At 70.7% G+C, this 56,317-nt stretch carries 53 protein-coding genes (2 of these 53 running past the window's edge); 33 read left to right on the top strand and 20 right to left on the bottom strand.

The genetic code is table 11. The features are described from left to right. On the bottom strand, nt 1–68 hold the beginning of the coding sequence (locus AB0B45_RS33650; protein ID WP_358138802.1) for a LacI family DNA-binding transcriptional regulator. Its footprint begins 976 nt before the window's first position; only the first 68 of its 1,044 coding nucleotides appear in the window; the start codon lies at nt 66–68; its stop codon lies off the left edge, out of view. Nucleotides 69–238: 170 nt separating this feature from the next. Between AB0B45_RS33650 and ugpC the strand changes: the two genes are divergently transcribed. The 3 genes from ugpC (at nt 239) to AB0B45_RS33635 (ending at nt 3,396) form a co-directional block, all read left to right on the top strand. Further along, nucleotides 239–1,453 (top strand): sn-glycerol-3-phosphate ABC transporter ATP-binding protein UgpC, encoded by a 1,215-nt coding sequence (gene ugpC / locus AB0B45_RS33645; protein ID WP_358138800.1) that lies wholly within the window; start codon nt 239–241, stop codon nt 1,451–1,453. 156 nt (nt 1,454–1,609) lie between these two features. Continuing rightward, on the top strand, nt 1,610–2,185 hold the full coding sequence (locus AB0B45_RS33640) for a helix-turn-helix domain-containing protein (RefSeq protein WP_358138798.1): 576 nt from the start codon (nt 1,610–1,612) through the stop codon (nt 2,183–2,185). After that, nucleotides 2,182–3,396 (top strand): MFS transporter, encoded by a 1,215-nt coding sequence (locus tag AB0B45_RS33635; protein WP_358138796.1) that lies wholly within the window; start codon nt 2,182–2,184, stop codon nt 3,394–3,396. Before AB0B45_RS33640 ends, AB0B45_RS33635 begins: the two co-directional genes overlap by 4 nt. A gap of 7 nt (nt 3,397–3,403) precedes the next feature. Here AB0B45_RS33635 and AB0B45_RS33630 read toward each other — a convergent pair whose 3' ends face one another. Then, nucleotides 3,404–4,156, bottom strand: coding sequence for an SDR family oxidoreductase (locus AB0B45_RS33630; protein ID WP_358138794.1), 753 nt, complete (start codon nt 4,154–4,156; stop codon nt 3,404–3,406). A 143-nt stretch (nt 4,157–4,299) separates the two neighbouring features. On the opposite strand from AB0B45_RS33630, the gene AB0B45_RS33625 reads away from it, so the two are divergent. Both AB0B45_RS33625 and AB0B45_RS33620 read left to right on the top strand, forming a co-directional pair. After that, nucleotides 4,300–5,481, top strand: coding sequence for a PQQ-dependent sugar dehydrogenase (locus AB0B45_RS33625; RefSeq protein ID WP_358138792.1), 1,182 nt, complete (start codon nt 4,300–4,302; stop codon nt 5,479–5,481). Beyond that, nucleotides 5,478–5,930 (top strand): flavodoxin, encoded by a 453-nt coding sequence (locus AB0B45_RS33620; protein ID WP_358138790.1) that lies wholly within the window; start codon nt 5,478–5,480, stop codon nt 5,928–5,930. The genes AB0B45_RS33625 and AB0B45_RS33620 overlap by 4 nt, the downstream gene beginning before the upstream one ends. On the opposite strand, the gene AB0B45_RS33615 is transcribed toward AB0B45_RS33620, so the two are convergent. Continuing rightward, nucleotides 5,920–6,213 carry a carboxymuconolactone decarboxylase family protein gene (locus AB0B45_RS33615; protein ID WP_358138788.1) on the bottom strand — a complete coding sequence of 98 codons (294 nt, stop codon included), beginning with the start codon at nt 6,211–6,213 and terminating at the stop codon, nt 5,920–5,922. The genes AB0B45_RS33620 and AB0B45_RS33615 overlap by 11 nt on opposite strands. A gap of 331 nt (nt 6,214–6,544) precedes the next feature. Here AB0B45_RS33615 and AB0B45_RS33610 point away from each other — a divergent pair, with 331 nt between their 5' ends. Further along, on the top strand, nt 6,545–7,213 hold the full coding sequence (locus tag AB0B45_RS33610; RefSeq protein ID WP_358138786.1) for a hypothetical protein: 669 nt from the start codon (nt 6,545–6,547) through the stop codon (nt 7,211–7,213). 10 nt (nt 7,214–7,223) lie between these two features. Continuing rightward, nucleotides 7,224–10,160, top strand: a complete 2,937-nt coding sequence (locus tag AB0B45_RS33605; RefSeq protein WP_358138784.1) for an AAA family ATPase — start codon at nt 7,224–7,226, stop codon at nt 10,158–10,160. A gap of 55 nt (nt 10,161–10,215) precedes the next feature. Here the strand turns inward: AB0B45_RS33605 and AB0B45_RS33600 are convergent, their stop codons facing one another. Genes AB0B45_RS33600 through AB0B45_RS33590 form a run of 3 tightly spaced genes read right to left on the bottom strand, consistent with a single transcriptional unit; the run spans nt 10,216 to nt 11,745 of the window. Continuing rightward, nucleotides 10,216–10,863 carry an HAD family phosphatase gene (locus tag AB0B45_RS33600; RefSeq protein ID WP_358138782.1) on the bottom strand — a complete coding sequence of 216 codons (648 nt, stop codon included), beginning with the start codon at nt 10,861–10,863 and terminating at the stop codon, nt 10,216–10,218. Beyond that, nucleotides 10,860–11,207, bottom strand: a complete 348-nt coding sequence (locus AB0B45_RS33595; RefSeq protein WP_358138780.1) for a nuclear transport factor 2 family protein — start codon at nt 11,205–11,207, stop codon at nt 10,860–10,862. The genes AB0B45_RS33600 and AB0B45_RS33595 overlap by 4 nt, the downstream gene beginning before the upstream one ends. A gap of 10 nt (nt 11,208–11,217) precedes the next feature. Then, on the bottom strand, nt 11,218–11,745 hold the full coding sequence (locus AB0B45_RS33590; RefSeq protein WP_358138778.1) for a hypothetical protein: 528 nt from the start codon (nt 11,743–11,745) through the stop codon (nt 11,218–11,220). A gap of 55 nt (nt 11,746–11,800) precedes the next feature. On the opposite strand from AB0B45_RS33590, the gene lysS reads away from it, so the two are divergent. Together lysS and AB0B45_RS33580 are read left to right on the top strand one after the other, a co-directional pair. Beyond that, nucleotides 11,801–13,462, top strand: coding sequence for a lysine--tRNA ligase (lysS, locus tag AB0B45_RS33585; protein WP_358138776.1), 1,662 nt, complete (start codon nt 11,801–11,803; stop codon nt 13,460–13,462). 10 nt (nt 13,463–13,472) lie between these two features. Next, nucleotides 13,473–13,856: a DUF393 domain-containing protein gene (locus tag AB0B45_RS33580; RefSeq protein WP_358138774.1), complete on the top strand. Its 384-nt coding sequence runs from the start codon at nt 13,473–13,475 to the stop codon at nt 13,854–13,856. On the opposite strand, the gene AB0B45_RS33575 is transcribed toward AB0B45_RS33580, so the two are convergent. The 4 genes from AB0B45_RS33575 to AB0B45_RS33560 all read right to left on the bottom strand — a co-directional run bounded on the left by AB0B45_RS33575 (nt 13,752) and on the right by AB0B45_RS33560 (nt 17,144). Next, nucleotides 13,752–14,615 carry a hypothetical protein gene (locus AB0B45_RS33575; protein WP_358138773.1) on the bottom strand — a complete coding sequence of 288 codons (864 nt, stop codon included), beginning with the start codon at nt 14,613–14,615 and terminating at the stop codon, nt 13,752–13,754. The two genes, AB0B45_RS33580 and AB0B45_RS33575, sit on opposite strands and share 105 nt — an antisense overlap. After that, on the bottom strand, nt 14,600–15,040 hold the full coding sequence (locus tag AB0B45_RS33570) for a hypothetical protein (RefSeq protein ID WP_358138771.1): 441 nt from the start codon (nt 15,038–15,040) through the stop codon (nt 14,600–14,602). Before AB0B45_RS33570 ends, AB0B45_RS33575 begins: the two co-directional genes overlap by 16 nt. 102 nt (nt 15,041–15,142) lie before the next feature. Further along, nucleotides 15,143–15,796 (bottom strand): TrkA family potassium uptake protein, encoded by a 654-nt coding sequence (locus AB0B45_RS33565; RefSeq protein ID WP_358138769.1) that lies wholly within the window; start codon nt 15,794–15,796, stop codon nt 15,143–15,145. Between the two features lies 1 nt (nt 15,797). Beyond that, the gene (locus AB0B45_RS33560; protein WP_358138768.1) at nt 15,798–17,144 is read right to left on the bottom strand and encodes a potassium transporter TrkG; all 1,347 of its coding nucleotides are present in this window, start codon (nt 17,142–17,144) and stop codon (nt 15,798–15,800) included. A gap of 122 nt (nt 17,145–17,266) precedes the next feature. Here AB0B45_RS33560 and AB0B45_RS33555 point away from each other — a divergent pair, with 122 nt between their 5' ends. Next, entirely contained in the window at nt 17,267–17,743 is a 477-nt protein-coding gene (locus AB0B45_RS33555; RefSeq protein WP_358138766.1) for a hypothetical protein, read from the top strand. A 15-nt stretch (nt 17,744–17,758) separates the two neighbouring features. Here AB0B45_RS33555 and AB0B45_RS33550 read toward each other — a convergent pair whose 3' ends face one another. Beyond that, a complete protein-coding gene (locus AB0B45_RS33550) occupies nt 17,759–18,355 on the bottom strand; it encodes a helix-turn-helix domain-containing protein (RefSeq protein WP_358138764.1) in 597 nt (198 codons plus the stop codon). 65 nt (nt 18,356–18,420) lie between these two features. Between AB0B45_RS33550 and AB0B45_RS33545 the strand changes: the two genes are divergently transcribed. The 9 genes from AB0B45_RS33545 to glnII all read left to right on the top strand — a co-directional run bounded on the left by AB0B45_RS33545 (nt 18,421) and on the right by glnII (nt 28,202). Continuing rightward, on the top strand, nt 18,421–19,494 hold the full coding sequence (locus AB0B45_RS33545) for a hypothetical protein (protein ID WP_358138762.1): 1,074 nt from the start codon (nt 18,421–18,423) through the stop codon (nt 19,492–19,494). Between the two features lie 41 nt (nt 19,495–19,535). Beyond that, a complete protein-coding gene (locus AB0B45_RS33540) occupies nt 19,536–19,841 on the top strand; it encodes a hypothetical protein (protein ID WP_358138760.1) in 306 nt (101 codons plus the stop codon). After that, nucleotides 19,835–20,935 carry an adenosylhomocysteinase gene (locus tag AB0B45_RS33535; RefSeq protein ID WP_358138758.1) on the top strand — a complete coding sequence of 367 codons (1,101 nt, stop codon included), beginning with the start codon at nt 19,835–19,837 and terminating at the stop codon, nt 20,933–20,935. Before AB0B45_RS33540 ends, AB0B45_RS33535 begins: the two co-directional genes overlap by 7 nt. After that, nucleotides 20,932–22,542: an ABC transporter ATP-binding protein gene (locus tag AB0B45_RS33530; RefSeq protein ID WP_358138756.1), complete on the top strand. Its 1,611-nt coding sequence runs from the start codon at nt 20,932–20,934 to the stop codon at nt 22,540–22,542. The genes AB0B45_RS33535 and AB0B45_RS33530 overlap by 4 nt, the downstream gene beginning before the upstream one ends. An 18-nt stretch (nt 22,543–22,560) precedes the next feature. Then, entirely contained in the window at nt 22,561–23,130 is a 570-nt protein-coding gene (locus AB0B45_RS33525; RefSeq protein WP_358138754.1) for an ECF transporter S component, read from the top strand. Between the two features lie 3 nt (nt 23,131–23,133). Continuing rightward, entirely contained in the window at nt 23,134–23,955 is an 822-nt protein-coding gene (locus AB0B45_RS33520) for an energy-coupling factor transporter transmembrane component T (RefSeq protein ID WP_358138752.1), read from the top strand. Further along, entirely contained in the window at nt 23,952–25,190 is a 1,239-nt protein-coding gene (locus tag AB0B45_RS33515) for an amidohydrolase family protein (RefSeq protein ID WP_358138750.1), read from the top strand. Before AB0B45_RS33520 ends, AB0B45_RS33515 begins: the two co-directional genes overlap by 4 nt. A gap of 3 nt (nt 25,191–25,193) precedes the next feature. Then, a complete protein-coding gene (locus tag AB0B45_RS33510) occupies nt 25,194–27,098 on the top strand; it encodes a nitrate- and nitrite sensing domain-containing protein (RefSeq protein ID WP_358138748.1) in 1,905 nt (634 codons plus the stop codon). A gap of 84 nt (nt 27,099–27,182) precedes the next feature. Then, complete coding sequence (gene glnII, locus AB0B45_RS33505; protein WP_358138747.1) at nt 27,183–28,202, top strand: glutamine synthetase; 1,020 nt, start codon at nt 27,183–27,185, stop codon at nt 28,200–28,202. 388 nt (nt 28,203–28,590) lie between these two features. Here the strand turns inward: glnII and AB0B45_RS33500 are convergent, their stop codons facing one another. Continuing rightward, a complete protein-coding gene (locus AB0B45_RS33500; RefSeq protein WP_358138745.1) occupies nt 28,591–28,881 on the bottom strand; it encodes a hypothetical protein in 291 nt (96 codons plus the stop codon). Between the two features lie 188 nt (nt 28,882–29,069). On the opposite strand from AB0B45_RS33500, the gene AB0B45_RS33495 reads away from it, so the two are divergent. Further along, on the top strand, nt 29,070–29,528 hold the full coding sequence (locus AB0B45_RS33495; RefSeq protein WP_358138929.1) for a hypothetical protein: 459 nt from the start codon (nt 29,070–29,072) through the stop codon (nt 29,526–29,528). A 242-nt stretch (nt 29,529–29,770) separates the two neighbouring features. Here AB0B45_RS33495 and AB0B45_RS33490 read toward each other — a convergent pair whose 3' ends face one another. The 4 genes from AB0B45_RS33490 to AB0B45_RS33475 all read right to left on the bottom strand — a co-directional run bounded on the left by AB0B45_RS33490 (nt 29,771) and on the right by AB0B45_RS33475 (nt 34,572). Continuing rightward, on the bottom strand, nt 29,771–31,780 hold the full coding sequence (locus tag AB0B45_RS33490; protein WP_358138743.1) for a CehA/McbA family metallohydrolase: 2,010 nt from the start codon (nt 31,778–31,780) through the stop codon (nt 29,771–29,773). 116 nt (nt 31,781–31,896) lie between these two features. Beyond that, complete coding sequence (locus AB0B45_RS33485; RefSeq protein WP_358138741.1) at nt 31,897–33,429, bottom strand: aldehyde dehydrogenase family protein; 1,533 nt, start codon at nt 33,427–33,429, stop codon at nt 31,897–31,899. A 69-nt stretch (nt 33,430–33,498) separates the two neighbouring features. Then, complete coding sequence (locus tag AB0B45_RS33480; RefSeq protein ID WP_358138739.1) at nt 33,499–34,044, bottom strand: cupin domain-containing protein; 546 nt, start codon at nt 34,042–34,044, stop codon at nt 33,499–33,501. Nucleotides 34,045–34,218: 174 nt separating this feature from the next. Continuing rightward, nucleotides 34,219–34,572 carry a hypothetical protein gene (locus AB0B45_RS33475; protein ID WP_358138737.1) on the bottom strand — a complete coding sequence of 118 codons (354 nt, stop codon included), beginning with the start codon at nt 34,570–34,572 and terminating at the stop codon, nt 34,219–34,221. Nucleotides 34,573–34,630: 58 nt separating this feature from the next. Between AB0B45_RS33475 and AB0B45_RS33470 the strand changes: the two genes are divergently transcribed. From AB0B45_RS33470 to AB0B45_RS33450, 5 genes are read left to right on the top strand one after another with little or no spacing between them, the layout of a single operon-like run. Continuing rightward, the gene (locus tag AB0B45_RS33470; RefSeq protein WP_358138735.1) at nt 34,631–35,641 is read left to right on the top strand and encodes an SWIM zinc finger family protein; all 1,011 of its coding nucleotides are present in this window, start codon (nt 34,631–34,633) and stop codon (nt 35,639–35,641) included. Further along, nucleotides 35,638–36,960, top strand: coding sequence for a DUF5691 domain-containing protein (locus tag AB0B45_RS33465; protein ID WP_358138734.1), 1,323 nt, complete (start codon nt 35,638–35,640; stop codon nt 36,958–36,960). Before AB0B45_RS33470 ends, AB0B45_RS33465 begins: the two co-directional genes overlap by 4 nt. Continuing rightward, nucleotides 36,957–38,024 carry an AAA family ATPase gene (locus tag AB0B45_RS33460; RefSeq protein WP_358138732.1) on the top strand — a complete coding sequence of 356 codons (1,068 nt, stop codon included), beginning with the start codon at nt 36,957–36,959 and terminating at the stop codon, nt 38,022–38,024. Before AB0B45_RS33465 ends, AB0B45_RS33460 begins: the two co-directional genes overlap by 4 nt. Next, nucleotides 38,021–40,630 (top strand): DUF5682 family protein, encoded by a 2,610-nt coding sequence (locus tag AB0B45_RS33455; RefSeq protein WP_358138730.1) that lies wholly within the window; start codon nt 38,021–38,023, stop codon nt 40,628–40,630. The genes AB0B45_RS33460 and AB0B45_RS33455 overlap by 4 nt, the downstream gene beginning before the upstream one ends. Beyond that, nucleotides 40,623–41,756 (top strand): VWA domain-containing protein, encoded by a 1,134-nt coding sequence (locus AB0B45_RS33450; protein WP_358138728.1) that lies wholly within the window; start codon nt 40,623–40,625, stop codon nt 41,754–41,756. Before AB0B45_RS33455 ends, AB0B45_RS33450 begins: the two co-directional genes overlap by 8 nt. Before the next feature lie 190 nt (nt 41,757–41,946). Here the strand turns inward: AB0B45_RS33450 and AB0B45_RS33445 are convergent, their stop codons facing one another. After that, complete coding sequence (locus AB0B45_RS33445) at nt 41,947–43,383, bottom strand: DHA2 family efflux MFS transporter permease subunit (RefSeq protein ID WP_358138726.1); 1,437 nt, start codon at nt 43,381–43,383, stop codon at nt 41,947–41,949. Nucleotides 43,384–43,499: 116 nt separating this feature from the next. On the opposite strand from AB0B45_RS33445, the gene AB0B45_RS33440 reads away from it, so the two are divergent. The 3 genes from AB0B45_RS33440 (at nt 43,500) to AB0B45_RS33430 (ending at nt 46,931) form a co-directional block, all read left to right on the top strand. After that, on the top strand, nt 43,500–44,219 hold the full coding sequence (locus AB0B45_RS33440; protein ID WP_358138724.1) for a TetR/AcrR family transcriptional regulator C-terminal domain-containing protein: 720 nt from the start codon (nt 43,500–43,502) through the stop codon (nt 44,217–44,219). A gap of 322 nt (nt 44,220–44,541) precedes the next feature. Beyond that, on the top strand, nt 44,542–45,918 hold the full coding sequence (locus tag AB0B45_RS33435) for an MFS transporter (RefSeq protein ID WP_358138722.1): 1,377 nt from the start codon (nt 44,542–44,544) through the stop codon (nt 45,916–45,918). Between the two features lie 8 nt (nt 45,919–45,926). Beyond that, nucleotides 45,927–46,931: an enolase C-terminal domain-like protein gene (locus AB0B45_RS33430; protein WP_358138720.1), complete on the top strand. Its 1,005-nt coding sequence runs from the start codon at nt 45,927–45,929 to the stop codon at nt 46,929–46,931. A gap of 20 nt (nt 46,932–46,951) precedes the next feature. On the opposite strand, the gene AB0B45_RS33425 is transcribed toward AB0B45_RS33430, so the two are convergent. Continuing rightward, a complete protein-coding gene (locus AB0B45_RS33425) occupies nt 46,952–47,947 on the bottom strand; it encodes an NADP-dependent oxidoreductase (protein WP_358138718.1) in 996 nt (331 codons plus the stop codon). Nucleotides 47,948–47,994: 47 nt separating this feature from the next. On the opposite strand from AB0B45_RS33425, the gene AB0B45_RS33420 reads away from it, so the two are divergent. Next, a complete protein-coding gene (locus AB0B45_RS33420; RefSeq protein WP_358138717.1) occupies nt 47,995–48,402 on the top strand; it encodes a MarR family transcriptional regulator in 408 nt (135 codons plus the stop codon). Here the strand turns inward: AB0B45_RS33420 and AB0B45_RS33415 are convergent. Then, entirely contained in the window at nt 48,399–49,892 is a 1,494-nt protein-coding gene (locus AB0B45_RS33415) for an LCP family protein (RefSeq protein WP_358138715.1), read from the bottom strand. The genes AB0B45_RS33420 and AB0B45_RS33415 overlap by 4 nt on opposite strands. A 124-nt stretch (nt 49,893–50,016) precedes the next feature. Between AB0B45_RS33415 and AB0B45_RS33410 the strand changes: the two genes are divergently transcribed. Both AB0B45_RS33410 and AB0B45_RS33405 read left to right on the top strand, forming a co-directional pair. Further along, nucleotides 50,017–50,877: an enoyl-CoA hydratase-related protein gene (locus AB0B45_RS33410; protein WP_358138713.1), complete on the top strand. Its 861-nt coding sequence runs from the start codon at nt 50,017–50,019 to the stop codon at nt 50,875–50,877. A gap of 1 nt (nt 50,878) precedes the next feature. Continuing rightward, entirely contained in the window at nt 50,879–51,778 is a 900-nt protein-coding gene (locus AB0B45_RS33405; RefSeq protein WP_358138712.1) for an alpha/beta hydrolase, read from the top strand. A gap of 1 nt (nt 51,779) precedes the next feature. On the opposite strand, the gene AB0B45_RS33400 is transcribed toward AB0B45_RS33405, so the two are convergent. Next, complete coding sequence (locus AB0B45_RS33400; protein ID WP_358138710.1) at nt 51,780–53,273, bottom strand: prolyl oligopeptidase family serine peptidase; 1,494 nt, start codon at nt 53,271–53,273, stop codon at nt 51,780–51,782. A 120-nt stretch (nt 53,274–53,393) separates the two neighbouring features. Between AB0B45_RS33400 and AB0B45_RS33395 the strand changes: the two genes are divergently transcribed. Both AB0B45_RS33395 and AB0B45_RS33390 read left to right on the top strand, forming a co-directional pair. After that, nucleotides 53,394–54,506 (top strand): exonuclease SbcCD subunit D, encoded by a 1,113-nt coding sequence (locus AB0B45_RS33395; RefSeq protein ID WP_358138708.1) that lies wholly within the window; start codon nt 53,394–53,396, stop codon nt 54,504–54,506. Then, nucleotides 54,507–56,317: the beginning of an AAA family ATPase gene (locus AB0B45_RS33390; RefSeq protein ID WP_358138706.1), read on the top strand. Its footprint extends 3,058 nt past the window's final position; 1,811 of the gene's 4,869 nt are visible here — the first part of the coding sequence; it begins with the start codon at nt 54,507–54,509; its stop codon lies off the right edge, out of view.

The following is a 56,317-nucleotide window of genomic DNA, read 5'->3' as shown; positions in this document are numbered from 1 at the left end:
ACCCGGGAGACGGTGGCGACGCCGACGCCTGCCGCCTCTGCCACGTCCTTGATGGTGGTGCGCTTCATGGAAACGATTCCATCATCTGTTCCGTAGGGTTTCCAGCTCGAATGGATAACATCGCCTGGTCCCTTGACAGGGATGTCCCTTTCGGGTGAGATGCATGAAAACGTATCCACAGTGAGTGGCGACCCCCACGAACGTCCGGGTTCCGGCCCGCGTTGCGCGAAGGACTGTGATGGCATCCATCGTTCTGTCAAACGTCGACAAGATCTACGCCGGTGGCGTGAAGGCCGTGAACGGGCTCAACCTTGAGATCAAGGATGGCGAGTTCATGGTGCTCGTCGGCCCCTCCGGTTGCGGCAAGTCGACCGCGCTGCGGATGATCGCGGGACTCGAGGACATCAGCGGCGGCGAGATCTCCATCGGCGACAAGGTGGTCAACCACCTGCCTCCGAAGGACCGCGACATCGCGATGGTGTTCCAGAACTACGCGCTCTACCCCCACATGACCGTCGAGGAGAACCTCGCCTTCGGTCTGAAGCTCCGCAAGATGCCCAAGCCGGAGATCCAGAAGCGCGTCAACGAGGCCGCCAAGATGCTCGGCCTCGAGACCTACCTCAAGCGCAAGCCCGCCGCCCTTTCCGGTGGTCAGCGCCAGCGTGTGGCCATGGGCCGCGCCATCGTCCGCGAGCCGCAGGCCTTCCTCATGGACGAGCCGCTGTCGAACCTGGACGCCAAGCTCCGCGTCTCCATGCGCGCCTCGCTCAACCAGATGCACGAGCGCCTCGGGGTCACCACCGTCTACGTCACGCACGACCAGGTCGAGGCCATGACCCTCGGCGACCGCGTCTGCGTGCTGCGCGACGGTCTGCTCCAGCAGGTCGACACCCCGCAGAACCTGTTCGACAAGCCGGTCAACCTGTTCGTCGCCGGTTTCATGGGCTCGCCCTCGATGAACTTCGTCACCGCCGAGCTGGTCCGCGACGGGGACGGCGCGGCTGTCACCTTCGCCGGCTTCAAGCTGCCGATCCCCGAGTCCTCCTTCAGCGACAAGCCCGGCCTCGACCAGTACATCGGCAAGTCGCTCATCCTCGGCATCCGCCCCTCCGACTTCGAGGACGCCAGCGCCGCCGGCAACCACGCCAACGGCTGGGCCACCCTGCCCGCCAAGGCGGAGGTCACCGAGGAGCTCGGCTCCGAGATCAACGTCCTGTTCCTGATCGACGCCCCGCCGGTCGAGCACAAGGACACCGTCGCGGCCCAGGACGCCGGTGACGAAGAGGAAGCCACGCTGCCGCTGGTCGGCGACAAGTCGCTGTGGACCGCCCGCGTCAACGCCCGCAGCCACGTGCGCCCCGGTCAGTCCATCGACCTGGTCGTCGACACCCACAACCTGCACTTCTTCGACTCCGTCAGCGGCCTGGCGATCGGCCACGAGGCCAACCGCTAAGCCGATCCACGATCGTCCCCCCGCCGCGACCCCCTCCCGCGGCGGGGGGATCGTGTTTTCCGGCCTCCCCGTCCCGACGTGGCATTCCTTCGGACGAGCGCGCAAAAGCCAAAGAAGTCTTTGACATCTCCAAATGCCAAAGCTATCTTTGAGGATGTGAAGATCACCGATCCGCGTGCGATGCGCGCGCTGGCACACCCCCTGCGCCTCGACCTGATCGACCTGCTCGGCCGCATCGGTCCCGCCACCGCCGCCGAGTGCGCCAGGCATCTCGGCTCCACCCAGGCGTCGTGCTCGTTCCATCTGCGTCAGCTGGCCAAGTACGGCTACGTCGTCGAGGCCTCGAGCGGCGACGGCCGCGAGCGGCCGTGGAAGGTCGCCGACCTGGAGCAGAGCTGGTCGGCCGGCCACGGTGGCGTCGCCGCGGCCGAGCTGGAGCGCGTGTTCGTCGAGCGCGAGGCCGGCAGGATGCTCGACTGGTCACAGATCCGCGCCTCGGCCGCACCCGAGTGGCGCGCCGCGGCCTTTCTCAGCGGCGTCACCGCTCCGCTGACCGCCCGGGAACTGGGCGAGGTGGGCGAGCGCCTGATGGAGGTGCTCGCGCCGTACATCGCGCGCGCCAAGGGCGAGGCGCCCGTCCCCGAGGACGCCCGGTTCGTACGCATCCTGCTGTCCGGTCTTCCCGTCCAGGAAGCCGGTGCCTCCAGCGAGCAGGAAGGCGGCGACCGGTGACCGCGCTGCGCAACCCGCTCTTCCGCCGCCTGCTGGCCGGCGACGCCGTCTCCAGCTTCGGCGACAGCGCGCTCTACCTGTCGCTCGGTATCTGGGCCAAGGACCTCACGGGGTCCGACTCCGCCGCGGGCCTGATCTTCCTGTGCCTCGCCCTGCCGGGGCTGTTCTCGCCCCTCTACGGCCACGTGGTGGACCGCGTGCGCCGCAAGCCGCTGCTGATCGCGATGAACGCCGCGATGGCCCTGGTCGTCACGGCCCTGCTGCTGGTGCGCTCGGCCGACCAGCTGTGGATCCTCTACGCCGTCGCCCTCGCCTACGGCGTCACCTTCTCCGTCCCCGCCTACGGCGGACTGCTGAAGGACCTGCTGCCCTCGGACGAGGCCGCCAGTGCGAGAGCCGCCCTCATCACCGTGCGGCAGGGCGTGCGCATCCTGTCACCCGTCGTCGGGGCGGCCGTCTACCTCACCTTCGGCGGTGGTGTGCTCGCCGTCGTCGACGCCGCGACCTTCGTCGTCGCCATCCTCTTCCTCGTATCCCTCAAGATCGTCGAGTCGGCTCCCGAACCCGCGGGCGAGCCGTTCCTTCCCTCCCTCACCGCGGGGTTCCGCTACCTGTGGCGGGTGCCTCTCCTGGGCAGGCTGGCCATGGCCGAGGCGATCTTCATGGCCACCGCGGGTCTCATGGACACCGCCGCCTTCGCCGCCATCGAACGCGGCCTCGGCAAGCCCGCCGCCTTCTTCGGCGTGCTCACCACCGTCCAGGGGGCGGGATCGGTCGTCGGCGGGTTGCTGGCGGGCATGCTCGTCAAACGGCTGGGGGAGTCGCGCGGCTCCGGCGCGGGCTACGCGCTCTTCGCGCTGGGCGCGGGCGCGTTCCTGGCGCCGTCGGCGGTGCTGTTCCTCGCGGGGGCGGCGCTCTACGGCCTGGCGATCCCGCTCTTCTCCGTCGCCCTCGCCACCGCCCTGCACCTCTACGTGCCCTCCAGGCTCCAGGGACGCGTGGGCGCGGCGACGGGCACGCTCACCACGATCACCCAGACCGCCTCGATCGCCACGGGCGCGGCGCTCATCGGGGTCGTGGACTACCGGCTCATGTACGGCGTGCTGGGAGTGACCGCCCTGGCCTGCGCCGCGCTCGTGGTGTTCCGCCAGGCCCCGGTGCCCGAGGTCGTCCCCTCCATCGCCGACGAGCGCGCCGCGGCCCCCGCCTGAGCGCCGGCTACCTGCGGCCGAGCGTGTTGGACACCTGCTGGGCGATCCCGCGCGGGAGGAGCCTGCCCACCGCGACGACCAGCTTGTACCGCAGGTCGGGGATCGAGACCAGCTTGCCGCGCGCCAGGTCCCGCATCGCCTCGTCGACCACGTCATCGGCCTTCAGCCACATGAATCCGGGAATGGCCGAGACGTCCATCGAGGCCCGCTGGTGGAACTCGGTGCGCACGAACCCTGGACACAGCGCCATGATCCGGATCTTCGGGTCGCCCACCTCGACGGCCGTCGACTCGCTGAAGTTGACCACCCACGCCTTGGAGGCGCTGTACGTGCCGCGGTTGAAGAAGGCGGCCACGGACGCCACGTTGATCACCGCGCCCCTCCCACGGGAGCGAATGCCGGGCAGCACGGCGAGCGTGAGCCTGAGCACGGCCTCGCAGTGGACCTTGAGCATGCGCACCTCGTCCTCGACCGGCACCTCGAGGAAGTGACCAGGGTGGCCGAAGCCCGCGTTGTTGACGAGGAAGTCGACGCCGTCGCGCAGCCGGGCCTCGACGTCCTCCAGGCCCTGGTCGGTGGCCAGGTCGGCGGGCAGGATCTCGACGGCGACGCCGTACCTCTGCTTGAGCCGGTCGGCGGCCTCGGCCAGCCGGGCTTCGTCGCGGGAGACGAGGACCAGCGAGAAACCGTCGGCGGCCAGTCGGCGCGCGAACGCCGCGCCGATGCCGGCGGTCGCGCCAGTGATCAATGCGGTAGGCATACGGCCAGCGTAACGCCCGTCCCAGACGCTCCCCGCACGGCGCGGACGATCTCCGGCGTGGCGCGTGGCGGGTCAGGGCAGAACCTTCGGCGATGCGGACGAGTAGACGCACTGTGACGAGATCGCATGAGAGGATCGACAGCGTGCGCCAAGCGCTTCCCGCCGCCGCCCTGGTCGTGGTGCTGACCGCCTGCTCCGCCGGCCGGCCCGTGGCGCGAGAGCCGGCGCCGGATGCCTCCCGGCCCCCCACGCCGGCACTCTCCGCCACCGCCACCGCCACCCCATCGGGGGCGGTGGCTCCGGCCGCCCTGCCCGCGAAGCTGGAGTTCACCGAGATCGCCCAGTTCGACCAGCCTGTCGCCTTCGCCGTGCGCGCGGGCGACGACGCCCTCTACGTCGCCGAGCAGGGCGGCAGGCTGCGCTCGCTCAAGGACGGCAGGCAGACGGTGGTCGTCGACCTGTCAGGCGAGGTCAGCGGCGGCAACGAGCAGGGCCTGCTGGGGGTGGCCTTCCATCCGACCGGCAAGTGGCTCTACCTCGACTGGACCGACGCCCAGGGCGACACCCACGTCACCGAGTGGGCCTTCGACGGCGTCAAAGTCAGCGGCCGGCGCGAGGTGCTCACCCAGGACCAGCCGTACGCCAACCACAATGGCGGTCAGCTCGCCTTCGGGCCCGACGGCTACCTCTACATCGCCTTCGGCGACGGCGGCAGCGGAGGCGACCCGCACGGCAACGGCCAGAACCTGGGCACCTGGCTGGGCAAGATCCTGCGCGTCGACCCGCGCGGCGAGCCGTACACGGTCCCGAAGGACAACCCGTTCGTCGGCCGGGCCGGGGCCAAGCCGGAGATCTGGGCGTACGGCCTGCGCAACCCGTGGCGGTTCACCTTCGACAAGCAGACCGGCGACCTCTGGATGGGCGACGTCGGCCAGGACGCGTGGGAAGAGGTCGACCACGAGCCCAAGGGCCGGGGCGGCCGCAACTACGGATGGAACGGCTTCGAGGGCGCGCGCCCCTTCGACACGGAGGTGAAGGCCGCCGACGCCACCAAGCCCGTCATCACCTACCCCCTCCATGAGGGCGGCAACTGCTCGGTCATCGCCGGCTACGTCTACAGAGGCGCCGAGATCCCGGGTCTGAAGGGCCGCTTCCTCTACGGCGACTTCTGCGCCGGATGGGTGAAGGCGGCCCCCGCCGACAACCCGGCCAAGGGCGTCGAGGTGGGCAGGGTCGAGCAGCTGTCGTCGTTCGGGCAGGGCCACGACGGCGAGCTCTACGCGCTCAGCCTTCAGGGCCCGCTGTACCAGGTGAAGGCCCCGTGAGCAGGCTGCTGATCGTCCACCACACCGCCTCGCCCGCCACCCACGAGCTGCTGGAGAAGGTGCGCGAGGGCGCGACGACCGACGAGATCGAGGGCGTCGAGGTCGTCACCAGGGCCGCGCTGAACGCCACCGCCTCCGACGTCCTCACCGCCGACGCGGTCATTCTCGGCACCCCGGCCAACATCGGCTACATGAGCGGCGCGCTCAAGCACTTCTTCGACACGATCTACTACCCGTGCCTGGAGGAGACGCGGCGCCTGCCGTACGGGCTGTACGTGCACGGCAACAACGACGTCACGGGAGCGCTGCGCGGCGTGGAGTCGATCACCGGGGGGCTCGGCTGGGAGCGGGCCGCGGCGCCCGTCGTGGTCATCGGCGCCGTGACGAAGGCGGATCTGGACGCGTGCTGGGAGCTGGGCGCCACGGTCGCCGCGACGATCAGTCCATGAGCACGCGGTCGATCAGGTCCTCCACCTGGCCGTTGAGCCGCGCTCCCCGCGCCCACCCCGCGTAATGGGTGAGGAAGACGACCGTCTCCCTCAGCTCCTCCACGCTGAGGTCGCCGGTGCGCAACGCGGTCTCGAGCTGCACCTCGACCGCCTGGTCGAGGCCCTGACCGACCAGCAGGCCGATCAGCAGCAACCGGCGGTCGCGGTCGCTGATCGCCTCGCGCGCCCACACCTCGGCGAACAGGTGCTCCACGGTCATGGCGAAGTTGATCGGTTCGTTCATATCGGGCTCCGAGCGAGGCAGGAGGGGGGTCCGAAGCTCCTAATCCTTCGCCAGTTCCGCGCGAAGGGATAGGCCCTTCGCCAAGAGATCTTGACCGCCACGCGGTTGCGCAAACGTTGCGACAGGGTAGGGACGGGCAAAGGAGGTCTTGATTCGGACTTTCCCCGCCCGCTTCGTGATCTGTAACAAACGAAGCCGATAGACGGCCGCAATTTGGTCAAGACTTCTGGGCTCCCAAGAGGAGATTAGCCGCCAAAAACGGGCACAACCAATGCGTTGGCGGGTAACGCGGAGGTAAGCCCTGGTGAAAGAGGCACGGGCTTGGACGAAAATGGCCGCGACCACGGTCGCGGCCTTCCTGATGGCCGGAATCGCCGCCTGCGGTCAGGCGGAATACACCTACGTGCGCGACAGGGAAGGGACCACCTATTTCAAGGTGCCCTCCTCCTTCTCGAAGATCGATTCCACGAAGATCGATCTCCTGCTCAGCGGTGACCATCCCAGCTCCGAGACGGCCAAGCTGCGCAAGCAGCTCGTCTGGTCGACCGCCTTCGACCAGGCCGCCGAACCGGGCGCGGACCACCTGCTGGGTTCCCAGGATCCGTTCGTCTACTCGACCGTTCACCTGTTGACCGAGCCGCAGAAGAACATGATCTCGCTCAACACGATGCGCGACTTCATCCTGCCCGTGACCGAGGAGATGCGTCAGGCCTACACCCAGCGCCTGACCGAGGCGGGCGTGCAGCCCACGCTCTCCCAGTTCGAGCTGCTCAACGACCAGCCGATCGCGCTCGACGACGGCGCGCGAGGCGTGCGCGTGCGCTTCAACTACCTGATCGGCGACACCATCCAGACCTTCGACCAGACGGCCTACCTCGACAAGACCGGCGGGACCGTGTCGGTGCTGCTGATCCGCTGCACCGCCGACTGCTTCAGCAGGAGGGCCGCCGAGTTCGACGGCATCGCCGAGTCCTTCAAGCTGCTCAAGATGCCAGGCTGAGGGAGCCAACGTGACCACGACCCACCACGAGGGCCTGCGCGCTCCCGGCAGCGGCCCCAACGATCCCGACTCCCTGACCCGCAAGAAGATGGCCTTCTGGGATCGCAGCAAGTTCCTGATCGGCCTGGGGCTGGCCTTCCTCGTGCTCGCGTGGAAGGAGATGGCCGACTACGAGGGCATCATGCCCTTCGCCGACGCATTACGGCGTATCGGTGAGAACCACCCGTGGATCTTCTACCTGCTGGCCGCCGAACTCGTCAGACAGCTGCACTTCTTCGTCAGCGAGCGCTCGGCCGGATACCACCGCTTCTGGAGCAAGGGCGTCTTCGGCGGCTTCGAACGGTGGACCCACCGCAAGTTCAGCGACTGGACGAGGTTCAGGCTCGCCAGAGTGATCAAGATCGTGTTCTGGATCACCCTGCTGGCGCTCGTGCTGGGCGCGGTCCTCGACCGCAACCCCTTCCTGGCCCTCTTCCAGGCCCCCGCGCTGGCCTTCCAGGCGCTGCCGTACGTCGCCCAGCTGGCCTTCGCGTTCTTCTTCGTCATCTTCCAGTTCGTCGGACTGTTCTGGTTCCTGTCCAGGGGCGGCATCGAGACCTACTACCCCGACGACATCAAGACCAGGTTCAGGGACGTGTGGGGCCAGGACCACGTGGTCGAGCGCGTCAAGGAGAACATCGTCTTCCTTGAGCAGCCCGACGCCATCGAGGCGCGCGGCGGCTACGTGCCCAGCGGTCTGCTGCTGTGGGGGCCGCCGGGAACCGGTAAGACGCTGATGGCCGAGGCCGTGGCGGGCGAGACGGGCAAGCCGTACGTCTTCGTCGACCCTGGCGCGTTCATCAACATGTTCATGGGCATCGGCGTGCTCAAGGTCAAGTCGCTGTTCAGGAAGCTGCGCAAGCTCGCGCTCCGCTACGGCGGCGTGATCGTCTTCTTCGACGAGGCCGACTCGCTCGGCCGCCGCGGCCGCCTCGCGGGGCAGACCCCGCCCGGGCAGGGCTTCAGCGGCGACGGCTGCCACGGCTTCGGCTACCTGTCGGAGTCGTCCAGGTCCGTCCTCTCCACCAGGGTCAAGCAGCCGGACACGGAGAGCAGCAGGTTCTTCATGGGCGGCGGCATGAACGGCGGCGGCGGCGACATGGGCACGCTGCAGGCGCTGCTCACCGAGCTGTCGGGTCTGAAGAAGCCGCGCGGCCTGTTCAACCGGCTCGTCCGGCGCGCGCTCGGCATGCGGCCCAAGCCACCGCCGAAGTACCGCATCCTGGTCATGATGGCGACCAACATGCCGGACGCGCTCGACGACGCCCTGCTGCGGCCGGGCCGTATCGACCGCATCTACAAGGTCGGCTACCCGTCCAAGGCGGGAAGGGTCCGCACCTACCAGGGCTACTTCGCCAAAGTCCAGCACGAGCTGACCGACGAGCAGATCGACAAGCTGGCCACCATCACCCCGTACGCCACGGGCGCCACGATCAAGGACCTGGTCAACGAGGCGCTCATCACCACCATCCGTGACGGCCGCGAGGTCATCACCTGGTCGGACGTGCTGCGCGCCAAGCGGCTCAAGCAGCTCGGACCGCCCGAGGACGTGGAGTACATCGAGCGTGAACGGCACGCGGTGGCCGTCCACGAGGCGTGCCACGCGGTCGTCGCCTACCGCACCCGCTACCACCTCGAGATCGACATCGCCACCATCGAGAAGGGTGCCGACTACCTGGGCATGGTCGCCTCGATCAAGCCCGAGGACCAGTTCACCCGGTGGAAGTCCGAGCACGAGGCGGACATCATGGTCTCGCTCGCCTCACTGGCCGGTGAGCGGATGTTCTTCGGCGACGACAACTCCTCGGGCGTCTCGGGAGACCTGATGTCGGCGACCTACCTCGTCGGCCTCATGGAGTCGCACTGGGGCATGGGCACCGGCATCGCCTCCCTGCCCGCGCTGCAGGAGCTCGGCATCCACGCGGGCAAGGCGATGCGCGGCCAGCCGGGCGCGCAGGAGCAGAGCCCGGCGCCGCGCGAGGGCGTCATCCCCGAGCATCTCAGCGAGCGGGTCGAGTTCAACCTCGTCAGGCTGCTGGAGCAGACCGAGGAGCTGCTGCGCGAGCACCGGCGCGAGGTGCTGTGCCTGGCCCACGCGCTGGAGACGCACAAGACGCTCAACGGCGAGGACGTCGTCGCGGTGCTCGAAGGCACGCAGGGGCCGCTGGTCGACGGCTCGATCTACCGGTCGGACGCGCTCGTCGAGGAGATCGAGGAGTACCACCTCGACGCCGCCAGGGCGCACCGCGAGCACAGCAGGGTCGAGCGCAACCTGCCGGGGCCCTTGACCGTCGAGGCGGAGCTCGTCGAGCCGTCCTACGACGTGCAGGTGCTGGGCTCGCCCGACGCTCCCAACGGCGCCGAGACCCATGGGGCCGCGCTGGTGTCTGACGACCGGCGCCCCGAGTTCGTCCCGTGGGCGCCCCAGTCGCAGGGCTCCACCACCGCGGGGCCGTCCCAGGCCCAGTCCCACGCCCAGCCCCATGGCCCCTTCGGCCAGGGCTCATTCGGTGCGGCGTCGTTCGGGCCCGCTTCCTTCGGTACGGCGGAGCCGTCGCCCGCACGCAGGTCTTCCGCGACCGTGTGGGTGGTCGTCGGCAGCCTCATCACGCTCGCGGGACTGGCGCTGTTCGGCGCGCTGGCCGCCACGGGCGTGACCGGCAGCGCGGTCGGCGCGATGTCGCCCGGCGTGCTGCTCGTGCTGTTCATCATCGTGGTGGCGGTGGTGGTCGGCATCGGCGTGGCGGCCATCGCGGTGAAGGCGGTGCGCACCTCGCAGAAACGGGCTGAACAGGAACGCGACAGGGCCAATGCCCGCGCCCAGCTCCTGGCCGCGGCGATGGACCCGGAGACGGCGATGCGCCTGCTCGGCTACGACGGCCAGCGCGGGCCCGACGAACGCTCGTAGAGCGGCGCGAGGAGCGGGACTGTGCGGGGTCCCGCTCCTTCGCTCCTCCCCGAGGTCAGGCCGCGTGGTCGACCAGGTCGGGGGTGAGGTCGTCGAGGGTGCGCGCGACCGCCGTCGCCAGGGCGAGGGCGTCGGGAGCGGGCGGATACCTCGGATGGGGGACGGCGATCACCCGCATCCCCGCCGCGGCCGCCGACCGCAGCCCGTTGCTGGAGTCCTCGACGGCCACGCAGTCGCCGGGCTCGACGCCCATCCGCCGCGCCGCCTCCAGATAGCCGTCGGGTGCCGGCTTGCCGTGCGCCACCTCCTCGGTGGAGACCGTCGCGGTGAAGAACGCGCCCAGGCCCGTGGCGTCCAGCACCACGTCGATCAGCGCGCGCGGTGACGAGCTGGCCAGCCCCAGCGGCCGGTGCTCGGCCAGGCGCGCCACCGCCTCCTTGGCGCCCGGCATGAGCGGGACGCCGTGGCGGTACCGCTCGGCCATCTGCGCGACGACGCCCGCGGCGATCTCGTCGGGCGGCAGCCGTACCCCCAGCTCGGCCAGGTAGGCGGCCCACTCGCCGGTGCTCATGCCCATGAGCCTCGACTGCGTCTCGGGCAGCCACGTGCCACCGTGGTCGGCGACGAACGCCCTGCGGACCTCCTCCCACACCGGCTCGGAGTCGACGAGCACGCCGTCCAGGTCGAAGATGACAGGCCTCATGCGCGGTGCTCCATCCAGTACTCGACGAACTCCGTGCAGCGGCCCTCGGCATCCGGCCTGATCAGCCAGAGGTTGCTGAAGACGGTGTGCGGGTAGGTCGTGACGCCCTTGACGACGGCCACCTCGGGGGTGACGGCGACGGGCTCGTACTCGAAGGCGGACGGGCCGTTCTCGTCCTTGCGCGCCAGCCACTCCTTGACGATCGTGTCCCTGCCGCGCCAAGGCTCCGCGTGCGGTTCGGTGTAGTAGGCGGCGTCCTCGGCGAACAGCGCGCCGACGTCGGCGGGGCGGTTGGTGGTCCACGCCCGGATGTAGGCGTCCATCCAGCTCTCGAGCTCGGTCATGGACACCTTTCTACCCGTCCCTGGTGAAGAGCCGCAGATCGCAGCTGGACGCGATCGCCAGCGTCGTGCCGGTGGGGGAGAAACCGAAGGCCCGCAGCTCGCAGCCCTCCTCCCGATGGATGTGCCACCACCTCTCACCCCGGTACGGCTCGTCGTCCTTCGACAGCAGGACGCTCTCGACCGGCCAGTCCGGCGCGACGAGGTGGACCGCCCATCCGTCGCCGGTCGTGGTGAGCAGGCCGCCGCCCCACAGGCCCGCCATCGTGACCGCCACGCCCGCCAGCGGGCCGATGCCCTCGCGGACCAGTGGGTCGTCGGGGTGGATCTCCTCGTAGTCGCGTGCCACCCGCTCGCCGTTCACGCAGTCGAAGACGCCCAGGCCCGTGCTGGAGGAGACGAGCAGCAGGTCACGGCCGGCGGACCCGAAGCCGACGTCGGTCAGGCCGCCCATTTTGATCGGGGGCAGCGGGCGCCAGGGGGCGGGCGGAGGACGCAGCGGAGCCTCGCGAAAACGACGACGTAACGGGGTCCAGTCCATAACCCCCAATTCTTCCGGAAGAATGGGTCGCCACACCTCGATGAAGGGCTATTCCATGACCGACTGGGTCTCCCAACTCGCGGACGACGTCATCGCCGAGTCGGAGCGTCGCGCGCCCGGCAAAACGATCGTCTGCGCCTCGGGTCTCAGCCCTTCTGGACCGATCCACCTGGGCAATCTACGCGAGGTCATGACCCCGCACCTGGTGGCCGACGAGATCAGGCGGCGCGGCCTCGACTGCGTCCACCTCCTGTCGTGGGACGACTACGACCGCTTCAGGAAGGTCCCCTCGGGCATCGACCCGTCGTGGGCCGAGCACATCGGCAAGCCGCTCACCTCCGTCCCGGCCCCTCCTGGCAGCGCCTACCCCAACTGGGCCGAGCACTTCAAGACCCCGATGATCTCCGCGCTGGCCAGGCTGGGCGTCACCTATCGCGGCATCAGCCAGACCAAGCAGTACACCTCGGGCGTCTACCGCGAGCAGATCCTCCACGCCATGCGCGAGCGCGACCGCATCGACGCCGTCCTGTCGCGCTACCGCACCAAGGCCAAGCCCAAGGCCAAGGACGCCGACGAGGCCGCCGCGCTCGAAGGCTCAGGCGCGGCGGAGGAGGAGGCGGGCTACTACCCGTACAAGCCCTACTGCGCGCTGTGCGGGCGCGACCTGACCACCGTCACCGGCTACGACGATGAGACGACCGAGCTGGCCTACACCTGCGAGTGCGGCTACGGCGAGACCGTACGGCTGGCCACCCACGACCGCGGCAAGCTGGTGTGGAAGGTCGACTGGCCGATGCGCTGGGCCTACGAGGGCGTCGTCTTCGAGCCCTCGGGCGTCGACCACACCTCGCCCGGCTCCTCCTTCGAGGTCGGCGGGCAGCTGGTCGGCGAGATCTTCGGCGGCGCGCAGCCGATCGGCCCGCGCTACGCCTTCGTCGGCATCAGCGGCATGGCGAAGATGAGCAGCTCCAAGGGCGGCGTGCCGACAGCGGCCGACGCCCTGGAGATCATGGAGGCGCCGCTGCTGCGCTGGATGTACGCGCGCCGCAAGCCCGCCCAGTCCTTCAAGGTCGCCTTCGACCAGGAGATCCAGCGCCTCTACGACGAGTGGGACGCCCTGGAGCGCAAGGTGGCCGACGGGCAGGCGCTGCCCGCCGACCAGCTCGCCCACGCCAGGGCGGTGCGGACGGCAGAGCAGCCGCTGGAGGCGACCGAGCGGCGCGTGCCGTACCGGATGCTGGCCTCGATCGCGGATGTGACCACCGGCGACGAGGAGCAGACGCTGCGGATCCTGCGCGAGCTCGACCCCGCCGAGCCGATCACGGATCTCGCGCTGGTGCGGCCGCGCCTCGACAGGGCGCAGCGGTGGGTCAGCACGCAGGTGCCGGCCGAGCAGCGCACCGCCGTCAGGTCGGAACCCGACGAGGAGCTGCTGTCAGCGCTCGGCGAGCCGCAGCGGGAGTCGCTGCGGCTGCTGCTCGAAGGGCTGGAGGAGCACTGGTCGCTCGACGGGCTGACGAACCTGGTGTACGGCGTGCCGAAGCGGCAGGCGGGCCTTGCCGCCGACGCCCAGGCGACGCCCGAGCTGAAGACCGCGCAGCGGGAGTTCTTCGTCCTGATCTACACCTTGCTCGTCGGCCGTGACACCGGGCCGCGCCTGCCCACGCTGCTGCTGGCCGTCGGGGCCGACCGCGTTCGCAAGCTGCTGGGGGCGTAGAGTCGGGATCATGAGACCTGTGCTCGTCTTCGACGGCGACTGCGGCTTCTGCACGACCTGCGTTCGCTTCGTCGAGCGGCGCCTGCGCACCAAGGCGAAGATCATCGCCTGGCAGTTCGCCGACCTGGACGAGCTGGGTGTGACGCAGGCGCGGGCCGAGTACGAGCTGCTGTGGGTGGAGGAGCGCGGCGTCTTCGGCGGCGCCCAGGCCGTGGCCCGTTTGCTCATCGACGCGGGCCTGCCGTGGAGCGCGCTCGGCCTGCTGCTGCGGGTGCCGCCCGTGCGCTGGCTAGTGCACGGGTTCTACCGCGTCGTCGCCGACAACCGAGGCAGGCTTCCCGGCGGCACCCCCGCGTGCGCGCTTCCAGCCGATCGCCGCCCGCTCCAGCGGTAGGAAGGCCGCCAGGCAGATGACGTGCGGCAGGAAGTGGATCGTGATCGCCGCCCAGGTCAGCAGGTGGAACAGCCCCCAGAAGGCGAGCGCGGCGTAGAGCGCCCTGCCGCGCAGGAACAGCAGCACGGGCGAGGCCGTCTCGGCCAGCAGCACGGTCCACTGCCCGATCAGCAGCGCGCCGGGAATGGACGCGACGAACTCGCCGAAGAACGTGCCGCGCCTGGAGACCGCCCACTGGAAGGTGGCGCCGTTCGGCCACTCCCAGCCGCCATGCCTGATCTTGGCGTACGCCGAGAGGAAGTAGGCGGCGACGACGGCGATCTGGACGCACCGCATCGCCCACCCGGCCGCCTCCTCGCCCGCGCGGGCGGCGGTCGGCAGCACGAACAGGGCGACGACCAGCGCGAGGTGGTCGTGGTCGACCTTGCCGTACGACATCGCCAGCAGCGCCCAGTACAGGTAGCCGGTCGCGACGACGTACCCAGCCGCACGAGGCAGCCTGCCCCATGCCGCCACCAGGGCCGCCCCGATCACCACCGCGAACAGCGCGTAGACCAGCACGGGGCTCGCGCCCGGCAGGTGCAGCAGGCGGGCCACCAGCACGGGCCGGTATCCCGACGGGTTCTCGGCGTGGCCCCACACGCTGCCGGTGAACAGCATCATGTCCAGCGGGAGGAACAGGTAGACGATCACCGACAGGATCCGCACACGCCGCGCGGGGACGGGCGCGAACCACCATCGCTCTAACGCACCACCCATGACACCCTCTCCACGTCCTTGGTCCACGCGGGACGGCGGTCCCTGAGTGTGATCACCCTGGTGACCACGATGAGCTTGGTGAGCCGGGGATCGGCGGGGCGGATCCGCTCGTGGGCGTCCGCCAGGCTCTGTAACAGCTCGGGCTTGGCGAGATAGCGGCTGAGCTGGCCCTCCAGCTCGGCGCGGCGGATGCCGACGTAGTAGGGCTCGATCGGGATCTCGACCCTGGCGCCTGTGACGGTCTCGGCCTTCAGGTGGAGCGACTTGATCTCACCGTCCGGCGGAATGCTGAAGGCGTACTGCACCATCGGCCCGAACGGGAACAGGTCGTCGTCGCCCAGCACCGTGCCGTACCCCAGCGCGGCGATCACGGCCCCCGCCGCCCCTAATCGCCATATTTTGCCCAGCTTTGTCAGGCCCCGCATGCGAGCAAGCTAGCAGATCATGACTTGAATGATCATGAGTTTCCTGACCTTGATCCGGTCCCGCCACCACAGGCTCACCGTCCGGTACGGCGGGCCGTGCCGCTAGGGGAACTCCGCGAAGCGTTCCACGTTCTCGGTCCTGCCGGAGACCAGGATGACGTCCCCGTAGGCGAGCTCGGTCTCGGCCGTCGCGTAGGTGAACTCCTCGCCGGGGCTCTTGACCGCCACCACCGTCACCCCGAACTTCTTGCGCAGCCCAGACGAGCCGAGCCGCACCCCCACGTACTCCTTCGGCGGCCGCGTCTTGGCCAGCGCGAAACCCGCGTCCACCTGCATGTAGTCGAGCATCCGCCCGCCGACCAGGTGCGCTACCCGCTCGCCCATGTCGTGCTCGGGCAGCACCACATGGTGGGCGCCGATCCTGCTGAGGATCTGGCCGTGCTGCCTGCTCACCGCCTTGGCCCAGATGTCCTCGATCTCCATGTCGACCAGGAGGGACGTGGTCAGGATGCTGGCCTCGAGGTCGTTGCCGATCGCCACGACCGCGCGGTAGAAGTCGGGCACGCCGAGCTGGGTGAGCGCCTCGGAGTCGGTGGAGTCGGCGATGGCGATCTGGGTGATCTGCCCCGACAGCGCCTGCACCACCTTGGGGCGGCTGTCGATGGCCAGCACCTCGGTGCCGCGCCTGGTCAGCTCCAGCGCGAGCGCGGTCCCGAACCTGCCCAGTCCGATCACGACCACGGGGTCGTTTCTCATCTCAACCAACGATGACCCGTTCCTCAGGTAGTTCGTAGCGGGTGGAGCGTTCTTTCAGCGCGAGCGCTGAGCCGAGCGTGAGCGGCCCGATCCGGCCCACGAACATCAGCAGCACGAGCAGCAGATGCCCGGCGGGCGGCAGGTCGGCGGTGATGCCGGTGGACAGGCCTGCCGTGCCGAAGGCGGCGATCACCTCGAACAGCACCCTGTCGAGGCTGTGCGGCGTGATCACCAGCAGGATGTAGGTGGAGACGGCCACGAACGCCATCGCCATCAGGCTGATCGCGATGGCCTGCCGCTGCGCGGACTCGGGCAGGCGGCGGTGGCCGATGTTGACCCTGGGCTCGCCGCGCAGCTCGGCCCAGATGACGAAGGCCAGCAGCCCGAACGTGGTCACCTTGATCCCGCCCGCCGTGCCCGCGCTGCCGCCGCCGATGAACATCAGCACGTCGGTGACCAGCCAGCTCGACGGGTGCATCTGGGAGATGTCCAGGGTGTTGAAGCCCGCCGAGCGCGGCATGACGCCGGCGAAGAAGGCGGCCAGCAACTTGCCAGGGTCGTCGAGCGCGCCGAGCGTGCGCGGGTTGGCCCACTCGGCCACCAGGAAGGCCAGCGTGCCCACGGTCAGCAGGATGATCGTCATCCAGACCGTGATCTTGGTGAGGACGGTCCACTTGCCCGGGTGCCGCCAGGCGCGGAACAGCTCGAACACGACCGGGTAGCCGAGCCCGCCGACGATCACCGCGATGGCGATCGTCAGGCAGATCCACGGGTCGCCGACGAAGCGCACCAGGCTGTCGCTCCACAGGGCGAACCCGGCGTCGTTGAAGGAGGAGATGGCGTGGAAGACGCCCAGATAGATCGCCTTGCCCGGCGGCTCGCCGTACCCGAGGAGGAAGCGCAGGGTGAGGATGACGGCGATGACCGCCTCACAGCCGAGGCTGAAGAACAGCACCTTGCGCGCGACCCTGCGCATGTCGGCGGTGCCGAGCGCCTTGGACTCCGCCTGGGCCAGCATGCGGGCGCGCAGGCCCAGGCGTCCCGACACCAGGACGGTGAACATGGTGGCGAGCGTCATGATGCCGAGCCCGCCGATCTGGATCAGGCCGGCGATCACGATCTCGCCCAGCACCGACCAGTGACCGTCGGTGTCGACCGTCGCCATGCCGGTCACGGTCACCGCCGAGGTGGCGGTGAACACCGCGACGACCCAGCCGGCCGACTCGCCCGTGGTCGTGGCCGCGGGCAGCATGAGTAACAGCGTCCCCGCCAGTACGGCGAGCCCGAACGCGGTCGCGATCACCTGCGTCGGGCTCCGGAACCGTTCGAGGGCGGTCGACCCTCTCATCCCGCGCACCGCACCTTGGCGGGCGGGACCGTCACGAATGTCACGACCCAGACCGTATCGGGTGGGAACGGGGTGGTGAGTCCGGGGTGAACCCGGGCCGTGCGGCGCACGTTTGCAGGGGCATGAGGAAACTTGTCGCGGCGACGGGCGTCCTGTTCGCGCTGTCGGGCTGCGCCGCCGAGCAGGCGTGCACGCTGATCGGCACTCCTGTCGGGATCTCGGTGCGCGTCGACGCGCCGCTCGCGGACAGGGTCTCGGCGGCCGAGCTGACGGCGTGCTGGAACGGCTCCTGCCGTACGGCGGAGGTGGAGCTTCACCCGGCCGGCGGCGTCGCGCGGCAGACCTGCGAGGGCGAGGCCTGCACGGCGGAGATCGAGCCGACGGGCGGCAAGCAGGGGTTCGGGGACGTGGCGGGACTGCCCAAGGCGCCGGTGCGGGTGGCACTGCGGCTGAAGGGGCAGGGAGGCGAGGCAGTCGTGGAGCGGGAGCTGACCGTCACGCCCGTGGGCAGCTTCCCCAACGGCCCGAACTGCGGCGAGGGTGGCCCGCAGGCCGCGATCGCCGTCTCGGGCTCGGGCGTGGTCAGCGAGGTGGGATGACCGCGTGGCGGCGGGTCACGAGGGCTCTCCTCGCAGCGCGCCGTGGAGGAAGATCTGGACGAGGTCGGAGGTGGACAGGCCTTCGCCCGGCCGCGCCTTGCTGAACTGCAGGTCGAGGAAGACGAGAGCGACCTGCTCGGCGGGCGCCCGCAGCGATGCGGCCTCCGGCTCGAACAGGTCGGCGGTCGCTTTGACGAGGTCCGTGGACGCCCCGCGCCTGCCGGCGGGACCGGTGGAGGATCCGCGGCGGCGATGGCCGGACGCCATCAGCGCGCCCGCGACGGCGCCGATGCGCTCGAGGTGCGCGCTGAGCGCCTCGGCCGCCTCGGCCAGGCGGTCGGCGAGCGGCTGGTCCATCGGAATGGAGGCGATCTGCTCGACCGCGTGGTCGGGGCGCAGCGCCTCGGCCATGCAGGCGTCGAGCAGTTCCTCCTTGTCGGAGAACACGCGGAAGATGGTCGCCTCGCCGATGCCGGCCGCGCGGGCGACCTGGCTGGTGGTCACGGCGGTGCCGTACTCGGAGACGAGGGGGAGCGCGGCCGCGATGATCATCGCGCGGCGCTGGTCGGGGCTCATGCCGGGCGCGCGGCGTCTGGGTTGTTCTGTCGTCATGCGGATCACACTAAGGAGTGAGTACTCACTCCGTCAAGATTCCCGATAGTGTGATCCATATGAAGATGCGTTGGACCGTTATCGTGCCCATCGTCGCCATTCTCGTGCTCGCTCTCACCTGGGGTCGCGCCGCCGGCGGTCTACTCGTGGCGGTCGTCGCGGCGGCCCTGGTCGCCGCCGTGATAGCCGCCGTGCATCACGCGGAGATCGTCGCCCACCGGGTGGGGGAGCCGTTCGGGACGCTGATCCTGGCCGTCGCCGTCACCGTCATCGAGGTCGGCCTGATCGTCATGCTGATGAGCGCGGGCGGCGAGGGCTCGGAGTCCCTGGCACGCGACACGGTCTTCTCCGCCTTCATGATCGTCTGCAACGGGGTGATGGGCCTGTGCCTGCTGGTCGGCGCGCTCAAGCACCGCGTGCTGGAGTTCAGGGTGGACGGCGTCACCGCCGCGCTCGCGACGCTGAGCGCGGTGGCCACGCTCGCGCTGGTGCTCCCCAACTTCACGGTGGCCACGCCTGGCCCGACGTACTCGACCGCGCAGCTCGCCTTCGCCGGAATCGCGTCGCTGATCCTCTACGGCGTCTTCGTCTTCATGCAGACCGTGCGCCACCGCGACTACTTCCTGCCCGTCACGGCCGACGGCGAGGGAGACCCTTCCGAGGAGCACGCCGACCCCCCGACCCCGCGGACCGCCATGGCCAGCCTCGGCCTGCTGGTGCTCTGCCTGGTCAGCGTCGTGGGCCTGGCCAAGACCGCCTCGCCCGCCATCGAGGCGAGCATCGCGGCCGTCGGTGCGCCGCGCACCACCGTCGGTGTGGCGATCGCGCTGCTCGTGCTGTTGCCCGAGACGGCGGCCGCGGTGCGCGCCGCGGCCCGCAACAGGGTGCAGAACAGCTTCAATCTCGCGCTCGGCTCCGCGCTGGCCAGCATCGGCCTGACCATTCCCTCGATCGCGGTCGTCTCGCTGCTGAGCGGCAGCAGCCTCGCGCTCGGCCTTGGACCGCTCCAGATGGTGCTGCTGGCACTGACCGTGGTGATAACAACTCTGACCGTCGCTCCGGGAAGAGCGACACTCATGCAGGGAACCGTCCATCTCGTGCTTTTCGGGGCTTTCCTCTTCCTTGCCGTCAGCCCCTGATCTCCTTTTTAATCGGATCCTGCGATGTTGGACGGAGACCATTGACCCCGCTACCTGGCGCCCAGGTCGTCATTCAGACCATCCTGCGGCGTACGAACCTCCTCATGGCGGGCAAGCGCGTATCGATCGTGGGGGACGTGCCAGGACTGGCCTCCCGCCTGCGTGCCATGGGCGCCCACCCGGGCGCCGCGCTCGCCGAGGCCGACCTCGTGATCGGCGACGACGTCGACCGTGAGGCGCTGCGGCCTGGCGCGATCCTGGCGACCACGCGGCCCGGTCATGGCGAGCACCTGCGCGAAGGCGTCACGGCGCAGGGGCGCCTGTTCGTGGTGGATCTGACGTGTTGACCGACATCCGACATCCTGAGCGCTGGCCCGAGGGGTTGGAGAAGATAGCGTGGGCGCGCCGGTTCATGCCGGTCATGGCGGCCCTGCGCTCCGGGCTGTCCCTCGACGGGGTAAGGGTCGGCCTGGTGCTGGTCCTGGAGCCCAAGACGGCCAACCTGGCCCTGACGCTCAGGGACGCGGGGGCAGAGGTGATCGTCACCTGCCCCGGCAGGGAGACCATGGACGACGTGGCCGCCGCGCTCGTCCACGAGGGCGTCTCGGTCCTGGCACGCTCCGACGCCGACCGCGCCCAGGACGACGACCTGGCGCGGCGCATGCTCGACCAGCGGCTCGACGTGCTGGTGGACGACGGCTCGCGGGTCATCAGGCTGGCCCACGCCGAAGACAGGCTCGGCTCGCTGAAAGGCGCGGCCGAGGAGACCACGAGCGGCCTGCGCGCCCTGCGGCGGACGGCGCTGCGCATCCCCGTCATCGCCGTCAACGACGCCCGCTCCAAGTACCTCTTCGACAACGTCCACGGCACGGGACAGTCGTGCGTGATGGCCGCGCTGGACCTCACCGGGCTCGACCTCGACGGCGCGACGGTCGCGGTCGCCGGCTACGGCCACGTCGGCCAGGGTGTCGCCCGCTACGCGGCCGCGCTGGGCGCCCGGGTGATCGTGAGCGAGGTGGACGCGCTCGCCGCGCTGCGCGCCTTCCACGACGGCTACGAGGTACGCAAGCTCGTCGACGCGTGCCCGGAGGCCGACCTGGTGTTCTCCGCGACCGGCGAGCCGTCCACCATCAGACGGCCGCACCTGGAAGCACTGAAGAAGGGCGCCGTCGTGGCCGTCGCCGGCGGCGTCCAGGACGAGGTCGAGCAGGGAGTCGTGGGAGAGTACCGGTTGCTCGCCGACGGCGAGTGCGTCAACTGCGCCGCGGCCGAGGGGAACCCGATCGAGATCATGGACCTGTCCCTGTCGCTGCAGGCCCTCGCGGTCGGACACCTGCTCAGCCACGACCTGCCGCCAGGACTGCACCCCCTGCCCGACCAGCTCGACGAGCGGGTGGCCAGGTTGAGGCTCGACGCGCTCGGACTGGAGCTCGACCAGTGATCATCGACATCCGCGACGCCTCCGTCCGCTACCGCACCACGGGCCTGCAGGTGCTCAGCGACGTCTCCCTCCAGGTGGGCGCGGGCGACTTCGCCCTGGTCAGCGGCCCCTCGGGGTGCGGCAAGAGCACGCTGCTCCGCATGGTCAACGGCCTGGTCCCGCACTCCTACAGGGCCGAGGTCACCGGCCAGGTGAACGTCGGCGGCGAACCCGTCGCCGACCAGACGATCAGGCAGCTGTCCACGGTCGTCGGCACCCTGCTGCAGGACCCGCACAAGCAGATCGTCGGCGCGACCGTCTTCTCCGAACTCGCCTTCGGCCCGGAGAACCTCGGGCTGCCCAGGGCCGACATCCTGGCCCGCATCGAGGAGGTCGCCGCCAGGGTCGGCATCACCCACCTGCTCAGGCGCTCCACCCACGAACTGAGCGGCGGCGAGCTGCAGATGGTCGCCTTCGCGGGCGTGCTGGTCATGCGGCCGCGGGTGGTCGTGGTCGACGAGCCGCTGGCCAACCTCGACCCCGCCGCCAGCCGCCGCCTGCTGACGGAGCTGCGCGGCTTCGTCCACGGCGGCGGCGCGGCCGTGGTGGTCGAGCACAGGGTGGAGGAACTGCTGGAGTTCGGCCCCACCCAGGTGCTCTACCTGGAGGACGGCCGGCCCCGCTACACCGGCGACGTGCCCGGCTTCCTGCGCGCGGCCCCCGTCGCGCACGTCAAGCTCCCCTTCGAGGCGCTGGTGGCCAGGGCGGACGAGCTGCCCGAGGTGCCCGCCGTACCGCGGGCAGAGGGTTCAGGGGTTTCCCTCGACCCGGCCAGGCTGCACTACCAGCGGGTCGCGCTCGGGTACGGCGAGCGCCCCGTCCTGCGCGAGGTCGACCTGGCGCTCGGCGCGACCGAGAGGGTCGCGGTGCTCGGCCGCAACGGCGCGGGCAAGTCCACGCTGCTGCGCGCCGCCGTACGGCTGATCGAGCCCTCGGCCGGCGAGGTGCGCGTCGACGGCGAGCCCATCGACGAGCGTTCGACGCTGAGCCTGGCCACCACTTTCGGCTACGTGTTCCAGAACCCCAGCCAGGCGCTGTTCTCCGCGACCGTCGGCGAGGAGCTCGCCTTCGGCCCCCGCAACCTGGGATGGACGGCCGACCGGATCGCCGAGGTCTCCGAAGAGGCCCTGGCCACCATGCTCCTGCACCACGAGCCCGACATCATGAAGCGCTCACCGCACACCCTCTCGTACGGCCAGCAGCGCCGCCTCACCGTCGCGCTCGCCCTGGCCATGCGCCCCGAGACGCTCATCCTGGACGAGCCGACCGCAGGCCAGGACCTGCACACCACCACGACGTTCATGGAACGCGTCCTCGGCGGCCTGCGCAGCGTCTACTTCATCACCCACGACGTCGATCTGGCGATCACCTCGGCCGACCGGATCGTGATCGTCGACGGGGGGCGGATCGTCGCGGACGCGTCCCCCGCCGAGCTGGCCCATCGCGAGGAGCTGTGGGCCGAATCGGGCCTGCGAGCCACCAGCCTGGTCCGAGCCGTCCGCGACCGCCTCCCAGGAACGGGAACCATCCCGCACCCCTTCCAATTAGCGCGCCTAACCCCCCAGTGAGGAAGGACTCACCCCCCCATGAGTACTGAGGCAGTTTCACCACGGGCTCCCATGTGGGAGATCAACTCCAGGGTCGTCGTGTTCGCCGCGGTCGGGGCCGCGCTGTACGCGGTCCTCGGCCTGATCAGCTTCACCATCCCCGGCACCCAGAACATCGACATCAGGCCCGCCTTCGCGCTCGTGCCATTCTTCGGCATGCGGTTCGGCCCGATCGCCGGGTTCTTCGTCGGCCTGGTCGGCAACATGGTCATCGACCAGATCAAGGGCTACGGCGCGCTCACCTACTGGAACTGGAGCCTCGCCAACGCCCTGACAGGTCTGCTGGCCGGGATCCTGTTCGCCCTCGTCGCCTCCCGCCTGCAGAAGGAGGCCGTCCGTCTGGTCGCCGTCGGCGTGATCACCTGGATCGCCATGCTCATCGCCTTCGCCACCACCTTCACCGACATGTGGCTGCAGGGGATGAACTTCGCGACCTGGGCGGGCGTCGCCTTCGGCCCGCTGCTGCTGAGCAACACGCTGGTCGCGCTCATTCTCACGCCCGCGCTCGATGCGGTCTGGGAACCGATCTCCAAGCGCATCGGCAGGTAGCCGATGGACGTCACGCCACGTTACCTGGGAGGGGACTCCTTCCTCGGCCGCCGTGATCCGCGCGTGCTCCTGCTGGTCCCGGTGCTCTACCTCGTGGCAGTGGCGCGCCTCGACGACCTGCGGGTCATCCTGCTGTGCGGCCTGGTGGCCCTGGCCTACTACCTGTCCGCGGGCATCCCGTGGCGGGCGGTCAGGGCCAACTGGGCGTTCGTCCTGACCCTCATGACGATCACCGTGGTGGTCAACAGCGTGTTCACCGACGCCCTGCAGATCACGACGACCACGGACGCGCCGACGCTGTTCACGATGCCGATCACCGGCAACGCGGTCACCGCCGCCACGCTGTCGTACTCGGGGACCCTGCTGATACGGTTCGTGTCGCTGGCGATGATGGGCTTCCCCGTCGCCTTCTGCATCGCGCCGGGGGACCTGGGCGTCACCTTCGCCCGGCTGAAGGTGTCACAGCGGCTGGCGTTCGGTGTGGACCTGACCTTCCGCTTCCTGCCGTCGACCGCGGCCAGCATGCAGGAGATCATCGACGCCCAGCGGGTGCGCGGATACAACCATCCACGCACCAACAACCCGATCAAGCGCCTGAAGTCCCTCAAACCCATCGTCATCCCGCTCACCGTCAACTCCCTCATCGACGCCGAGGACACCTCCAACGCCATGGACCTGCGCGGATTCGGCGCCAAGCACCGCACCTGGATGCGCGAGCTGGCCTTCGGCAGAACCGACTACCTGGTCCTGGCAGCCTTCGCCGCGCTCACCGTCGCGCTCCTGACCTACAAGATCTTCGGAAGCGACGTCGTATGGGTCCCGTGACCACCTTCAGCGCCCCGCTCGTCGTGCCCATCGACGGTCCGCCCGTGCGTGACGGCAGGATCGCCGTGCGCGACGGCAGGATCGAGGCGGTCGACAGGGGGAGGGGAGCGGTCCACCACGACGGGATCATCGTCGCCGGGCTGGTCAACGCGCACACCCACCTGCAGTACACGTGCATGGCCGAGGTCGGCCGTCGCGTCTACACCTCCTTCGAGGAGTGGGCCGACGCCTTCGACCGCGCCTACTTCGGTGGCGAGCAGGGCAGCTGGAACTCCGCCTTCAGGCACGGCGTGTGGGACTGGGCGGCAGGCGCGACCGACGGCGCGTGGCAGTGCCTGCGTACCGGCACCACCGCCGCCGCCGACATCGTCACCGACGCGGAGGCGCTCGTCGACACCCCGCTCGGTGGCCTGCGCTACCTGGAGGCGATCGGCGACAACGACGCGAGCTGGCGCGACGGCGGCCGCGAGCGCTTCCTCGACCTGCTGGCCAAGGCCGACGCCGTCTCCCCGCACGCGCCCTACTCCCTCGACACGGGAGTCCTGGCCGACCTGGGAGCGCTGGCCAGGGAGCGGAACCTGCGGGTCCACATCCACCTGGCCGAGTCGGCGCACGAGCGGGAGTTCACCCTCCACGGCACCGGGGCCCTCGAGCAGTACATCACCAGGCTCGGCCTCGACTTCGCCATCCTGCGCGACGGCGGCTCGGGCCTGGCGCCAGCCGCCTACCTCGACTCCACCGGCCTGCTCGGCCCCGACTGCCACGTCGCGCACGGCGTCGACCTCACCGCGGAGGACCGCGCGCTGCTGCGCGAGCGCGACACCGCCGTCGCGCTGTGCCCCCGCTCCAACCACGTGCTCGGCCTGCCAGGGCCCGACGTGGCCGCGCTCCTGCGCGAAGGCAACCCCATCGCCGTCGGCACGGACTCGCTGTCGTCCTCGCCCTCGCTCGACCTGCTGGCCGACGTCGCCGCTCTCCGCGAGCTCGCCGTACGGCAGGGCTACCGCGAAGACGACCTCGACCGGCGGCTGATCGAGGCGGCGACCGTCGGGGGAGCCCGCGCGATGGGACTGGGGCACGAGATCGGCAGCCTCACCCCTGGACACCGCGCCGACTTCGCGGTGTTCGACCTCGACCCTTCGACCGCGAACCCCTACAGGATGCTCACCGAGCACGGCGCAGGCCGCTGCGTCGCGACCGTGGTAGGCGGTTCACCCCTGACCGAAATGACTTGACGCATGCCCTCCCAGAGTCTCCGTTTCAAGCTGTACTCGCTGCTCAGCGTGCCGATCGTGGCGCTCATCGGCCTATGGACGTTCGTGGCGGGGCACGTGCTCGGCGACTTCTTCGAGCTCTCCACCGCGACGGCCGTCTTCGAGGAGATCGGCGACCCCGCAGGGGGGCTCGTCACCTCGCTCCAGCAGGAACGCAGGGATTCGGCCATCTTCCTGAGCTCGGGACAGCCGGACGCCCTGCGGCTCGCCAACGCGCGCCGCGCCACCGATCAGGCGGTCGAGCAGTTCAGGCACACGGCGATCGGCGAGCGCGCCTCGACCGTGACCACGCGGGAGATGCGCGTCGCCATCGACGCGGTGATCGACCGCACCCAAGGCCTGTCCAAGCTGCGCGAGAAGGTGGACGGCAAGCAGTCGGACAGGCTGGAGACCGTCCAGGCCTACGGCGCCATCACCGACACCGTCTTCCGCCTCTACGACCAGCTGATCACCGTTCCCCGGGTCCAGCTCTACCAGCAGGCGATCGCCCTGCAGCGGATCGCCCACGCCCGCGACCTGATCTCGCGCGAGGACGCGCTGGTCTCCGGCGCGGTGCTGTCCGGCAAGCTCGACCACGAGGAGTACGAGGCCATCGAGGTCCTCTCGCCCAACCGGCAGCTTCTGCTGTCCGAGGGCGTCGCCATGCTCGACACGGAGCTGCGCACCCCCTTCGAACGGCTGATTGACGGCGCCGACAACACGCGACTGGGCGCGCTCGAACGCGAGATCATCGAGGGGGCCAGGCTGCCCCGCGACGCCGCCGCGTGGCAGGAGGCCGTCACCCGCATCGGCCCGACACTCGACCAGCTGCTGGAGTCCCGCATCCAGCTGCTCACCGGCAGGTCGGACGACACCGCGGGCGGCATCATCGCCAGGATCGTCATCGTCGGCGGGCTCGGCATCGCCGCCATCCTCGTCGCCGTCATCTGGTCGGTACGGCTGGGCCGCGGCCTGGTCGAGGAGCTCGACGGGCTGCGCGGCGCCGCCACCGACGTGGCCGAGGTACGGCTACCCCAACTGGTCGAGCGGCTGCGCAGCGGGCAGACCGCCGAGGCCGACACCTCCTCGCCCATCGCCGTCACCACCCCCACGCAGGAGATGCGAGACCTGGCCAACGCCTTCGAGAGCGTGCGCCGCACCGCCGTCAGGGCCGCCATCGGGCAGGCCGAGCTGCGCCAGGGACTCAACCGCGTCTTCCGCAACCTGGCCAGGCGCAACCAGTCGCTCGTCCATCGCCAGCTCGGCCAGCTCGACGCCATGCAGCGCAAGACCGCGGAACCCGACCAGCTCAGTGACCTGTTCAGGCTGGACCACCTCACCACCCGCATGCGGCGCCAGGCCGAGGGCCTGGTCATCCTGTCCGGCGCGCCCGCGGGACGCCAGTGGCGCCGCCCCGTCCAGATGCTCGACGTCGTGCGCGGCGCGGTCGCCGAAGTCGAGGACTACCTGCGCGTCAACGTCCAGCCCATGCCCGATGCCACACTCACCGGCGCCGCCGCCGCCGACGTCATCCACCTGCTGGCCGAGCTCGTCGAGAACGCGACCGTCTTCTCCCCGCCCAACACCCAGGTCAACGTCAGCGGCGAACTCGTGGCGCGCGGCTTCGCCGTCGAGATCGAGGACCGCGGCCTCGGCATGTCCGACACCGAACGTGACGAGCTCAACCGCCGCCTGGCCGACCCTCCCGAGTTCGACCTGGCCGACAGCGACCGGCTCGGCCTGTTCGTCGTCGGACGGCTGGCCGTACGGCACGGCATCAAGGTCACCCTGCAACGCTCGGCCTACGGCGGCACCACGGCCATCGTCCTCATCCCGATTTCGCTCATGACGGACCCTACGGGTGACCTTGCTCACACCCACACCGATTAACACGCCGTTCACATACGGGCAAAGACTGTGAAACGGCGCGCTGCGAATCTCGGCGTGGCTGTGAAACACCCCGAAAGGACCGCCGTGAGCATCAAGGCTGAGTACATCTGGATCGACGGCACCGAGCCCACCGCTCTGCTCCGCTCGAAGACGAAGATCCTGGCCGACGGCGCCACGCCGCCGGTGTGGGGCTTCGACGGCTCGAGCACGAACCAGGCCGAGGGCCACTCCTCCGACCGCGTGCTCCGCCCTGTCTTCACCTGCCCCGACCCGATCCGTGGCGGTGCCCACATCCTCGTCCTGTGCGAGGTCGAGGAGATCGACGGCGAGGCGCACTCCAGCAACACGCGCGCGCTGCTCCGCCCGATCGCCGAGCGTTTCGCCGAGCAGGAGTCGTGGTTCGGCATCGAGCAGGAGTACACCTTCTTCAAGGGCTCCCGCCCGCTCGGCTTCCCCGAGGGCGGCTTCCCCGCCCCGCAGGGCCCCTACTACTGCGGTGTCGGCGCTGACGCGATCTTCGGTCGCGAGATCGTCGAGCTGCACCTCGACCGCTGCCTCGCCGCGGGCCTGGCCATCTCCGGCATCAACGCCGAGGTCATGCCAGGACAGTGGGAGTTCCAGGTAGGCCCGGCCGGGCCGCTCGAGGTCTCCGACCACCTGTGGATCGCCCGCTGGCTGCTCTACCGCACCGCTGAGGAGTTCGGCGTCGAGGCCACCCTCGACGCCAAGCCCGCCCGCGGCGACTGGAACGGCGCCGGCGCGCACACCAACTTCTCCACCAAGGCGATGCGCGAGGGCTACGACGCGATCATCACCGCCTGCGAGGCGCTCGGCGAGGGCGACAAGCCGATGGAGCACGTCACCCAGTACGGCTCCGGCATCGAGTCCCGCCTGACCGGCGCCCACGAGACCGCGCCGTGGAACAAGTACTCCTACGGCGTCTCCCACCGCGGCGCCTCGGTGCGCATCCCGTGGCAGGTCGAGGTGGACAAGAAGGGCTACATCGAGGACCGTCGCCCGAACGCCAACGTCGACCCGTACGTGGTCACCCGCCTGCTGGTGGACACCTGCTGCACCGCCCTGGAGAAGGCCGGCCAGGTCTGACGGCAAGGTCCCTCGCCTACGGCTCGGGGCCGGTCCTCCCCGGGAGCTCCCGCCCCCGTTGACCAGGCGTCTCGGGATCCCGGCGGGGTCGGAACGTGAAGAAAGCCCATCGCTGTTTCGCAGCGGTGGGCTTTCTTCTTGCGACCGACCCGCGATCGGCCCCCACCGCAACACGATCAGACAGCGCATCGCCACCACCGTCACCGACGCCGCCACCAGGAGCCCCGTGACGCCGAGACCGAGGACACCTGGCGCTGCACACCCGACGCCCTCTTGGGGCCATGGGAGTTCTACCAGCTCCACGACCGGTTCTGGTACTTCGCGCTGCGCATGGAGCCTGACCTGGTGAACGTCCCCTGGCGGGAGATCACCGCCACCTGAGGGCTTGTCAGCAGTCGCACGAATCCTGGTACATCGCCATCATCCGTTGGAGGTGCTCCGCGTATGTGGGACGGCCGAGATCCCGGTACGCCCGTGCCCACAACGGGTTGGCGTGCGCGAAGAAGCAGCTCGGACCGTTGACGAAGCTGTCCTTGAGCCCGAGCAGCGCGGTGGCCGGGTACCCGGCGTCGAGCGACCGCTCGGCGTCATCCAGTGCCTGTTCCAACGTCCGGTGCCCCTGACGAGCGTCCGCGACGGACGGCTTCCAACCGGCGTACGCGCCAGTCGGGGCGAGCACCCCGATGTTCCTCTCCGTGGCGGTTGTGGCCGGTGGTGGCGCGATCTGACTTGGCCTGTCTGAACGAAGCTGTCACCAGCGCGATCATGCGGGTTGCAGTCGCCCTGCAAGCGACACCTGATCAACTACCGGCATCGGAACGGACAAGGCCGGCCCACAGGCTCCGCCTATCAGCGTGAGGAAGAACGATGGCATCGATCGTCTTCGGGACACTCGCCGTCATCGCATTGATCGTGAGCGTGGTGCTGTTCCTGGTGTTGAGGCGGAAGCCGCACACCCGGGTCGGGGCGTACGTCAGCGCGACGTTCCTCCTCCTGGGCGCGGGAGTGCTCACCATGGGCTCCATCTCGTTCGGGAGCCTGGAATCCGCCGCGCTGCAGACCTTCACACCGGCGGAGCGCGCGGCGGCGGTGCCGTGCGACGCGACGGTTCTGGGGGCCGAAGAGACCTCCAACAAGCTCAACGGACGCTACATCTGGCTGTTGCGGCTCCGCGTGACCCCTCGAGCCGGCAGCCCGTACGAGATCGAGCGCACGGCCCGGCTCACCTCATCCATGGGGGAACGCCTGGAGCGGGGGCACGTCGTGCTTTCCTGCCTGGTGGCCCCCACCGACCACACCCGGATCGAGATCTCGGCCCTGGCCTGAGCCGTCCAGCGCGCCCGGCGAACCAATCGCCGATCGTGCTGTGCGCGCGTTGGACGCCGACCTTGGCCGCCACCTGGCGGACGGTCAGGCCGGCCCGCTCGCGGAGCAGGGTCGGCTCGTCGGCGAAGCTGTTCGGCGTGGGAGACGTGGGACTCCGCCGACGCCGGCCTCCCGCGGCGCCTGGTCAACGGGGGAGGAGCGGGGGCAGGAGCGGAGGAGCCGCAGGTGAGGGGGCTTGCCTTTCAGATCAGGCGGGCTCGATAGACCCGTCGCGCCTCGTCGATCACCTTCAGGTAGTCGTTCACCTGATCCGGATGGTCCAGCTTGGCCGTCGTCCTCACCAGCTCCTCCAGCAGCTCGATCCACCGCAGGCAGAACATCACGTCGTCCTCCCTGGCCACCCGCCGATGCTCCACGTCCAGGTACACCGGGCTCGTGTGCGCGTAGACGTGTGTGAACAACGATCGGGGGTGCGCGCCGCCGTCCGCCACCGCCACCACGTACGTCGGCCACTGCACGGTCAGCTCCGCGCTCACCTCCGACCCCGTCGAGGACGCCAGCTCCCCGTCGGCCGTCAGCAGCGTCAGCCGCTCGACCTCCGGCCCGATCGCCCGGGCCGTCACCCGCACCCGTTCGCTCGGCATCAGGTCGAGCGTCTCGCCGGGCCCCCGCCCCTCCACGAGCAGTTCCAGGAACGGCCCTGTGGTGGCGAACGTGCGGCCCCGCCGTACGGCATCGGCGTAGGCGGCCGCGGTCAGCGGCCCCTCGACCCGCGCGTAGGTGCGCTCCCAGCCGATGGGGCTGGCCACCATCTCCATCCGCTGCCTGGTGAAGGTCAGCATCGAGTCGGTGCCCGCGACCGCCGCCAGCCGGTTGCCCGCGCCGATCAGCCGCCGGTAGGCCCGCGCCGACCCGGTCGCGCTGGAGAAGTGCAGCAACTCGAACCCGTCGACCAGGCCGAGCGCCGCGTCCACGACCGCCATCCTGGCAGTGCAACCGGGCGTGCCGATCAGCTGCTCTGGCGTCTCCGTCGGACCGCGGAAGGCGTGCGCGTAGCCGACGAGGGCGCCCAGCTGCCTGAGCTCTCTCAGCGCCTCCGTCGTCGGCGGCCAGTCGGGCGCTCCGGCGAACCCCGTCGCGTAGAGCGAGGGCGGACCCGTCGGCGAGAAGGCGTGCAGGTGGCCGAACAGATCGTTGCGATGCTCGACCCCCATCCTGGCCACGTGGGTGGCGTCCGACCACGGCAGGTCCTGGCCCGCCCAGTGCTCCAGCGCCTCCTTGTCCAGGACCCGCTCGCCCGAGACGTTGGCCGCCAGCAGGCTCAGCACGTGGAGGTCCTCCCCGTGCTGGGAGTCGGCCGCCCACTTCGGCGGCGCCACCAGGTCGCCGACGTAGTTGAGGTGCACGTGCAGGTCGCCGCCGTACCAGCCCCTGGCCGCCGCGTCGTAGATGCGCTTGGGCGTCAGCTCGACCAGGGTCTCGATGTGCTCGGGAGGGGTGAGCGTGGTCTCCGCCCAGCCGTACTCCATGCCCCTGGCCACTCTGACCGTCAGCGGCTCGGCGGGGACGAACAGCATCAGATCGTCTCCGTGGAAGTACGGCACGCCGTTGTAGTCGCGCTTGCACGGCACCCCCGGCGGGTACCAGCCCTGGCCGTCGGCGCTCCACACGCTCCACCTGCAGGGAAAACCGGCGCGCAGTCGCAGCGCCGCCCTGGGCGAGGTCCTGGTCAGGCTCGACAGGTCGATGACGCGGCCGTCGATGCGCACGTCGGCGCCCGTGTCGAGCTCGATCAGGCGGGCGCTCTTCGAGGCGACCTCGTACTCCTGCTCGCCGACCGTCACCCACGCCGCGTGGTCGCAGGCGCTGTCGATCAGCAGCGTGAGCGGCAGCGGCGCGCCGCCTACCACCGCTCTGGTACGGCCGCGCAGGTCGTGGCCGTCGGGCGTGAGGCTGAGCACCGCCAGCCCCTCGGGCGGGATGGGGCCGAGCGAGCCACGCAGCACCTCGTCGTAGTCGAGCTCGCACTCCAGGCGCTGCAGCTCGGCAGGACCCGCCTCGGGCGACTGCTGCCTGGCCAGGCGCCTGGCCTCCCGCCAGAAGGGACCGACGTCCACGAACCGCGACTGGCTCATGACCCTGACATAGGCGATGGGGGGCTCGCCCCACGTCATCCCGTGGTCGGCCAGAAGCCGGCGGTACTCCTCCAGCATCTGGGCCACGGGCACTGGAAGCATCGGATCGTCACGCATCGGTTTCTCCCCGTAATCGCAGGCGCCGTCATCGTGACACACACCGGCATTGGCCTGCGGTGGGGCGGATGTGGTTTTTCCACTCCCGGGTTGAGGCAGCTTCGACCCAGATCAACTCAGATGCGGAAATCGAGGTCCGGCGTGATCTCGGCGACGTCCATCTGGGCCTTCTGGAGCCTTCCCGAGTGATCCCAGTTCATCGCCTGCCAGCGGGTGAACTGGTCGAGCACCCACATGCCCGACTGGCGGCTGCCGTTGCCCGACTTGCCGTTGCCGCCGAACGGCAGGTGCGCCTCGGCGCCGCTGGTGGAGTTGTTGACGCTGACCATGCCCGCCGAGATGCCCTCGCGGAAGCGGAAGGCGCTGCGCGGGTCGGTGGTGTAGATCGAGGAGGACAGGCCGTAACCGGGCAGGTTGGCGAGTTCGATCGCCTCGTCCAGCGTGCTGAAGGTGGTGACGCCGACGATCGGGCCGAACGTCTCCTCCATGAACAGCCGGTCGCCCGGCTTCACGCCGTCGACGATCGTCGGGTGGTAGTAGATGCCGCCCTCGCCGGTGAAGGAGCCGCGCGGACTGTCGGCGCTGATCCTGCCCCGCGCGGTGAGCACGGTGTGGTGCGGCTGCACCCAGGTCAGGAACTCCTCGAACCGGTCGGCGAACTTCTGGTCCAGCAGCGGGCCTGCCAGCACGTCGCCCTTCGGGTCGCCGACCTCGGCGTTGGCCAGCGCCCTGGCGAAGCGCTCGACGAACTCCTGGTGCACCGCCTCGTGCACGATGGCGGTGCCGAGGCTGGTGCAGCGCTGGCCCGCCGTGCCGAACCCGGCGAACAGCGCCCCCTCGACGGCCAGGTCGAGGTCGGCGTCCGGCATGACGACCATCGGGTTTTTGCCGCCGAGCTCCAGGCACGGCGACTGCAGGTGGCGGCCGCACATCTCGCCGATCTTCCTGCCGACCTCGGACGAGCCGGTGAAGCCGACCTTCTGCACCGTGCCCTCGACGATGGCCGTCTCCAGCCCCTCGAAGGTCTGCGGCCCGTCGGCGAAGACCACGTTGAGCACGCCCTCCGGCAGGCCGGAGGCGGCGAACAGCTGGTACATCGCATGCGCGGACGCGGCGGCGTACTCGGCCGGCTTCCACACCACGGCGTTGCCGCACAGCAGCGCGGGCACCAGGTACCAGCTCGGCACCGCCACGGGGAAGTTGCCCGCCGTGATCACCGCGGCGACGCCGATCGGATTCCGGAAGGTGAACAGGTTCTTGTCCGGCATCTCCGACGGCACGGTCTGGCCGTACAGCCTGCGCCCCTCGCCGAGGAAGAAGTCGCAGGTGTCGACGATCTCGCGGACCTCGCCGAGCGACTCGGCGTACGGCTTGCCGATCTCCTCGGTGACCAGCCTGGCAAGCGCCTCGGCGTTCGCCTCCACCAGCCTGCCGATGGAGGCGATCACCCTGCCGCGCACCGGCGCGGGCGTGCGGGCCCACTCCCGCTGCGCCTCCTTGGCGGTACGGCAGGCGGCGGCGAAGGTGGCCGCGTCCGCGAGGCCCACGCGGGCGACGACCTCGGCGGTGTTGGCGGGGTTCGTCGAGTCGTATGTGGTGGTGGAGGCGGCTTCCTTGCCGCCGACTACGGAGACGATCTGACGGGTCACCGGTAACCTCCTTGTGGTTCTTCCTGCCGCAAGCCAATCATTCCGCACGACTTCCGGGAAATCGCTACCTCAGGCGGTGAAGTCGGCGAACTCGAATCCCGGGGAGACGACGCAACTGACCAGCACCGCCTCGTCGCCCGCGGGACGCGCCGCCTGCCACACGCCCGCGGGCACCCTGGCCTGCGGCACCTGCCCCTCCTCCACGGCCGGGCCCAGGGTGACCTCCTCGTCCCCGATGGTCAGCGTCAGCGGGCCGCCCCTGTGCCACAGCCAGATCTCATCCGATCTGACCATGTGCGGCACCGACTCCTCGCCCGGTTGGAGGAGGAAGTAGATGCCGGTCGCACTGGCCCTCGGCCCGTCGTAGCCTTCGGGCTCGAAGGTGACCGTGCTCTTCCACGTCTGCCTGAACCAGCCGCCCTCCGGGTGGGGGAGCAGGTCGAGCGCCTCGGCGACGGCGGGCCGCTCGACAAAGGCGACGGCCTTCCCGCTCACGTCGCGGCGCAGGAAGCGGGTGCGGTCGAGGACGAGCTGGCCTTCGAGGTCGCTGGCCAGCGCTTCCGCCTCGTCGGCGACCTCGGTGACGGGGCCGTCCGGGTAGATCATCAGCTCCATGGGGTGAGTCTAGGCCCGGTGGATGGCGAGGCGTCTCAGCCCGGCCGGCGGCGAGAGGTCGAGCGTGTCGGCCATGTACAGACGGAGGCTTTCCAGGCCGGTCAGCCGGGCGAGCGGGCTGAGGTCCTGGCGATCGCCGTCACGCTGCCCGTGATCTCCCCGGCATCGTCGATCTCAAGGGAGGCCAGTTCCGCGACCCCGGCGAGTGAGGGTGGATCGAAGGATTGGCCGCGGCACCGGAGTGCCAGCGCGTACAGCGGCACGTCCTCGTCCGCGATCGTTGTCCTCCAGGCCGCGGAACTCGCGCTCGACCAGCACCCTGAGCCGGTCCTCGACCGCGAGGGCGATGCCCTCGACCTGGTTGTCGAACTTCCTGCGCAGGATCCGGTCCCTGAACGTGCCCTGGACGAGGTCCTTCAGCTTGGCGCCGCGCTGCTCCTTGGCGGCGCGGGTGGCCAGCCACTCGCGTGCCGCCCGCTCGGCGATGGCCTTGCCCGCGGCGATCACCGCCGCCTCGACACCTGACATGGTGATCATCATCGCACTCGTGGCGGAATTGTCGGAGGGGCTCGCTAGTGTGCGGCAGATGATCGAACGGTGGAGCCAGGCTCCCCAGGGCTCTCGCGTCGCGCCGGCGCGCCACGCGCGGGTGGCGGCCGGGCTCTCGGAGCTGGAGAGATGGCTTGCCGACCAGGTGCGTCACGGGCTCGCCGCGGCCGACGAGCGGGAGTGGGCCGAGCTGTCCAGGCGGCTGGTCGACGCGCAGGCTCCGGGGGTGGCGGGCGTCGTGGGCAGGCTGGGCGCGGCCAGGTCGGCGGCCGACTGGCCCGAACGGCTGCTGGAGGTGTACGCGATGCTCCAGCTGCTCGCCGTCGGGCATCGCAGGGCCGCTGACCTGCCCGACGACCTGGCGAGGACCGTGCGGATCAGGGTGGGCTTCCCCGTCTCCCGTGAGGAGGTGCTGGCGGGCCCGGCCGTACGCGACCTGTGGCACGTGGTGGGGCGGCGTGAGGAGACGCGCGACCGGCTGGTGGCGCGGCGGGTGTGGCTGAGGGGGCGGACGACGGGGCGGGCGGCGCTCGTGCTGTCGTTCGCGCCGGTGGGGCACGCGCTCGACGACTCCCTGGTGACGGGGGAGGTCGTCGACGCGTCCATGGCCTTCTACCCGGGCGCCTCCCCGCTACGGGCCCTCGTGTCCGCTCGCCACGACGACGTGCCCGCCTGTCATGACGCGCCCGCCTCTCATGACGCGCCCGCCTCTCACGGTGCCGCGCGTGGGGGCGGGGCATCGCCGGGCAGCGCCGGGATCGCGAGCGGCGGGGTTCCGCCGGGGACGACCGAGGGCGAGGCGCTCGACGAGGTCGCCGCGGCACTGGCGGGCGACCCGTGGACCGAGTCGTGGCCCCTGGTGCTGGCGGGCGTCGTCCCCTCGGCCGACTGGCTCGGCGGGCTCAGGCTGCATCCCAGGGTGGACACCCCGTGGCGGCTGATCGCCGTGTCCGGAGGCGGGCCGCTCACCGTTGCCGCCGAGTGGACCCCGCGCGGCCTGGTCCCCCTGACCACGTGGGACGAGCAGGGCCAGGCGGTGATCCTTTGAGCGAAGCGTGGGAGGAGCTCGTGTCCGTCGCCCTGGTCGGCACCGACCGCAGGCCGTACCACGGCGACCTGCTGGCGGACGCGGCCGTGGAGCTGGTGCGCCGCAGGGCCGGCCGGGTGCCGGACGGCGAGCCGCCGCCTGCCGCCGCGCCCGCGCGCGAGGAGGAGCAGGAGGCCGTGAGTCCGGCGGCCGCGGCGCGCCTGGGCGCGATCCTGGGCGGCAGGCATCCGCGTCTGCTGCCCGAGTGGCTGGCCGTGGCGGCCTCGACCGGGCGGAGGGTGCCGCCGCGGCTGCTGCCCGAGCTGCTCGACAAGGGGGCGAGGGACCGGTCGATCAGGCCGTTCCTCGGCGTGCTCGCAGGGCGGCGCGGCAGGTGGCTGGCCGGGCTCAACCCCGCGTGGTCCTATCTCATGGCCGAGCCGACGGGCGAGAGCTGGGAGCTGGGCGGCCACGGCGACCGCCTGGCGTATCTGGGCGAGCTGCGCGGGAGCGATCCCGGCGCGGCCAGGCGGCTGCTGGAGGAGGCGTGGGAGAAGGAGACGCCGGACGACAGGGCGGAGTTCCTCGCGCTGCTGGGGGAGGGGTTGTCGATGGCCGACGAGCCTTTCCTGGAGAGCGTGCTCGACGACCGGCGCAGGGAGGTGCGCCAGCAGGCCGCCGACCTGCTCACCAGGCTGCCGGGCTCCAGGCTCGCGGGCCGGATGGTCGAGCGCGCGGCCCGCTGCCTCGCCGTACGGGATGACCGGATCATGGTCGAGCCGCCCGCGGAGTGCGACAGGGGCATGGAACGCGACGGCATCAGGGCCAGGCCGCCCAGGGGCACGGGCGAGCGCGCCTGGTGGCTCCAGCAGGTGGTCTCCAGGGCGCCGCTGCGGATATGGGACACCGCGCTGCTCAGGATGAGGATCCCGGAATGGGATCGGGAGGTGCGTTCGGGCTGGGTGCGGGCGACGGTGCTGCAGCGGGATCCCGTGTGGGCCAAGGCGCTGTTCGCGTGGGATCCGCTGGCCGACCTGCTGGCCGTGCTGCCGCCGGAGGATCAGGACGAGCTGGCCGCCGACTTCGTGCACAGGCACGGCGTCGACGGCCAGATGATCATGGTGTTGGGCGGGGCCTCGACGCCGTGGGGGCGGGGGCTGGCGCACGCCGTCCTCACCAAGATCAGAAAGGTGGCCGCCACGCAGCCATGGAACCTCGACGAGCTGGCCAGGATGGCGGGGGAGCGGATCGCCCCAGCCGACCGCTTCATGGCCGACGGGCTGACCGAGGTCTCGAGCCTGCTGGGGTTCCGCGCCGAGATGATGAAGGAGCTCAGGTGACGACCGTTCTGCGACCGCACGCCGAGGACCACTACGCCGAGGAGCTGGCGCTGCTGGCCAAGGAGGACGACAGGGCCAGGCCGCCCGGCTGGCGGCTGTCGCCGTGGGCGGTCACCACCTACCTCCTCGGCGACGGCGACCGGATCACGCCCAAGTACATCGGCGCACGCCGCATCGTCGAGGTCGCCGTGGCCACGCTGGCCACCGACAGGGCGCTGCTGCTGCTCGGCGTGCCTGGCACCGCCAAGACGTGGCTGTCGGAGCACCTGGCCGCCGCCATCAGCGGCGACTCCACCCTCCTGGTGCAGGGTACGGCCGGCACCGCCGAGGAGGCGATCCGCTACGGCTGGAACTACGCCAGGCTGCTGGCCGAGGGCCCCTCGCGCGCCGCGCTGACCCCCTCGCCGGTCATGCGCGCGATGGCCGAGGGCAGGATCGCCAGGGTCGAGGAGCTGACGAGGATGCCCTCCGACGTGCAGGACGCGCTGATCACCGTGCTGTCGGAGAAGACGCTGCCGATCCCCGAGCTCAACGAGGAGGTCCAGGCCAGGCGCGGCTTCAACCTCATCGCCACCGCCAACGACCGCGACAGGGGCGTCAACGAGCTGTCCAGCGCGCTGCGGAGGCGCTTCAACACCGTCGTGCTGCCCGTGCCCGCCAGCGCGGAGGAGGAGGTCGCCATCGTCGCCCGCCGCGTCGCCGAGCTGGGCCGCTCGCTGGAGCTGCCGGAAAGGTCCGCGGGGATGGCGGAGATCCGCAGGGTCGTCACCGTCTTCCGCGAGCTGCGCGACGGCGTCACCGAAGACGGGCGCACCAAGCTCAAGTCGCCCAGCGGCACCTTGTCGACGGCCGAGGCGATCTCCGTGCTGACCGGCGGAATCGCGCTGGCCGCCCACTTCGGCGACGGCGTCGTGCGCGCGGCCGACGTGGCGGCTGGCATCGTCGGAGCGGTCGTGCGGGAGCCGGTGTCCGACAGGGTGGTGTGGAGCGAGTACCTCGAGACCGTCGTACGAGAGCGCGAGGACTGGCGAGATCTCTACCGTGCCTGCAGGGAGGTTCCGTGAGCGTTTCCGTGCTCGGGGTCCGCCACCACGGACCCGGGTCGGCGCGTGCCGTACGGGAGGAGCTGCGCAGGCTCGAACCCGACGCCGTCCTCGTCGAGGGCCCGCCCGAGGCCGACGCGCTGCTCGGGCTGGCGCCCGAGATGGAGCCGCCGGTCGCGCTGCTCGCGCACGCGCGCGCCCACGCCGTCTTCTGGCCTTTCGCGGTGTTCTCTCCGGAGTGGCAGGCCATCCTGTACGGCGTGGCGGCCGGGATCCCCGTCCGCTTCATCGACCTGCCCGCCGCCAACACCCTGGCCGCCCCCGACCCCCGTGCCGACGCGCACGCGGACCCCCTCGGCGACCTGGCCGCCGCCGCCGGCTACGACGATCCCGAACGCTGGTGGGAGGACGTCGTCGAGCACCGAGGCGACACGCCCTTCCAGGTGATCGCCGAGGCCATGTCGGCCGTACGCGAGGGGCACACCCCCGGCGACAGGGAGGCCCGCCGCGAGGCGCACATGCGCCGATGCCTGCGCGCGGCGATCAAGGAAGGCTTCCAGCGCATCGCGGTCGTCTGCGGCGCCTGGCACGTCCCTGCCCTGACGGGCCCGCTGCCGTCCGCGAGCGCCGACAACGCGCTGCTGCGCGGGCTGCCGAAGGTGAAGGCCGAGCTGACCTGGGTCCCCTGGACGTACGGCAGACTCGCGGCGCGGAGCGGCTACGGCGCCGGCATCACCTCGCCCGGCTGGTACCACCACCTGTTCACCGCCCCCGACCGGCCCGTCGAACGTTGGCTCACCGCCGCGGCGGCCGTCCTGCGCGAGGAGGGCCTGGCCGTCTCCGCCGCCCACGTCATCGAGGCGGTACGGCTGGCCGAAGGCCTCGCCGCGCTGCGCGGCCGTCCTCTGGCCGGGCTGGGCGAGGTGACGGAGGCGGTGCGGGCCGTGCTGTGCGACGGCGACGAGTTGCCGGTCTCGCTGGTCCAGCGGCGCATGGTGGTCGGCGACCGGCTCGGCGCGGTGAGCGAACGCACGCCGATGGTGCCGCTCCAGCGGGACCTCGTGGAACAGCGCAGGAAGGTGAAGCTCAAGGCGGAGGCGTTGGAGCGGGAGCTCGACCTCGACCTGCGGCGGCCGCTCGACCTGGCGCGCAGTCACCTCTTGCACCGGTTGCGGGTACTCGGCGTGGAGTGGGGGCGGCTGGGGGAGACGCGCGGGAAGGGGACGTTCAGGGAGGTGTGGCGGCTGGCCTGGCACCCGGAGTTCGACCTGACGCTCATCGAGTCGGCGGCGCTTGGCACGACCGTGGAGTCCGCCGCCACCCGGCAGGCGCGCGACCTCGCTTCTGGTGCCGGGGTCGGAGCGCGCCCGATTCCCCTGGGAACGCGAGGTGGCGTGCCCTCTCCTGGGGCGTCCGGCCCTGGTCCAGGGATGGTGCAGGCCGGGCCGGGGGTGTCACTGGCCGAGCTGACCGGCCTGGTGGAGCTGTGCCTGCTGGCGGACCTGCCCGACGCGCTGCCCGACGTGCTCGCGGCGCTGTCGGCCAGGGCGGCGCTCGACACCGACCTCACCCGCCTCATGGCCGCCCTGCCGGCGATGGCCCGCGCCCACCGTTACGGCGACGTCCGCGGCACCTCGGAGACCGGGCTCGAGGCCGTCGCGGGATCGATGCTCGACAGGATCTGCGCAGGACTTCCCGCGGCGGTGACGGGGCTCGACGACGAGAGCGCGGCGGCGCTCGTCCTGCACATCGAGGCCGTCCACGCCGCCGCCGCCCTCCTCACCGACCCCCCACCCACCCCCGTCGACCGACCCGCCGTCGATCGACCCGCCCGCGCCGAGGCGCTCGTCGACGCCGAGTCGCCCATCCCGATCGAGCGTCCCGCCGCCGTCGCGCCGCGTGCCTTCAGCGAGTCGCCGGCACTCGATACCCCTGCATCTTCTTCGTCGGGTGCGCCTCCGGCGAATCCCCCATCGCCGGGCTCCTCCCCACCCGCCGAAGTGACCGCGCCGGGTGTTTTCTCCGTTTCCTCTCCCGGTGAGTTTCCCGGGCCGCCTTCGCCCACCGCCACGGCCCCTTCCACTCGGGTCGGTTCCGGAGGGCCGGCCGGGCCTGACAGGCCGGCCTTGGGAAGGGCTCCGCGGGCCAAGGCGTCGCCGAGGGAGCGGTGGCTGGCGACCCTGGGAGCCGTGTGCGACCACGCCGAGCCGCACGGGCTCATCGAAGGCCGTCTCACCCGCATCCTCCTCGACGCAGGACGGCTCGACCTTCACGACGCGAGCGATCGCATGTCCAGGGCGATGTCACACGGTCACCCTCCCGCCAGGTCCGCCGCATGGGTCGAAGGCTTCCTCGCAGGCGGCGCGCTCATGCTCGTCCACGACCCCCGCCTGCTCGCGCTGGTCGACGGCTGGCTGTCGGGCCTGACGGGCGACCAGTTCACCGAGGTGCTGCCGCTGCTGCGCCGTACGTTCGCCGCCTTCGAGGCCCCCGAACGGCGCGCCATCGGGCAACGGGTGCGAGCCGCGGGCTCCGGTACGCCAAGCCGCCCGCACGAGGTGGACGAGGACCGGGCGGCGCGAGCCGTACGCACGGTGCAGATGATCTTGGGGGTGCCGCGTGGATGAGAGGCTGCGCAGGTGGCGGCTGGTGCTGGGCGGCGGTGACGCCGACGGCACGGGTTTCGCGCCGCAGGGCGCGGACGCCCGGATGGACGAGGCGCTCGCCGCCGTCTACGAGGGCGAACAGGACAGAGCGGGCGGGCTCGGCGCGTCGGCGCCGCGAGTGGCGCGCTGGCTGGGCGATATCAGGTCGTACTTCCCTTCCACCGTTGTACAGGTCATGCAGCGGGACGCCATCGAGCGACTCAACCTCACCAGGCTGCTGCTCGAGCCCGAGATGCTCGAAGCGGTCGAACCGGACGTGCACCTCGTCAGCACCCTGCTCGCGCTCAACCACGTCATGCCCGACGAGTCGCGCGAGTCGGCGCGGGCGGTGGTTCGCAGGGTCGTGGGCGAGCTGCAACGTAGGCTGACCGAACGGACCAGGTCGGCGATCGCCGGAGCGCTGGACAGGGCGGCCAGGACCCACCGGCCGAAGCGCACCGCCGACATCGACTGGGAACGCACGATCAGGGCGAACCTCCGGCACTACCTGCCCGACCGGCGCACGCTCGTGCCTTCCAAGCTGGTCGGATACGCCAGGCGGCAGAGCGCCGTGCGGCGCGAGGTGGTGCTCTGCGTCGACCAGAGCGGGTCGATGGCCGCCTCGGTGGTGTACTCGGGCGTGTTCGGGGCGGTGCTGGCGTCGATGCGGTCGTTGAAGACGTCGCTGGTGGTGTTCGACACGGCGGTGGTGGATCTCACCGACCAACTGCACGACCCGGTGGAGGTGCTGTTCGGCACGCAGCTCGGCGGTGGCACGGACATCAACAGGGCCGTCGCCTACTGCCAGGAGCTGATCACCAGGCCGCGCGATTCGATCTTCATCCTGATCAGCGACCTGTTCGAGGGCGGGGTGCGGCAGGACCTCCTGCGCAGGATCTCGGCGATGACGCAGGCGGGCGTGCAGGTGATCGTCCTGCTCGCGCTGTCGGACGAGGGGGCGCCCTTCTACGACCACGACAACGCGGCGGCGCTGGCGGCGTTGGGGGTGCAGGCGTTCGCGTGTACGCCCGACGCGTTCCCCGACCTCATGGCCGCCGCGATCCAGCGCCAGGACCTCACCCGGTGGAGGGAACGCCACCTCGCTTGATGCCCTGCATCGTGCAGTAGGCCCGGTTTGTCGTTGGGTTGTGCGGCGGTCCGCTGGCTGGTGGTGGGTCGGTCGTCGTCGACGTTGGGTGATTCACGGTTTCCTCTTGAGCGACGGCGCCGCCGTACGCCCGAGTGGGGACGGCGAAACCCCGGCCGGGTGGTGGCCGGGGCGCGTGCCGTACCGGAGGTCAGTGCGAGGACTCCTCGCGAGCGTGGCGGGGCAGCACGAAGGAGAGCGCGCAGGTCACGAGCAGCAACCCGATCTCCACCCAGATCGTCACCTGCATCGCGTCACCGAAGCCCCACTGGTTCTTGAGCAGGTTGAAGAAGAGCGTGCCGAGGAGCGCCGCGCCCAGCGCGCCGCCCAACTGCTGGATGGCGGTCAACGTGCCGGAGGCCGAGCCGGATTCGTGGGGCTCGACGCCCGCCAGGACGATGTCGAAGAACGGCGCCATGGTCAGGCCCATGCCGATGCCGACCAGCGCGAGGCCGGGCGCGAGCTGCCAGGCGCCGACGTCGAGTCCCGCGAGGTGAATGGTCAGGCCGAGCACGCCCGCGCCTGCCGCCATGACGACCGTGCCGATCTGCAGGAGAGTACGGCCGAGCTTGGCGACCAGGGCCATCGCGATGGCGAAGCCGGCCACGCCGCCGATCGCCTGGGGGAGGCTGGCCAGGCCGGCCTGGAACGGGGTGAAGTGCAGGCCTCCCTGGACGTACAGCATGAAGACCATCGACAGGCCGATCATGCCGGTGAAGAACGACAGGCCCGCGATGAGACCGCCGGTGAAGGCGCGCTTGCGGAACAGGCTGGGCGTGACCAGCGGGTCCTTGCCCGCGCGCTGGCGGCGGGACTCGTAGACGCCGAAGATCGCGAACATCACGATCGAGCCGACCATCGAGGTGAACGTCCACGCGGGCCAGTCGAGCTCCTGACCCTGGATCAGCGGGAAGATCAGCAGGAAGGCGGCGACGGAGACCAGGAGCATGCCGACCAGGTCGAGCTTGGTGGCGTTGGACAGGCGGAACTCCGGCAGGAACTTCAGCGCGGCGAGCACGGCGGCAATGCCGATCGGCAGGTTGATCAGGAAGATCATGCGCCAGCCGGTGCCGAACAGGTTCGCGTCGACCAGCCAGCCGGCCAGCACGGGGCCGCCGACCGACGAGATGGTCATGACGGGGCCGAACATGCCGAACGCCTTGCCCATCTCCTCGGGCGGGAACATCTCCTTGATCAGGCCGAGGCCCTGGGGGATCATCACGGCGCCGAACAGTCCCTGCAGCACGCGTGAGCCGATCAACATCTCCGGGTTCATGGACACACCGCACAGCAGCGAGGCGGTGGTGAAGCCGAGCGCGCCGATCACGAACATCCGCTTGCGGCCGTAGAGGTCGCCGAGCCGTCCGCCGGTGATCAGGCCGACCGCCATCGCGAGGGTGTAGCCGGAGACCAGCCACTGGATCAGGCTGGACGAGCCGCCGAGCTCCTTCTGGATGGTGGGCGCGGCGATCTGGGTGATGAGCGCGTCGATCAGGTCCATGACCTCGGCGGCGAGGATCACGAAGAGGGCGGGCCAGCGCCACCGATAGGCCGTGGACTGCACCGCGGTGGAGGTGGTGGTCGTCATGGGGGCTCCTTCGGAAACAATGTTCTTAGATCGAACCCCGTTCCTTACGCGAACGGTGTTCGTGGCAAACACTGTTCTATGTACGAACGCTGTTCGTGTCAAGTACATTGTTCGTCATGGAGCCACTGCCAGCGCCTCCGTGGCGGAAGACACGTCCAGCCAAGCCGGTGAAGCCGCAGCTCACCCAGGAACTCATCGTGGAGACCGGCCTGCACATCGTGGACCGTGAGGGTCTCGACGCGCTCAGCATGCGCAAGGTCGCGCAGGAGCTCGACACGGGCCCCGCCTCGCTCTACGCGCATGTCGCGAACAAGGAGGAGCTGCTGGAGTTGATCTACGAGCGGGTGCTGGGCGATATCGAGCTACCCGCTCCTGAGCCCGAGCGGTGGGCCGAGCAGCTGCGCGAGGCGGTCATCGGCATGCACAGGTTGCTCAACACCCACGCGGACGTGGCGAAGGTGTCGCTGGCCAACGTGCCTCTGGGGCCCAACTCGTTGCGCATCGGGGAGGCGATGCTCGCGATCATGATCGAGGGCGGGGTGCCGCCGGCCCTGGCCGCCATCGCGCTCGACCGCATCGTGATGTTCGTCGCGGCCGACGCCTACGAGGGGTCGCTGTACAGGACTCGGCAGCGGGACAGCGGGATGGACGTCGAGACGTTCGTCGCCGACTCGTTCGGGCAGATCGCCGACTATGTCCGAAGCCTGCCGGCCGACCGGTTCCCCTATTTCACGCGGTATGCGGACGAGCTGGTGAGAGCGGGCGGGGAGGAGCGGTTCGAGGTCGGGCTCGACTTGATGATCGCGGGGCTTGCCGCCCAGGTCCGATCGGACTGACAGCCGCGCAGGGCCGCGCGACCTTCGAGGCGAGGTCGCGCGGCCAGGTTGATCGGGGATGGGGGTTGACGGAGTTGCGTGCGCTTGGGGTTGAGGTGGGGCTGCGCGGTTGATCGGGGCCCACCCCTGCGACCTTGGGCGGAGGCCGGCGGCTGGTCGGGCGCGTGGGCTGCGGTGGTGCTGGGCGGCTGGTGGGGCTCGTGAGCATGGGCCGAGGTGGTGGTCGGGCGGCTGGCGGGGCGCGTGGTCTGGCGAGGTCGGCCTAAATGCCTAGGACCCCTGCCCGATGTGCCGGCCCCCGCCCCGGCCGTACGTTTCCCGCATGACAGCGACCCTTGAATCCGCACCCCCCGTCAGCGTGGTCTCCAGCGCGTACCGATCCCTCAGCTTCGGCCTGGTCGCGCTCGTCATGCTGGTGGCGTTCGAGGCGATGGCGGTGGCCACGGCCATGCCCGTCGTCGCCAGGGAACTCGACGGCATGCACCTCTACAACCTCGCCTTCAGCGCCACTCTGGCCGCCAGCGTGATCGCCACCGTGCTGGGCGGCCGATGGGCCGATGTCAAGGGACCGCTGCCTCCCATCGCCGTCGGTGTGGTCACCTTTGTCGGCGGATTGCTGATCGCCGGGTTCGCCCCGAACATGGAGGTGTTCGTCGGCGGACGCTTCATCCAGGGCCTCGGCGCCGGTTTGATCCAGGTCTCCCTGTACGTGCTGGTCGCCAGGGCCTACCCGCCGGCGATGCACCCCAAGGTGTTCGCGTTGTTCTCGGCCGCGTGGGTGGTCCCGTCCATGGTCGGCCCGGCGATCGCGGGCCTGGTCGTGGAGAACCTCGACTGGCGCTGGGTCTTCCTCGGCGTGGCCCTGATCGTAATCCCGTCCGCCCTGGTCCTCTGGCGCGGTACGGCAGGCCAGCGGCTCGACACCGGTAACGCCGAGCCCGCCCCCGGCCTGGGCGGCAAGCTCGTCTGGGCGACCCTGACGGCCGTGGCCGCCGCTCTGATCCAGTACGGCAGCGCGCTCAAGCTTGGCGGCGTCCCGCTGCTGGTCGCCGGCGTCGTCCTGCTGGCCGTGGCGCTGCCCAGGCTGCTGCTGCCCGGCTCGCTGAAGGCCGCCAGGGGCCTGCCCGCCGCCCCCGTGCTGCGCGGTCTCGCCTTCGGCTCGCTGACCGCCTCCCAGGTGCTGATCCCCCTCATGCTGATCAACGAGCGCGGCCTGTCCCCGATCGGCGCTGGCGTCGTCCTGACCGTCGGCGCGCTTGGCTGGTCCACCGGCTCGTGGATCAAGGGCCGCGGCACCGTCGGCAACCTGACCGCCCTGCGCGGCGGCGCGCTGCTCATCGCCCTCGGCATCGCGCTGATCATGCTCGTGCTGTTCGACGCCGTGCCCATCGCCCTCGCCTACGTCGCCATGGCGATCTCCGGTCTCGGCATCGGCGCCCTGCACCCCACGGTCTCCGTGCTGGTGCTGGAGATGTCCAAGCAGGGCGAAGAGGGTCAGAACACCGCGGCCGTCGGCGTCGGCGAGTCCGTCTTCACCGTCGTGGCCGTCGCCTTCACCGGCGCCCTGTTCACCGCCAGCGGCGAGCACTACGTCGTCGGGTTCGCCTTCGCCTTCGCCCTCGCTGTCCTGGCCGCGGTGATCGCTCCCCGTTTGGCGCAGTCCGTTCCTACGGGCACCATGGAAGGAGTCCGTTCTTAGGGGGAAACATGCCGCGAGTGCGCGAGCTGGAAGTCTTCCGGCTGGTCCTGCCGTACGGCAGGCGGCCGGAGACCCTGCTCGTCCGCCTCACCGACCACGGGGGGATGAGTGGATGGGGCGAGATCGTCTCGCCCGAGCCGAAGCTGTGGGGCGCCCTGGAGGAAGGGCTGGCCGCACAGCTCGTCGGCGTCGACTGGGAACACCCCGACCAGGTGCCGGGCTGGGGAAGCGCGGTCGACATGGCGCTGTGGGACCTGTGGACCAGGATGCGCGGCGTCCCCCTGTCACACGCGCTGGGAGGGGGCGGGACCTCGCTCATGGCGACCGTCCGCCTCGGGCTGGACCCGTCGACCGAGAGCCTCGTCGCGAGGGTGAACCAGCAGGTCTGCGGCGGCTACGCGCACGTCACGCTGGACGTGCGGCCCGGGTGGGACATCGAGCCCGTGCGTGCCGTACGGCAGGCCTATCCGGCGCTGAGCCTCGCGGTCGACTGCGGCGGCGCGTACACCTCGCCGGGGCAGCTGGTCGCGCTGGACGACTACGGCCTGGAGGTGATCGAGCGGCCGTTCGACATCGAGGACGCCTACGCGCACGCCGACCTCCAGGACAACGTGCGCGCCTCGATCGCGGTGGAGCCCCGGTCCACGGCCGAGCTGGACGACTACCTGACGCTGCGGGCGGCGAAGGTGCTGCTGCTTCGTCCGGCGGCGCTGCCGTCCCTGAGCGACGCCAGGAGGGCGCATGACCGGGCGGCGGCGGCCGGGTGGGACATCCAGTGCGCCGGTGGTCACGGGGCGGGGCTCGCGCGGGCGGCGGCGGTCGCGGTGGCCAGCCTGCCCGGGTGCACGCTGCCGTGCGACGTGACGCAGCCGCCGCGCAACGCGCAGATCGTGACACCCGCGGTGGGGGCGGCGGGAGGGGTGGTGGCGGTGCCGCTGACCCAGCCGGGGCTCGGGCACACGATCGACGAGGAGCGGGTGCGGCGGCTGGCGAAGGACTCCTTCCGCGGCTGACCGGCCACCCGCGATCGCGACTACAGGCGGACGATCATCTTGCCGGTGTTCTCCCCGCGCAGCATCCCCAGGAACGCCTCCGGCGCGTTCTCCAGACCGTCGACGACGGTCTCCTGGTAGGACAGCTTGCCCTCGCGCAGCCACTCGGAGATCTCCGTCACCATGGCGGACATCCGGTCCGTGTGGTCCGTCACGATGAACCCCCGCAACGTCAGCCGCTTGCCCACGGCCAGCGCCAGGTTGCGCGGCGCGGCGGGCGGCTCGGTCGCGTTGTAGACCGCGATCGCCCCGCACATCGCCACCCTGCCGAAGGTCCGCAGGGACCCGATCGCCGCCTCCAGATGGTCCGCGCCCACGTTGTCGAAGTAGACGTCGATCCCCTCGGGCGCCGCCGCCTTGAGCTGCTCGGCCACCGGCGCGTCCTTGTAGTTGAACGCCGTGTCGAACCCGATGCCGCGCAGGTACTCGACCTTCTCCGCCGACCCCGCGCTCCCGATCACCCTGGACGCGCCCTTCAGCTTGGCGATCTGCCCCGCGATGCTCCCGACCGCGCCCGCCGCGCCCGAGATGAAGACCGCGTCGCCCTCCTTGAAGGAGGCCATGTCGAGCAGCCCGACGTAGGCGGTCAGTGACGTCATGCCCAGCACAGCCAGGAACGCCGAGTTCGACAGCCCCTCGATGGGCGCCACCTTCCGTGCCCGAGCGCCGTCGAGCACCGCCTCGTCCCGCCACCCGAGGCCGTGCAGGACCAGGTCGCCGGGGGAGAAGGCGTCCGAGCGCGACTCCACGACCTCGCCCACCGCGCCGCCGTCGAGCGGCTCTCCGATCTGGAACGGCGGGACGTAGGACTCGACGTCGTTCATCCGCCCCCGCATGTAGGGGTCGACGGACATGAACTGGTTGCGGACCCTGATCTGCCCGTCCTCCAGCGGCTGCGGGGCCACCTCGGCCAGCGCGAAGTTGTCGGCGGTCGGCCAGCCGGAAGGACGGGAGGCCAGGATGAACTGACGAGGCATGGTTGATCCTCCTAAATAGTGGGGATGCATCAACTATACTCGAAGACATGAGCGTGACACGGGAGGTCGTGGCCCTGATGGCGGAAGTGGCGGCCAGGTACAACGCAGGCTACGAGCAGGCGGCGGCCGATCGCCAGCTGACCGCGCTCCAGGCCAAGGCGCTGGTACTGCTGGCGCGCGAGCCGCTGCCCATGCGGCGGATGGCCGATCTGTTCCAGTGCGACCCCTCGAACGTGACGGGCATCGTCGACAGGCTGGAGCGGCGCGGGCTGGTCAGCCGGGAGCCGAGCGCCACCGACCGCAGGGTGAAGAACGTCACGCTGACCGCGGAGGGGGAAGGCGTGGTCGAGGAGCTGAAGGGCGTGCTCGGGTTCGCGGGGGAGCCGCTGGCCGCGCTGACCGAGGCCGAGCGGGCCCAGCTCAGGGACCTGCTGCTGCGGATGCTCGGCCGTTAGGCCCCGCAGCCGTCGGTGATGCCCTTCGGGGTGGCGAGATCGCTGGGCTTCGGCTTCTGCGTGGCCGGCACTGTGGCCTTGTCCGAGGGCATGGCGGCCGAGGTCTGGCCCGACGAGGGCTTGGCGGAGGGGGCGGCGACGGGATCGGCCGAGGGGGCGGCCGAGGCGGCGCTGGGGCGCTGCGTGACCGAGTCCTTCAGTGCCTTGGCGGTCACCGCGCGGATCTTCACCCAGTCGGGGTAGCCGGTGTCGATCAGCGGCGGCATGAACTGCACGCTGGTCACCTTGGCGTTCTTCACCTTCAGCGCGAGCGGCACCAGGTGCTCCAGCATCGTGCGGGGGATGTCGGTCCGCACCAGCTCCCTGGTGGCGAGCGCGATCTTGTTGAACCTGATCAGCACCGTCGCCGGGTCGGCCTGGCTGAGCAGCGCGCCCATCACGCAGCGCTGCCTGCGCATCCTGGTGAAGTCGTCGCTGTACGTGCGCGAGCGGGCATACCACATGGCGTCGGCGCCCTTGAGCTTGCGCGTGCCCGCCTTGACCAGGCCTTCGTTGTACTTGCCGAACACGACGTCCTGCTCGACCGTGATCGTGACGCCGCCGATCGCGTCGATGAGCCTGGCGAAGCCCCACATGTTGACCAGGGCGTACCAGTCGATGTCGAGGCCGAGCGTGTAGCCGATGGCATCCATCAGCGCCTTCGCGCCCTGCCCCTTCTTGCCGCCGAAGATCTCCGGGTGCGCGTCGGCGTACTCCCACACGCTGTTGAGCAGGTCGCTGCGCCCACCGCCCGGGTCCGGCGGCAGCCTGAACCCTTCGGGGAAGCGCTTGGCCATCGGGCTGCCGGGGCGGAAGCGCACGTTCTCCAGATTGCGCGGCAGGCTGAGCAGCACCGTGTTGCCGGTCTTGACGTCGATGCTGGCCACGTTCATGCTGTCGGTCCGCACGCCGATCCTGTTGTCGTCGGCGTCGCCGCCGAGCAGCAGGATGTTCACCCGCGTCCGCCCCGCCCACGGGTCCTCAGGCCGGTGCCGGGCCGCCTGTGGCTCCGTCGGCTCCTGGAAGACGCTGTTGAGCATCTGCTGTGCGCTCCAGACCGCCTGCGTGGCCAGCGCGAACGGCAGGATCACCGCGACCGCGAGCAGGCCGGCGAGGGACCCGGTGAGGATCTGCCCCGACTGCGGCAGCTTGCCGGGCGACAGCACCAGATAGGAATGCAGGATCAGAGCGAACCAGGACAACCCGAGCACCGCTGCGGCGACGGTGACCGTGGTCATCACCGAGTTGGAGGTGAACTTGCCTGCCAGATCGCCGTCGGCTGCCAAAAACAGCCACAGCAGGCCAAGCAGCAGGACGGCGTAGCAGCCCAGCAGCGCGAGTCCGGTCTTGCGCCATCCGGCGCGCAGGTGTGCGGCTCCCGGAGCGATCGCGGAGAGAAGGGTCCAGCCCAGCACCGCGCCCGCACTGGCTGGTCTCGTCCTGTGCGCCACGCCCTACCTGCTTCCCCGTGCTCTTCGTCCTAGGCCGACCGGAGCCTACGGACTTTGTGCGAAATATCTACATATGCGTGGGTGAACATCCAGCAAACCCTGTCGACCGAATAACATTCGGTCCATGCCCTTCTCCGAGATCGAGTACGGCGTCGCCGATGGAATCGCCACCCTGACATTGAATCGCCCCGAACGCCTGAACGCGTTCACGTTGACGATGCGTCGCGAGTTGATCCACGCTTTTGACCTGGCCGATACCGACGACACGGTCCGCGCCGTGGTCGTCACCGGCGCGGGCAGGGCCTTCTGCGCGGGCGCCGACCTGGCCGGAGGCGGCGGCACCTTCACCCGCGCGGGCGACCGGGAGGACGAGGAGACCGTCGACGGCGCGCCGCGCGACGGCGGCGGCACGGTCGCCCTGCGCATCGCCGCCTCGCTCAAGCCGGTCATCGGCGCCGTCAACGGCCCTGCCGTCGGCGTCGGCGTCACGATGACGCTTCCGATGGACATCAGGATCGCCGCCGACACCGCGAGGTTCGGCTTCGTCTTCGCCCGCCGCGGCATCGTCACCGAGGCCGCCTCCAGCTGGTTCCTGCCACGGATCGTCGGCATCTCCCAGGCGATGGAGTGGGCCGCGACGGGTCGGATCTTCTCCGCCGCCGAGGCGCTGGAGGGCAGGCTCGTGTCCAAGGTGCACACGGCCGGCGAACTGCTGCCCGCCGCCTACGCGCTCGCCCGCGAGATCGCCGACAACACCTCGGGCGTCTCGGTCGCGGCGATCAGGCGGCTGATGTGGTCGGGCCTGTCGGCCACCTCGCCGTGGGAGGCGCACGCGGCCGACTCCAGGCTCATGCGCGACCTGGGCCGTGGCGCGGACGCGGTCGAGGGCGTGACCTCGTTCCTGGAGAAGCGCCCCGCGCACTTCACCATGAAAGTCAGCGAAGCGGACGTGCCGTTCTGGCCCGAGAATCCCTATGGTGACTAGCGTGTACGAGACAACGGTCCTGAAGCTGCCGGCCGACTTCGAGGGCGAGGTCGTCGCGACCCTGCTCTCCAGAACAGCGGGCTCGCGCCGCGCGGTCCTCTACCTCCATGGCTTCACCGACTACTTCTTCCAGGATCACCTGGCCGACTTCTACCTCGAGGAGGGCATCGACTTCTACGCCCTCGACCTGCGCAAGTACGGCAGATCCCTGCTGCCGCACCAGACCCGAGGGCTGATCAGGAGCGTCACCGACTACTTCCCCGAGATCGACCAGGCGGTGCGGATCATCCGCGAGAGCCACGAGGAGCTCGTCGTCAACGCCCACTCCACAGGCGGCCTGGTCGCCGCGCTGTGGGCCGACAGGGTGCGCGGCAGGGGCCTGGTCGACGGGCTGGTGCTCAACAGCCCGTTCTTCGACCTCAACGTGCCCTTTCCGCTCCGGCTGGCCGCCGACCTGCTCAAGACGCCCCTGTCGTACACGACGCGGCCGCTGCCCCTCGGCATCAGCACCGCGTACGGCCAGAGCATCCACCGCGACCACGGCGGCGAGTGGGACTTCGACCTGGAGCTCAAGCCGATCGGCGGGTTCGACGTGCACGCCGCGTGGCTGGCCGCCATCCGCAGGGCGCAGCGCCGCCTGCACCGCGGGCTCGCCGTCGACGTCCCCGTGCTGGTGCTGGCCGCCTCGGCCGGGCTGCGCGTGCGCGACTTCGTGCCCGAGGCACGCTCGGCCGACATCGTGCTCGACCCGCGGCACATCGCCCGCTGGTCCACCGCGGTCGGCCCGCACGTCACCTGCGTGCGCGTCCAGGACGGCATCCACGACCTGGTGCTGTCGGCCGAGCCCGTCCGCAAGCAGGTCTTCGAGCAGATCGAGCGATGGCAGCGCGCCTACCTGTGACTCACCAGGGGAAGGCGAACAGGCCGTAGTAGGCGGCGGCCACCAGCAGCAGGCCGGTGCCGCCGAGCGCGCCCGCGATCGCCACGTGCTGCCACCTGCTCGGCCGCATGCCCTCGCGCAGGCCCGACACGACCGCCGCCACGGCCGTCACCTCCTGCAGCAGCATGAGGACGGCCAGCACCCGGACGACCAGCCAACCGGCGAGTACGGCGGGCCACGCGCCCGCCTGGTTGATCGAGAACATCACCAGGAGCATGATGAAGGCCAGCACCGCGGCCAGCAGGCCGACGCCCGTCCACGCCATCTTGCGCAGCCTGCGCCTGATCGGCGGCCACAGCCTGGCGTTGGTCTCCTCCAGCGTGGTGTGGCGGCCGCGCAGCCGTACGAACATCACCGCGACAGGACCGGCGACGTAGCCGACGGCCGCGAGGCAGATCGTCAGCCCGAGCATCGCCCCTCCGGCGTACCAGGGGGCGACGGGCACGTCGCTGGCCGCGAAGCGCTGTACGGGGGTGGCGCCCGCCAGGTGGATCGCGGGCTTGGCCGTGCGGGACAGGCCGAGGATCCAGTTGCCGAGCGTGTCGAGGTAGCCGGGGGTGAACGGGCCGCCGCTGATGCGCATCGCGTGGTCGGCCCTGGCCAGGTAACGGATCGTGTAGCTGTCGTTGCGCGCCTTGGCCAGACCCTTGATGAGGGCCTCGGTGCTCTCGACGAACGGGATGGACGGGTCGGCCGTGCCGTACAGCGCGAGAACGGGTTGCCTGATCCCCTCCAGCGCCGGCATCGCGTCGTAGCGCAGGAAGTTGAAGCCCACGCCGCCCATCGCCCTGGTCAGCAGGTCGCGCGCGCCGATCGGAGCGTGCAGGCGCAGCAACTGCTCGTTCAGGGCCCAGGCCACCTGGCGCAGCGGGGAGACGTTCGGCGAGGAGACCAGCACGATGAAGCCCACGGCCGAGCTCTTGGCCGCGGCGATCGGCACCACCCAGCCGCCCTCGCTGACCCCCCACACGCCGGTGCGGGCCGGGTCGACGTCCGGCCTGACGCGCAGGTGCGCCACCATGCGCAGCACGTCGTCGGCGAGCAGGCCGAAGTCCCTGCTGCGGAAGTTGTAGCCGACCTCGCGCTTGTCGTAGGCGAGCGTCACCACACCCGCCCTGGCGAGGAACTCCGCCTGGGGCGCGAACTCCTCCCTCGACCCGTTGCCCGAGCCCGAGACGAACACCATCGCCGGATGCCTGCCGGGCGTCATCGGCGCCCTGATCGTGCCGTGCAGCCACTGGCCCTCGGCGGCGACGGAGAAGCGCTCGACGCGGAACGCGCCGGTCGCCGCCACGGGTCGCGTCTCGACAGCGGGCTGCGCCGGCAGCGACTGGAAGACCGGGTCGGCCGTCAGGGGTGGGGGATCGAAGGCGGGAGGCAGCGCGTAGCCAACCGTGGCGAGAGCCATCAGCACCAGGCCGACCGCCACGCTCAAAGTGCCTCGGCCGGGTCGCATCGGCCTCTCCATGTGATTTGTTTGCCCGCTGATCAATCAGCCTACTCCCGGCGTCCACCCTGATGCCTGCGGTGTCGTTGAGCCTGCTTTTGTCGGTGAGAACTGTTAGCTTCCTGCGACATGCGCCTCCTGCACACCTCCGACTGGCACCTCGGCAGGTCCTTCCACCGCGAGAGCCTCATCGAGGGGCAGGCGGCCTTCGTCGACCACCTGGTCGAGACCGTGCGCGCGGAGCGGGTCGACGTCGTCGCCGTCTCCGGCGACGTCTACGACCGGGCGCTGCCGCCCGTCGACGCGGTCGCGCTGTGCAACGAGGCGCTGCGCCGGCTCGTCGCCGCCGGCGCCCGTGTCGTCATGATCAGCGGCAACCACGACTCGGCCCGCCGCCTCGGCTTCGGCGCCGACCTGATCGACGCGGCGGGCGTCCACCTGCGCACCGACCCGTCCCGCGCGTGGGAGCCCGTGGTCATCGGCGACGTCGCCCTCTACGGCATCCCCTACCTGGAGCCGGAGCTGGTGCGCGGCCCGTGGGAGCTGGCCGAGCGCAGCCACACCGCGGCCCTCTCCCACGCGATGGGGCTGATCAGGGCCGATGCCGTACGGCACCGCCACTCCGTCGTGCTCGCCCACGCCTTCGTGGCAGGGGGTACGGCCAGCGACAGCGAGCGCGACATCAGCGTCGGCGGCGTCGCCCACGTGCCGCTCACGGCCTTCGAGGGGGTCGACTACGTCGCGCTCGGCCACCTCCACGGCCGCCAGCGGATGGCCGACCACATCCGCTACTCCGGCTCGCCGCTGGCCTACTCCTTCTCCGAGACCGACCACGTGAAGGGCTCGTGGCTGGTGACGGTCGGCTCCCCTGGGGCCGACTTCGTCCCCGCCCCGGTGCCGCGCCCGGTCGGCAGGCTGCGCGGCACGCTCGACGAGCTGCTCGCCGACCCGGCGCTCGCCGTACGCGAGGACCACTGGCTCCACGTCACGCTGACCGACGCGGTGCGGCCCAAGTCGGCGATGGACCGGCTGCGCGCCCGCTTCCCGCACACGCTCGCCCTCGCCTTCGACCCGCAGGGCGCCGCCCCCGCCCGGCAGGCCGTACGGCTGGCCGGGCGGCCGGAGATCGAGGTCGCGCTCGACTTCGTCCGCGAGGTCAGAGGCGAGCCCGCCGACGCGATGGAGGAACGGCTGCTGCGCGAAGCCGTCGAGGCGTCGAGGATCAAGGAGGTCATGGTCTAGATGCGGCCGCACAGGCTGACCCTCACCGCGTTCGGGTCGTTCCCCGGCACCGAGACGGTCGACTTCGACTCCTTGGCGGAGGCGGGGCTCTTCCTCGTCCACGGGCCGACGGGCGCGGGCAAGACCACGCTGCTCGACGCGCTCTGCTTCGCCCTCTACGGCGTGGTGCCAGGGCAGCGCAACAGCGCCCGCAGCCTGCGCTGCGACCACGCGCCGCCCTCGGTCGGGCCGTCGGTGACGCTGGAGGTGACGCTGCGGGGGCGGCTGCTGCGCATCCAGCGCTCGCCCGCCTGGACCAGGCCCAAGCTCAGAGGCGCGGGAGTCACCGAGGAGAAGGCCAAGGTCATCGTCTCCGAGCAGGTCCGTGGGGTGGGCTGGCAGGGGCTGACCACCCGCGCCGACGAGGCGGGCGACCTGGTGGGCGGGCTGCTCGGGATGAACGCCGACCAGTTCTGCCAGGTCGCGATGCTGCCGCAGGGGGATTTCGCGCGGTTCCTGCGGGCGGACGGGGAGGAGCGGCGGCGGCTGCTGGAGCGGTTGTTCACGGTGAAGGTGTTCACGTCGGCTGAGGCGTGGCTGGCCGAACGGCGCAAGCAGACGTGGCGGGAGTCGCAGGAGGGGCGGCAGGAGGTCGAGTACGCGGTCAAGCGGCTGGAGGAGGCCGCGGGCGACGTCCTCGCCCCGCGCGCCGAGGTTCTGGGAACCGTTCCCGCCCCGCGCGCCGACTCCGACGGCGGCGCGGATCCGACGGTTCCGACGGCGGCGCGCGTCGACTCCGGCGGTGGCATGGCTCCTCCGGTGCCGCGCGCCGACTCTGATGGCGGCGTGGCTCCGACGGCGGAGAGTGATCCGCTGGCGTGGTCGGGTTTGTTGCGCTCGGCGGCCGAAGCGGTCGTGGGGCACGCCACCGAGGCATGGGCGGCGGGGGAGGTCGCGGTGCGGGAACACCGCGAGAGGTTCGAGCGGGCGAGCGCGCTGGCGGACAGACAGCGCCGCCACGCCGAGGCCGTGGCACTGCGCAGGAGCCTCGACGACCGGGCGGAGGAGCGCTCGGACCTGCTGACCGTTCTCGACGAGGCGGCACGGGCCGACCGCGTCCTGCCCCTGATCAACGCCGCCCGTCAGCGTGCCGCGGCGGCGGGCAAGGCAAGAGGGCTGGCCGCCGACGCCATAGCCCGCGCCACCCCTCTCCTCGGCCCGCTCACCTCCAACTCGCGCTCGGGTGTGGCCTCGCGTTCGGATGTGGACTCGTCCTCGGGTGTGGACTCCCGCTCGGGCGTGGACCCTCGTGAAGGGGCGGGCCCCGATCCTGGCGCTGGGTCAGGCCGGCTTACGGGCCGCGACCCGAGCGGGCCCGCCGTCGACCCGGACATGCTCGCCGGGCTCGAGCGCGAACGGTTGGATGAGATCACCAGGGTGTCAGAGCTGCTCGCCGACGAGAACAGGCTCGCCCAGCTCCGGCGTGACCTGGGCGCGGCCGAGCAGGAGATCGCGACGCTGTCCACCAGGGAGCGCGCCGCTGCCGCCCGCCTGGAGGAACTGCCGGCCCTGGTCAAGGCGGCCGACGACGCCGCCGCCACGGCGAGGCTCGACGCGGCCGTGATCCCGGCCGCCGAGGCCGCCAGGTCCGCGGCCGCCGCCCTCCTCGAAGCGATCGAACGCCGCGACCGCCTGAGCGCCGACCTCGCCGCCGCCCAAGCTGACCTGACCACCCGCCTGCGCGACCCCGCCCTCACCCACGCACTCGCCGACCTGGCGACCCGCCTGCGAGGGTCCGGCGCCGTCCCATCGAATGCCGGTCTGTCTGGGCC

This window comes from Nonomuraea sp. NPDC049152 (genome assembly GCF_040648355.1).
In the GTDB taxonomy this organism is placed as follows: domain Bacteria; phylum Actinomycetota; class Actinomycetes; order Streptosporangiales; family Streptosporangiaceae; genus Nonomuraea.
The sequence above is the reverse complement of the archived record's forward strand: the minus strand, read 5'-3'. Positions and strand labels throughout refer to the sequence as shown.

Excerpts from the sequence above, each read along its gene's own strand:
- ugpC (WP_358138800.1), top strand. The coding sequence starts at position 239 with ATGGCATCCATCGTTCTGTCAAACGTCGACAAGATCTACGCCGGTGGC.
- AB0B45_RS33630 (WP_358138794.1), bottom strand. The coding sequence starts at position 4,156 with ATGCCTACCGCATTGATCACTGGCGCGACCGCCGGCATCGGCGCGGCG.
- AB0B45_RS33615 (WP_358138788.1), bottom strand. The coding sequence starts at position 6,213 with ATGAACGAACCGATCAACTTCGCCATGACCGTGGAGCACCTGTTCGCC.
- AB0B45_RS33610 (WP_358138786.1), top strand. The coding sequence starts at position 6,545 with ATGGCCGCGACCACGGTCGCGGCCTTCCTGATGGCCGGAATCGCCGCC.
- AB0B45_RS33600 (WP_358138782.1), bottom strand. The coding sequence starts at position 10,863 with ATGAGGCCTGTCATCTTCGACCTGGACGGCGTGCTCGTCGACTCCGAG.
- AB0B45_RS33595 (WP_358138780.1), bottom strand. The coding sequence starts at position 11,207 with ATGACCGAGCTCGAGAGCTGGATGGACGCCTACATCCGGGCGTGGACC.
- AB0B45_RS33590 (WP_358138778.1), bottom strand. The coding sequence starts at position 11,745 with ATGGACTGGACCCCGTTACGTCGTCGTTTTCGCGAGGCTCCGCTGCGT.
- lysS (WP_358138776.1), top strand. The coding sequence starts at position 11,801 with ATGACCGACTGGGTCTCCCAACTCGCGGACGACGTCATCGCCGAGTCG.
- AB0B45_RS33580 (WP_358138774.1), top strand. The coding sequence starts at position 13,473 with ATGAGACCTGTGCTCGTCTTCGACGGCGACTGCGGCTTCTGCACGACC.
- AB0B45_RS33575 (WP_358138773.1), bottom strand. The coding sequence starts at position 14,615 with ATGGGTGGTGCGTTAGAGCGATGGTGGTTCGCGCCCGTCCCCGCGCGG.
- AB0B45_RS33570 (WP_358138771.1), bottom strand. The coding sequence starts at position 15,040 with ATGCGGGGCCTGACAAAGCTGGGCAAAATATGGCGATTAGGGGCGGCG.
- AB0B45_RS33565 (WP_358138769.1), bottom strand. The coding sequence starts at position 15,796 with ATGAGAAACGACCCCGTGGTCGTGATCGGACTGGGCAGGTTCGGGACC.
- AB0B45_RS33560 (WP_358138768.1), bottom strand. The coding sequence starts at position 17,144 with ATGAGAGGGTCGACCGCCCTCGAACGGTTCCGGAGCCCGACGCAGGTG.
- AB0B45_RS33555 (WP_358138766.1), top strand. The coding sequence starts at position 17,267 with ATGAGGAAACTTGTCGCGGCGACGGGCGTCCTGTTCGCGCTGTCGGGC.
- AB0B45_RS33550 (WP_358138764.1), bottom strand. The coding sequence starts at position 18,355 with ATGACGACAGAACAACCCAGACGCCGCGCGCCCGGCATGAGCCCCGAC.
- AB0B45_RS33545 (WP_358138762.1), top strand. The coding sequence starts at position 18,421 with ATGCGTTGGACCGTTATCGTGCCCATCGTCGCCATTCTCGTGCTCGCT.
- AB0B45_RS33525 (WP_358138754.1), top strand. The coding sequence starts at position 22,561 with ATGAGTACTGAGGCAGTTTCACCACGGGCTCCCATGTGGGAGATCAAC.
- AB0B45_RS33520 (WP_358138752.1), top strand. The coding sequence starts at position 23,134 with ATGGACGTCACGCCACGTTACCTGGGAGGGGACTCCTTCCTCGGCCGC.
- AB0B45_RS33510 (WP_358138748.1), top strand. The coding sequence starts at position 25,194 with ATGCCCTCCCAGAGTCTCCGTTTCAAGCTGTACTCGCTGCTCAGCGTG.
- AB0B45_RS33495 (WP_358138929.1), top strand. The coding sequence starts at position 29,070 with ATGGCATCGATCGTCTTCGGGACACTCGCCGTCATCGCATTGATCGTG.
- AB0B45_RS33490 (WP_358138743.1), bottom strand. The coding sequence starts at position 31,780 with ATGCGTGACGATCCGATGCTTCCAGTGCCCGTGGCCCAGATGCTGGAG.
- AB0B45_RS33480 (WP_358138739.1), bottom strand. The coding sequence starts at position 34,044 with ATGGAGCTGATGATCTACCCGGACGGCCCCGTCACCGAGGTCGCCGAC.
- AB0B45_RS33475 (WP_358138737.1), bottom strand. The coding sequence starts at position 34,572 with ATGTCAGGTGTCGAGGCGGCGGTGATCGCCGCGGGCAAGGCCATCGCC.
- AB0B45_RS33470 (WP_358138735.1), top strand. The coding sequence starts at position 34,631 with ATGATCGAACGGTGGAGCCAGGCTCCCCAGGGCTCTCGCGTCGCGCCG.
- AB0B45_RS33445 (WP_358138726.1), bottom strand. The coding sequence starts at position 43,383 with ATGACGACCACCACCTCCACCGCGGTGCAGTCCACGGCCTATCGGTGG.
- AB0B45_RS33440 (WP_358138724.1), top strand. The coding sequence starts at position 43,500 with ATGGAGCCACTGCCAGCGCCTCCGTGGCGGAAGACACGTCCAGCCAAG.
- AB0B45_RS33435 (WP_358138722.1), top strand. The coding sequence starts at position 44,542 with ATGACAGCGACCCTTGAATCCGCACCCCCCGTCAGCGTGGTCTCCAGC.
- AB0B45_RS33430 (WP_358138720.1), top strand. The coding sequence starts at position 45,927 with ATGCCGCGAGTGCGCGAGCTGGAAGTCTTCCGGCTGGTCCTGCCGTAC.
- AB0B45_RS33425 (WP_358138718.1), bottom strand. The coding sequence starts at position 47,947 with ATGCCTCGTCAGTTCATCCTGGCCTCCCGTCCTTCCGGCTGGCCGACC.
- AB0B45_RS33420 (WP_358138717.1), top strand. The coding sequence starts at position 47,995 with ATGAGCGTGACACGGGAGGTCGTGGCCCTGATGGCGGAAGTGGCGGCC.
- AB0B45_RS33410 (WP_358138713.1), top strand. The coding sequence starts at position 50,017 with ATGCCCTTCTCCGAGATCGAGTACGGCGTCGCCGATGGAATCGCCACC.
- AB0B45_RS33400 (WP_358138710.1), bottom strand. The coding sequence starts at position 53,273 with ATGCGACCCGGCCGAGGCACTTTGAGCGTGGCGGTCGGCCTGGTGCTG.
- AB0B45_RS33395 (WP_358138708.1), top strand. The coding sequence starts at position 53,394 with ATGCGCCTCCTGCACACCTCCGACTGGCACCTCGGCAGGTCCTTCCAC.